This is a genomic window from Cycloclasticus zancles 78-ME, from assembly GCF_000442595.1.
Classification (GTDB): domain Bacteria; phylum Pseudomonadota; class Gammaproteobacteria; order Methylococcales; family Cycloclasticaceae; genus Cycloclasticus; species Cycloclasticus pugetii.
The window spans coordinates 519,044-576,714 of record NC_021917.1 but is presented as its reverse complement, the minus strand read 5'-3'; the positions used below and the strand labels follow the sequence as shown (position 1 = coordinate 576,714).

At 42.1% G+C, this 57,671-nt stretch carries 50 protein-coding genes and 1 pseudogene (1 of these 51 cut by a window edge); 17 read left to right on the top strand and 34 right to left on the bottom strand.

The features are described from left to right. Positions 1 to 298 precede the first annotated feature (298 nt). The 5 genes and pseudogenes from CYCME_RS13290 (at position 299) to CYCME_RS02785 (ending at position 4,694) form a co-directional block, all read left to right on the top strand. Positions 299 to 697 carry a DoxX family protein gene (locus CYCME_RS13290; protein WP_081651233.1) on the top strand — a complete coding sequence of 133 codons (399 nt, stop codon included), beginning with the start codon at positions 299 to 301 and terminating at the stop codon, positions 695 to 697. A 57-nt stretch (positions 698 to 754) separates the two neighbouring features. After that, on the top strand, positions 755 to 2,500 hold the full coding sequence (locus tag CYCME_RS02795) for a thiamine pyrophosphate-dependent enzyme (protein WP_020932098.1): 1,746 nt from the start codon (positions 755 to 757) through the stop codon (positions 2,498 to 2,500). Positions 2,501 to 2,582: 82 nt separating this feature from the next. Next, positions 2,583 to 4,181 (top strand): FMN-binding glutamate synthase family protein, encoded by a 1,599-nt coding sequence (locus CYCME_RS02790; RefSeq protein WP_020932097.1) that lies wholly within the window; start codon positions 2,583 to 2,585, stop codon positions 4,179 to 4,181. 37 nt (positions 4,182 to 4,218) lie between these two features. Further along, a pseudogene (locus CYCME_RS13285) lies at positions 4,219 to 4,314 on the top strand (IS30 family transposase); the annotation flags it as partial. Positions 4,315 to 4,406: 92 nt separating this feature from the next. Then, positions 4,407 to 4,694, top strand: a complete 288-nt coding sequence (locus CYCME_RS02785; RefSeq protein WP_223253217.1) for a hypothetical protein — start codon at positions 4,407 to 4,409, stop codon at positions 4,692 to 4,694. A 43-nt stretch (positions 4,695 to 4,737) separates the two neighbouring features. Here the strand turns inward: CYCME_RS02785 and CYCME_RS02780 are convergent, their stop codons facing one another. Continuing rightward, on the bottom strand, positions 4,738 to 6,744 hold the full coding sequence (locus CYCME_RS02780) for a sodium-translocating pyrophosphatase (protein ID WP_015006688.1): 2,007 nt from the start codon (positions 6,742 to 6,744) through the stop codon (positions 4,738 to 4,740). Positions 6,745 to 6,918: 174 nt separating this feature from the next. On the opposite strand from CYCME_RS02780, the gene ppa reads away from it, so the two are divergent. Continuing rightward, the gene (gene ppa, locus CYCME_RS02775) at positions 6,919 to 7,467 is read left to right on the top strand and encodes an inorganic diphosphatase (RefSeq protein WP_015006689.1); all 549 of its coding nucleotides are present in this window, start codon (positions 6,919 to 6,921) and stop codon (positions 7,465 to 7,467) included. Positions 7,468 to 7,481: 14 nt separating this feature from the next. On the opposite strand, the gene CYCME_RS02770 is transcribed toward ppa, so the two are convergent. Together CYCME_RS02770 and moaD are read right to left on the bottom strand one after the other, a co-directional pair. Then, on the bottom strand, positions 7,482 to 7,934 hold the full coding sequence (locus CYCME_RS02770) for a molybdenum cofactor biosynthesis protein MoaE (protein WP_016390531.1): 453 nt from the start codon (positions 7,932 to 7,934) through the stop codon (positions 7,482 to 7,484). Between the two features lie 2 nt (positions 7,935 to 7,936). Next, positions 7,937 to 8,206 (bottom strand): molybdopterin converting factor subunit 1, encoded by a 270-nt coding sequence (gene moaD / locus CYCME_RS02765; protein ID WP_020932094.1) that lies wholly within the window; start codon positions 8,204 to 8,206, stop codon positions 7,937 to 7,939. Positions 8,207 to 8,252: 46 nt separating this feature from the next. Here moaD and moaC point away from each other — a divergent pair, with 46 nt between their 5' ends. From moaC to CYCME_RS02745, 4 genes are all read left to right on the top strand, one after another. Beyond that, positions 8,253 to 8,735 carry a cyclic pyranopterin monophosphate synthase MoaC gene (gene moaC / locus CYCME_RS02760; protein WP_020932093.1) on the top strand — a complete coding sequence of 161 codons (483 nt, stop codon included), beginning with the start codon at positions 8,253 to 8,255 and terminating at the stop codon, positions 8,733 to 8,735. A gap of 2 nt (positions 8,736 to 8,737) precedes the next feature. Beyond that, positions 8,738 to 9,175, top strand: a complete 438-nt coding sequence (locus tag CYCME_RS02755) for an HIT domain-containing protein (protein ID WP_016390530.1) — start codon at positions 8,738 to 8,740, stop codon at positions 9,173 to 9,175. Between the two features lie 13 nt (positions 9,176 to 9,188). Further along, positions 9,189 to 10,052: a formyltetrahydrofolate deformylase gene (gene purU, locus CYCME_RS02750; RefSeq protein WP_020932092.1), complete on the top strand. Its 864-nt coding sequence runs from the start codon at positions 9,189 to 9,191 to the stop codon at positions 10,050 to 10,052. Positions 10,053 to 10,196: 144 nt separating this feature from the next. Then, positions 10,197 to 10,421 carry a GFA family protein gene (locus CYCME_RS02745; protein ID WP_144276101.1) on the top strand — a complete coding sequence of 75 codons (225 nt, stop codon included), beginning with the start codon at positions 10,197 to 10,199 and terminating at the stop codon, positions 10,419 to 10,421. A 54-nt stretch (positions 10,422 to 10,475) separates the two neighbouring features. Here the strand turns inward: CYCME_RS02745 and CYCME_RS02740 are convergent, their stop codons facing one another. The 14 genes from CYCME_RS02740 to metH all read right to left on the bottom strand — a co-directional run bounded on the left by CYCME_RS02740 (position 10,476) and on the right by metH (position 27,402). After that, a complete protein-coding gene (locus CYCME_RS02740) occupies positions 10,476 to 11,189 on the bottom strand; it encodes a PilZ domain-containing protein (protein ID WP_020932090.1) in 714 nt (237 codons plus the stop codon). A 92-nt stretch (positions 11,190 to 11,281) separates the two neighbouring features. Further along, positions 11,282 to 11,872 (bottom strand): prepilin-type N-terminal cleavage/methylation domain-containing protein, encoded by a 591-nt coding sequence (locus CYCME_RS02735; RefSeq protein ID WP_020932089.1) that lies wholly within the window; start codon positions 11,870 to 11,872, stop codon positions 11,282 to 11,284. A gap of 54 nt (positions 11,873 to 11,926) precedes the next feature. Beyond that, a complete protein-coding gene (locus CYCME_RS02730; protein WP_020932088.1) occupies positions 11,927 to 12,595 on the bottom strand; it encodes a type II secretion system protein in 669 nt (222 codons plus the stop codon). Then, the gene (locus CYCME_RS02725) at positions 12,592 to 13,392 is read right to left on the bottom strand and encodes a hypothetical protein (RefSeq protein ID WP_041932874.1); all 801 of its coding nucleotides are present in this window, start codon (positions 13,390 to 13,392) and stop codon (positions 12,592 to 12,594) included. The genes CYCME_RS02730 and CYCME_RS02725 overlap by 4 nt, the downstream gene beginning before the upstream one ends. Then, a complete protein-coding gene (locus tag CYCME_RS02720) occupies positions 13,379 to 13,786 on the bottom strand; it encodes a hypothetical protein (protein WP_041932873.1) in 408 nt (135 codons plus the stop codon). The genes CYCME_RS02725 and CYCME_RS02720 overlap by 14 nt, the downstream gene beginning before the upstream one ends. After that, positions 13,783 to 14,430: a hypothetical protein gene (locus tag CYCME_RS02715; RefSeq protein WP_041932872.1), complete on the bottom strand. Its 648-nt coding sequence runs from the start codon at positions 14,428 to 14,430 to the stop codon at positions 13,783 to 13,785. The genes CYCME_RS02720 and CYCME_RS02715 overlap by 4 nt, the downstream gene beginning before the upstream one ends. Continuing rightward, entirely contained in the window at positions 14,427 to 15,974 is a 1,548-nt protein-coding gene (locus tag CYCME_RS02710) for a hypothetical protein (RefSeq protein ID WP_020932084.1), read from the bottom strand. The genes CYCME_RS02715 and CYCME_RS02710 overlap by 4 nt, the downstream gene beginning before the upstream one ends. Beyond that, a complete protein-coding gene (locus tag CYCME_RS02705; protein WP_020932083.1) occupies positions 15,974 to 17,176 on the bottom strand; it encodes a type II secretion system F family protein in 1,203 nt (400 codons plus the stop codon). Before CYCME_RS02705 ends, CYCME_RS02710 begins: the two co-directional genes overlap by 1 nt. A 1-nt stretch (position 17,177) precedes the next feature. Beyond that, positions 17,178 to 18,884, bottom strand: coding sequence for a GspE/PulE family protein (locus CYCME_RS02700; RefSeq protein WP_020932082.1), 1,707 nt, complete (start codon positions 18,882 to 18,884; stop codon positions 17,178 to 17,180). Continuing rightward, on the bottom strand, positions 18,881 to 20,116 hold the full coding sequence (locus tag CYCME_RS02695) for a tetratricopeptide repeat protein (protein ID WP_020932081.1): 1,236 nt from the start codon (positions 20,114 to 20,116) through the stop codon (positions 18,881 to 18,883). Before CYCME_RS02695 ends, CYCME_RS02700 begins: the two co-directional genes overlap by 4 nt. After that, the gene (gene mshL / locus CYCME_RS02690) at positions 20,113 to 21,792 is read right to left on the bottom strand and encodes a pilus (MSHA type) biogenesis protein MshL (RefSeq protein ID WP_020932080.1); all 1,680 of its coding nucleotides are present in this window, start codon (positions 21,790 to 21,792) and stop codon (positions 20,113 to 20,115) included. Before mshL ends, CYCME_RS02695 begins: the two co-directional genes overlap by 4 nt. Positions 21,793 to 21,921: 129 nt before the next feature. Continuing rightward, positions 21,922 to 23,244, bottom strand: a complete 1,323-nt coding sequence (locus tag CYCME_RS02685) for an ExeA family protein (protein WP_020932079.1) — start codon at positions 23,242 to 23,244, stop codon at positions 21,922 to 21,924. Between the two features lie 197 nt (positions 23,245 to 23,441). After that, positions 23,442 to 23,699, bottom strand: coding sequence for a glutaredoxin family protein (locus CYCME_RS02680; RefSeq protein WP_020932078.1), 258 nt, complete (start codon positions 23,697 to 23,699; stop codon positions 23,442 to 23,444). Further along, entirely contained in the window at positions 23,689 to 27,402 is a 3,714-nt protein-coding gene (gene metH / locus CYCME_RS02675; protein ID WP_020932077.1) for a methionine synthase, read from the bottom strand. Before metH ends, CYCME_RS02680 begins: the two co-directional genes overlap by 11 nt. A gap of 121 nt (positions 27,403 to 27,523) precedes the next feature. On the opposite strand from metH, the gene thiD reads away from it, so the two are divergent. Beyond that, a complete protein-coding gene (gene thiD / locus CYCME_RS02670; RefSeq protein WP_020932076.1) occupies positions 27,524 to 28,327 on the top strand; it encodes a bifunctional hydroxymethylpyrimidine kinase/phosphomethylpyrimidine kinase in 804 nt (267 codons plus the stop codon). After that, positions 28,324 to 28,944: a thiamine phosphate synthase gene (gene thiE / locus CYCME_RS02665; RefSeq protein WP_020932075.1), complete on the top strand. Its 621-nt coding sequence runs from the start codon at positions 28,324 to 28,326 to the stop codon at positions 28,942 to 28,944. Before thiD ends, thiE begins: the two co-directional genes overlap by 4 nt. 207 nt (positions 28,945 to 29,151) lie before the next feature. On the opposite strand, the gene CYCME_RS02660 is transcribed toward thiE, so the two are convergent. The 3 genes from CYCME_RS02660 to CYCME_RS02650 form a co-directional block, all read right to left on the bottom strand. Continuing rightward, complete coding sequence (locus CYCME_RS02660) at positions 29,152 to 30,258, bottom strand: NAD(P)-dependent alcohol dehydrogenase (protein ID WP_020932074.1); 1,107 nt, start codon at positions 30,256 to 30,258, stop codon at positions 29,152 to 29,154. Between the two features lie 72 nt (positions 30,259 to 30,330). After that, on the bottom strand, positions 30,331 to 31,323 hold the full coding sequence (locus tag CYCME_RS02655) for an amidohydrolase family protein (RefSeq protein ID WP_020932073.1): 993 nt from the start codon (positions 31,321 to 31,323) through the stop codon (positions 30,331 to 30,333). A gap of 29 nt (positions 31,324 to 31,352) precedes the next feature. Then, on the bottom strand, positions 31,353 to 32,279 hold the full coding sequence (locus CYCME_RS02650) for a VOC family protein (protein ID WP_020932072.1): 927 nt from the start codon (positions 32,277 to 32,279) through the stop codon (positions 31,353 to 31,355). Between the two features lie 183 nt (positions 32,280 to 32,462). Between CYCME_RS02650 and CYCME_RS02645 the strand changes: the two genes are divergently transcribed. After that, positions 32,463 to 33,578, top strand: a complete 1,116-nt coding sequence (locus CYCME_RS02645; protein WP_020932071.1) for a fatty acid desaturase — start codon at positions 32,463 to 32,465, stop codon at positions 33,576 to 33,578. A gap of 407 nt (positions 33,579 to 33,985) precedes the next feature. Here CYCME_RS02645 and CYCME_RS02640 read toward each other — a convergent pair whose 3' ends face one another. The 8 genes from CYCME_RS02640 to aceE all read right to left on the bottom strand — a co-directional run bounded on the left by CYCME_RS02640 (position 33,986) and on the right by aceE (position 47,109). Beyond that, a complete protein-coding gene (locus tag CYCME_RS02640) occupies positions 33,986 to 35,092 on the bottom strand; it encodes an NAD(P)-dependent alcohol dehydrogenase (protein ID WP_020932070.1) in 1,107 nt (368 codons plus the stop codon). Positions 35,093 to 35,339: 247 nt separating this feature from the next. Further along, complete coding sequence (locus CYCME_RS02635; RefSeq protein ID WP_020932069.1) at positions 35,340 to 37,457, bottom strand: TonB-dependent receptor; 2,118 nt, start codon at positions 37,455 to 37,457, stop codon at positions 35,340 to 35,342. A gap of 339 nt (positions 37,458 to 37,796) precedes the next feature. After that, positions 37,797 to 39,014, bottom strand: coding sequence for an argininosuccinate synthase (locus CYCME_RS02630; protein ID WP_020932068.1), 1,218 nt, complete (start codon positions 39,012 to 39,014; stop codon positions 37,797 to 37,799). Between the two features lie 61 nt (positions 39,015 to 39,075). After that, a complete protein-coding gene (locus CYCME_RS02625) occupies positions 39,076 to 40,227 on the bottom strand; it encodes an OmpA family protein (protein WP_041932871.1) in 1,152 nt (383 codons plus the stop codon). A gap of 44 nt (positions 40,228 to 40,271) precedes the next feature. Then, the gene (locus tag CYCME_RS02620) at positions 40,272 to 41,048 is read right to left on the bottom strand and encodes an alpha/beta fold hydrolase (RefSeq protein WP_020932066.1); all 777 of its coding nucleotides are present in this window, start codon (positions 41,046 to 41,048) and stop codon (positions 40,272 to 40,274) included. 13 nt (positions 41,049 to 41,061) lie between these two features. Further along, positions 41,062 to 42,804 (bottom strand): dihydrolipoyl dehydrogenase, encoded by a 1,743-nt coding sequence (gene lpdA, locus CYCME_RS02615; protein ID WP_020932065.1) that lies wholly within the window; start codon positions 42,802 to 42,804, stop codon positions 41,062 to 41,064. A 9-nt stretch (positions 42,805 to 42,813) separates the two neighbouring features. Further along, positions 42,814 to 44,409, bottom strand: a complete 1,596-nt coding sequence (gene aceF, locus CYCME_RS02610) for a dihydrolipoyllysine-residue acetyltransferase (protein WP_020932064.1) — start codon at positions 44,407 to 44,409, stop codon at positions 42,814 to 42,816. Positions 44,410 to 44,430: 21 nt separating this feature from the next. Further along, positions 44,431 to 47,109, bottom strand: a complete 2,679-nt coding sequence (gene aceE / locus CYCME_RS02605; RefSeq protein WP_015006711.1) for a pyruvate dehydrogenase (acetyl-transferring), homodimeric type — start codon at positions 47,107 to 47,109, stop codon at positions 44,431 to 44,433. Between the two features lie 224 nt (positions 47,110 to 47,333). On the opposite strand from aceE, the gene CYCME_RS02600 reads away from it, so the two are divergent. Continuing rightward, positions 47,334 to 48,284: a DUF4124 domain-containing protein gene (locus tag CYCME_RS02600; RefSeq protein ID WP_015006712.1), complete on the top strand. Its 951-nt coding sequence runs from the start codon at positions 47,334 to 47,336 to the stop codon at positions 48,282 to 48,284. Here the strand turns inward: CYCME_RS02600 and argB are convergent. The 4 genes from argB to coaBC are packed head-to-tail and all read right to left on the bottom strand — an operon-like array spanning position 48,281 to position 53,243. Next, positions 48,281 to 49,174: an acetylglutamate kinase gene (gene argB, locus CYCME_RS02595; RefSeq protein ID WP_015006713.1), complete on the bottom strand. Its 894-nt coding sequence runs from the start codon at positions 49,172 to 49,174 to the stop codon at positions 48,281 to 48,283. The two genes, CYCME_RS02600 and argB, sit on opposite strands and share 4 nt — an antisense overlap. A 38-nt stretch (positions 49,175 to 49,212) precedes the next feature. Further along, positions 49,213 to 51,594 carry a phosphomannomutase/phosphoglucomutase gene (locus CYCME_RS13260; RefSeq protein ID WP_020932062.1) on the bottom strand — a complete coding sequence of 794 codons (2,382 nt, stop codon included), beginning with the start codon at positions 51,592 to 51,594 and terminating at the stop codon, positions 49,213 to 49,215. A gap of 4 nt (positions 51,595 to 51,598) precedes the next feature. Next, positions 51,599 to 52,054 (bottom strand): dUTP diphosphatase, encoded by a 456-nt coding sequence (gene dut / locus CYCME_RS02585; protein ID WP_020932061.1) that lies wholly within the window; start codon positions 52,052 to 52,054, stop codon positions 51,599 to 51,601. Then, a complete protein-coding gene (gene coaBC, locus CYCME_RS02580; RefSeq protein WP_020932060.1) occupies positions 52,035 to 53,243 on the bottom strand; it encodes a bifunctional phosphopantothenoylcysteine decarboxylase/phosphopantothenate--cysteine ligase CoaBC in 1,209 nt (402 codons plus the stop codon). Before coaBC ends, dut begins: the two co-directional genes overlap by 20 nt. A gap of 95 nt (positions 53,244 to 53,338) precedes the next feature. On the opposite strand from coaBC, the gene radC reads away from it, so the two are divergent. The 3 genes from radC to rpmG all read left to right on the top strand — a co-directional run bounded on the left by radC (position 53,339) and on the right by rpmG (position 54,520). Beyond that, positions 53,339 to 54,013 carry a RadC family protein gene (radC, locus tag CYCME_RS02575; RefSeq protein WP_020932059.1) on the top strand — a complete coding sequence of 225 codons (675 nt, stop codon included), beginning with the start codon at positions 53,339 to 53,341 and terminating at the stop codon, positions 54,011 to 54,013. Between the two features lie 104 nt (positions 54,014 to 54,117). Next, positions 54,118 to 54,354: a 50S ribosomal protein L28 gene (gene rpmB, locus CYCME_RS02570; protein WP_015006718.1), complete on the top strand. Its 237-nt coding sequence runs from the start codon at positions 54,118 to 54,120 to the stop codon at positions 54,352 to 54,354. A 10-nt stretch (positions 54,355 to 54,364) separates the two neighbouring features. Then, complete coding sequence (gene rpmG / locus CYCME_RS02565; RefSeq protein ID WP_015006719.1) at positions 54,365 to 54,520, top strand: 50S ribosomal protein L33; 156 nt, start codon at positions 54,365 to 54,367, stop codon at positions 54,518 to 54,520. A 69-nt stretch (positions 54,521 to 54,589) separates the two neighbouring features. Here rpmG and CYCME_RS02560 read toward each other — a convergent pair whose 3' ends face one another. Then, a complete protein-coding gene (locus CYCME_RS02560; RefSeq protein ID WP_015006720.1) occupies positions 54,590 to 54,982 on the bottom strand; it encodes a Rieske (2Fe-2S) protein in 393 nt (130 codons plus the stop codon). Continuing rightward, positions 54,973 to 57,671, bottom strand: the 3' portion of a protein-coding gene (locus CYCME_RS02555; RefSeq protein WP_020932058.1) for a cyclic nucleotide-binding domain-containing protein. It continues 1,816 nt past the right edge of the window; the window shows 2,699 of its 4,515 coding nt (coding positions 1,817-4,515); its start codon lies beyond the right edge, outside the window; the stop codon is at positions 54,973 to 54,975. Before CYCME_RS02555 ends, CYCME_RS02560 begins: the two co-directional genes overlap by 10 nt.

Sequence of the window (57,671 nt, the reverse complement as noted above, 5' to 3'; positions counted from 1 at the left end):
CCAAAATAACAGTTTATGACAGCCATATCATACTCAAGAACTTACCCTTTCAGGATATAAATTTATGAAAAAGATAATTTCAATATACGACTATTTAGTCGGGGGGAGCTGAAATCTTCCGCGGATTATATCCCTCTGATCCTACTCCGTATTATCCACTTTTGAGAGTTTTGGCAAGCAGGAACCGAGAAGCTTCTTGAAAAAAAACTGTTTTGGCGAAGTACCTTGGGCTGAATGACAAGTGGGCTTTCCTTTCTCATTGTATTTACTGTCCTTAGACATTAATTGACCTGCTTCGATGCAGGGAGAGTTAATTTTTTCAGTGATGCTACTGCTTGGCTTATTTACTCGTTTTACGGCCTTATCCCTAATAGTCATAGTCGTGGTTGCCATAATATCTGTGCATTGGCCATCTCAATGGGCACTTTCAGTGATTTATGGCAAGGCTATGTCAACCACTTATGGCTATGGAAATTATAAGCTACCACTTCTATTTATAATTATGCTACTCTCTTTGATGTTTAGTGGTGGCGGACGTAACAGCTTGGACCAGCTCTTACTAAAACTGACGAAAAGGGATGATTCCAATCACCCGTCAGATATGATTCTAACTATAGGCTGTGGAGCCTTGGCACTTGCCATATGTACTATCCACTTTTTTCCACCATCGGCTTTCTTCTGGCTGGAGTATCGCTGATTTGCCTTGTTCGTCACAACACTATCCATAAAAACGACTAAAAAATTGGGAGTCACTATGGCCGCTAAGAATGTATGTGAAGTTTTACTAGATATACTCGCTGAGGTAGGAGCACGTCAAATATTTGGAGTAACTGGTGACGCACTCAACCCCTTTCTTGAAGCGATGCGTGGCGACAATCGGTTTGAATGGATTGGTGTTAGGCATGAAGAAAATGCCGCTTACGCAGCCTACAGTCAATCCATACTAACGGATGGCATTGGTATTTGTGCTGGTACAGTTGGCCCCGGCGCACTGCACTTAATAAATGGCCTCTATAACGCGAAACGAGAATCTGCTGGGGTCATTGCGATTACTGGACAAGTTGCTCATAAGGAAATGGGCACTAACTATCATCAGGAAGTAAACCTACAGAAAATGTTTGATGATGTCTGTGGTTTCCAAGCCATCATCCATTCACCAGAACAAATGCCACGACTAGCTCAAATAGCCGTACAAAAAGCTTTGATTGACCGTGAGGTCGTACGCATTGAATTACCGATTGATGTTTCGAGTCAACCAGTACCAACAATGACAATGCGGCATAACTTACTGACCATACCGTCACGACTACTTCCACCTGATAGTGAAATACAGAAGGCAGCTAAAGCAATAAACTCTGCTAGTAAAATTAGTTTGTTTTGTGGAGCTGGTTGTCGTCTCGCTAAGGCTAATATTATAACCTTGGCGAAAAAATTAAACGCGCCGATTACTCACACTCTCAAAGGTAAAGATATCTTTGACTACGATGACCCCAATGTAACCGGCATGACTGGCCTAATCGGAAATCCTGCGGGTTACCATAGTGTACTAGATGCAGACGTGTTAGTAATGCTAGGCACTGACTTCCCTTACGAATGGTTTCTCCCAGAAAACGCCACAATTATTCAGGTGGACCAATCTGTAGAAAGACTTGGTCGGCGTGCGGCCGTCGATATTAGCTTGCTGGGAACTGTTCAGGATACTGTCTCAGAATTATTGCCATTTATTGAAGATAAGACTGACACCACCTTTTTGAATAAACAGTTCGAGCGCCGTGATCGTTGGCTAGCACTGATGGATAAGCAATCTGCTCTATCCAGAACCGAAAAACCATTACACCCTCAGTTATTCGCCAAAGCTATCAGTGACCTAGCATCAAATGATGCTGTTTTCGCCGTCGATGTTGGTGAATGTACCGTATGGGTTGCCCGGCAAACACGCCTTAGTAAAAACAGGCGCTTGGTCGGATCATTTAATCATAGCTCCTTAGGCTCTGGCCTGCCTTCCGCATTGGGCGCTATAGCGCTAAACCCTACACGACAGGTCTGGGCATTTTGTGGTGATGGCGGATTCGGCATGGCCATGCAAGATTTTCTAACAGCCGTACGATACAACTGGCCACTTAAAATTATTGTGTTCAATAATAGTCAATTAGGGTTTGTCAAAATGGAAATGGAAGTCTCCGGTTATCCGTATAACAATACCGCTACTGATCTTGTTAACCCTGACTTTGCTGAGTATGCCAGAATCTGCGGCGGAGAAGGTACCAGGGTTACCGAGGCGGACCAAATAATCCCTGCTATTAAACAAGCACTAGCATCACCCGCACCTTTCATCATTGACGCTGTTGTTAGCCCTGGAGAACTAGTTATGCCACCGCATATTGATTTAAAACAGGCATGGGGGTTCGGTATCTCAAAAATTCGCGAAGGCATTTTAGGACTCAAGGGCGACCATACCCAATGGAGCAACTGGAAAAAAGAAATTGATTCTAGTCTCTAAAAATTATTTAGACATATCATTCTGCGCAACACACCTTTTTTCTGTCAGTAAGCACTAAGCTAATTCATTCAAAGGTATATTAATGGCACGCACACTCTATTTCATAATCTCTATTTTGGGCCCGCTACTCACAATAGCTGCATCACAGTATTGGGCTAGTGCTTTATGGTTATTTGTTTTCTTAGTGCCCTTCATACTTATCGGTATATATGATCTCACGCTTACTAAACACAATGTGCTCCACAACTATCCGGTAATAGGGCACCTCAGATATGCGCTGGAATTTATTGGGCCTGAAATACGCCAGTACTTTATTGAAACAAACCAAAGTGGCAGGCCTTTTAACCGAGAAATTCGAGGCCTGGTTTACGCCCGTTCCAAAGGTGAACAAGACACACAGCCCTTTGGAACACAGTTTGATGTTATGGAAAATGGCTACCATCGTGCAAACCATTCCCTTTCTCCTAAAAAAGTTAGCGAACATCATGCCCGCGTATTAATTGGCGAACATACCTGTGAACAGCCCTACTCTGCATCTCGACTCAATGTATCGGCCATGAGCTTCGGTGCACTTAGTTCTAATGCACTACGCGCTCTTAATGCGGGGGCAAAGAAAGGTAACTTCGCACACAATACTGGCGAGGGCGGCTTGAGCCCTTACCACCTAACAGAAGGTGGTGATATTATCTGGCAAATAGGGACTGGGTATTTTGGCTGTCGCGATGCCGACGGTAATTTTGATGAGGCGCTATTTAAAGAAAACGCAGCTAATACCTCAGTAAAAATGATCGAGATAAAATTATCCCAAGGAGCCAAACCGGCACACGGAGGTGTTCTTCCAGCCGCCAAGGTTACTGAAGAAATTGCCAGCACCAGAGGTGTTGAGGCCGGTAAAGATGTAATTTCACCGCCAGCACATTCAGCCTTTTCAACACCCGAAGAATTAATCAAATTCATTGCGCATCTACGAAAAATATCAGGAAAACCTGTAGGTTTTAAGCTTTGTATTGGCAACAGGATTGAATTTCTAGGTATTTGCAAAGCGATAAATGAACTGGGCATCACCCCCGACTTCATTACGGTTGACGGTTCAGAAGGTGGAACGGGAGCCGCGCCAATCGAGTATACAGACCGCCTTGGTACTCCCCTTAACGAAGGACTTGTCTTTGTAAATAACTGCCTGATAGGGATTGGTGTAAAAGATAAAATAAAAATTATTGCCAGCGGAAAAGTTGCAAGCGGTTTTGATATCATCACCAAGATAGCCCTTGGTGCTGATCTCTGTAATTCAGCTAGAGCAATGCTGTTTTCTCTCGGTTGCATACAATCTTTACGCTGCAATACCAACACATGCCCAACGGGCATCGCTACCCAAGACCCCATACGAGCTAAAGCAGTAAACGTTGCCGAAAAACACATTCGTGTCGCCAACTATCATAATGCCACTATAAATAGCTTTTTGGAAATTGTCGGTGCAATGGGCTTCGACGACCCTAACAACCTTAACCCGAAGGCCATTTATCGCCGTACAGTAAATGGAACAGAGTCTTCCTTTGCTGAAATTTACCCACCTGTGTTGCCAGGCCAACTGCTGACCTCAATTGATATTCCTGAATATAGCTACAATTGGAAGCTAGCAAGTAGTAAAAGTTTTAACCCTACAAATGGACTTAGAAATTAAGGTGATGGATTCAGGTATTTCCTGTATTAACCACAGGCAACAAGTTGTTGATAAATTAAATTATCGGCCTGGAAAATGTTTAAACTTCAGAACACCTTATGAGGTCTTCTTTAAAATTAAAACTGTGCACTTAGAATGTGAATTCAACTACACTCATGCGCTCTTTCAGAAGATGGCACGCCTAACTTACAAGAAAGTAACGAGTTTAGAAGTGCCGGTGTGTTAATGAAAGCCATTGCTGATGAAGCCCTATCTTGGCGACAATCACTTGAAGAAGGCCTACAACCAGCTATTGTGGCCGTTCTACAAGGTGGCATTCAAATTGACGTGTTAAAACTCTCTCAAGTCAGTTTCCACGGTATTAGAATTGAAGGCAAAATGGGCGGAAATAGCTGCGTGATGTTTGCTCACCAATCCAGTGTACAAATGCTCTGCCACGCGATAGAAATAAAAGAAGAGGCGCCCCAACGATCCATCGGTTTTATTTGGCCTGATAAAGAAGTTCACATATAAAAAAAGCGGCATGTAAGCCGCTTTTTTTATACCCTTTTACGCTCTACCCGAGCAACGGCGCAATAACCAAACTTACAATCGCCATTACATTAATCAATATATTCATTGAAGGGCCTGATGTGTCTTTAAAGGGGTCGCCTACCGTATCACCTACCACTACGGCAGTATGGGTATCAGAACCTTTACCGCCTAAATTTCCTTTTTCAACGTACTTTTTAGCATTATCCCAAGCTCCACCGGCGTTCGCCATCATCAATGCTAACAACACGCAACACAGTAATGCGCCTGATAACATACCACCTAAGGCTTCGGCGCTTATAAAAAAACCAACCAAAGGAGGTGCACTCACTGCAATCACACCGGGCACAATCATTTTCTTAAGTGCCGCTGTTGTTGCAATATCAACACAACGAGCAGTGTCTGGCTCGGCTGTTCCTTCTAATAATCCATCAATCTCTTTAAATTGGCGACGAATTTCCTTAATCATCTCAAATGCCGCATCACCGACAGCTGTCATCGTCAATGCAGCAATAACAAACGGAATAACCCCACCAATAAATAAACCAATTAATACTTGCGGATCATTTAACTGCAAAGAGAAATCTGGCACATGTACCGATACTGTTTCTATAAATGCAGTAATAATTGCCAAGGCCGCTAATGCCGCTGCACCAATAGCAAAGCCTTTACCTATCGCTGCTGTTGTATTACCCAGTTCATCTAACGAATCTGTAATTTTACGGGTTTCCTCGCCCAAGCCCCCCATTTCAGCAATACCACCGGCGTTATCTGCAACGGGGCCATAAGCATCTATGGCCATAGTTATGCCAACAGTCGCCAGCATGCCCACCGCAGCAATACCCACACCGTATAAACCAGCAAAGTGGCTGGAAACCGCAATCACTCCACAAATACTAAATGCTGGAATAGCCACTGATTGCATACCAACAGATAAGCCTGTAATCATCACGGTTGCAGGGCCCGTTTCGCCTGATTTAGCGATATGTTTAACCGGCGCTCCTGCAGTGTAATATTCTGTCACTAAGCCAATTACCATACCACCTACTGCACCGGCCAAAACCGCTACCCAAACATAATTACTCACATCCATCATCAAAATAAGTAGCAAAGCCACAACAATAAATAAAGCAGATGCCCCCATAGTTCCCATACGTAGTGCTTTTTCTGGCGACTTGGAAGCGTTGTTTTTAACAATAACAATACCACCTATTGAGCAAAGCAAACCAATCGAGGCCAATGCCAAGGGTAAAAACATTAAACTGGACTGTGCGCCCAGCTCTGACAGCAAAACAGCAGACATCGTTGATGCAATCGCAATGGTCGCAATCATTGATCCGCAATATGATTCAAAAATATCTGAGCCCATGCCAGCAACATCGCCCACGTTGTCGCCAACATTATCAGCTATCACGCCCGGATTACGCGGGTCATCTTCTGGTATGCCCGCTTCAATTTTCCCCACCAAATCCGCACCAACATCTGCACTTTTAGTAAAAATACCGCCACCAACACGAGAAAACAGCGCAACAACTGAGGCGCCCATCGCAAAACCATGTATAGCATGTGAGCTTTCGGGGTCACTGCCAAAAAATAAATACATCAAGCCTAAACCCATTAGGCCAAGAGAGGCTACCGCTAGCCCCATAATTGAACCACCAAAGAAAGCAACTGAAAGAGCTGCTTCGGCGCCATCTGTATGAGCGGCCGTTGTTGTTCTAACATTCGCTTTGGTGGCTGTATTCATACCAATATAACCAGCCGCACCAGAGGCCAACGCGCCCACTAAGAAGCAAAGTGCTGTTGCCCAACCTAAAAATATAAATGTTAAAACAAATAAAGCGGCCGCAAAATTAACCAGCATTTTATATTCGCGCTTCATAAAAACCATTGCGCCTAAATGAATTTGCTCAGCAATTTTTGCGACAACACCCTCACCTTCCGGGTACTTCATTACCAAGCTATATACATATTTCGCTGCATACAAACCAAAACACCCAATAATAGGGGGCAATAAGTGACTCAACTCCATAGTTTTCTCCTGATGATTATTCTATTTCCCGTTGATTAGCTTCATAAAAACACCACGCCTTCTCTTTTTTACTCTGCCTACTGGTATGGTGCAAGCAGAAAGCTTAATTAAATCAAATCCTCCCTGTATAATGCGGCACAACATTCAATCCAACATAAAAACATAGGAAAAAACATGAGCCTTAACCTAGTCCCTTCTGGGGAAGATCTACCCCATGACGTTAACGTTATTATCGAAATACCCTCTCACTCTGATCCTATTAAATATGAAGTCGACAAAGAATCTGGCGCATTATTTGTAGACCGATTTATGGGCACTGCCATGCATTACCCATGTAACTATGGATACGTGCCGCATACACTTTCTGATGATGGTGACCCAGTGGATGTGCTCGTTATTACACCCATTCCTTTGATGAATGGCTCGGTTATTCGCTGTCGTCCTATTGGTGTTTTAAAGATGACTGATGAAGCAGGTGAAGATGCCAAAGTATTGGCTGTGCCTGTATCAAAACTGACACCCTTGTATGATGATGTTAAATCCTATGAAGATATCTCACCGGTTACCTTAAAACAAATCGCTCACTTTTTTGAACACTATAAAGATTTAGAAGCGAATAAATGGGTAAAAGTTGAAGGATGGGAAGGTGTTGATGGTGCCGCCAAAGAAATTACAGAAAGTGTTGCTCGTTACAACGCTATAGAAGAAAAGCCTAACTTCTAAACGGCTTGTTCTGATCAATAACCGCTGGTGTTTTTTTCAACCCAGCGGTTTTTTTCTGCCTGCAAAGCGGTAGAACTAAGGTTCTCTTTTTTCCAAAAAGGTGCCTTACTTTTTAAATCTTCCATAATAAAACGACTCGCCTCAAACGCATCTTTACGATGTACCGACCAAGCAGCCACCAAGACTATAGGATCATTTGGCAATAGCGCCCCTACTCGATGAATAACTAATGTTTCCAGCAGGTCCCACTGTTTTTTTGCCGATTGAACGATCTTTTCCAAGTGTTTTTCGGTCATTCCAGGATAATGTTCAAGAAACATTCCGTTGACGGCATCTCCCTCGTTCATATCACGCATCGTTCCAATAAAATTAGCACAAGCACCAAACTCACCTTCTCGCTTCATTTCTCGCTGAAAGGTTGCTAACTCATGCCAAGGGTCAAACGCTTTTTGAATAATTTTAATCATTCTCAACCACCCGTAACTGGAGGAAAAAAAGCCACTTCATCGCCAGCATGTACTAACGAGTCCGCTTGAGCATATTCATGATTAACCGAATACAGCACCTGCTGGGATACATCGTACCCCTTGCTCACATGCTTCCAAACATCTTCGACCGTTTTTAGGCCGTCAATATTAAGCTGTTGCTCGCTACGCCCGAACAGCTCTTTTAAACTGGCAAAATAAAGTACTTTTACAGACATCGCTTCTTCATACATCTGACTATTTGATTGTGTCATAATTGATTATATTATCATGTTAACAAACGAATCGAGCCACTAGATTATGTCTGAACTCACACATTTTAACACCGCCGGTGATGCTCATATGGTCGATATTAGCGCCAAAGCCGATACCGACCGGACAGCCGTAACTGAAGGCTTTATTGAAATGAGCGCTGCCACCTTACAACGGGTGATGAACGGCGATAATAAAAAAGGCGATGTGCTGGGTATTGCACGGATCGCTGGCATTATGGCCAGCAAAAAAACAGCTGACCTTGTGCCCTTATGCCACCCCTTACCAATTACCCATGTGGACATTAAACTGGAACCTGATACGCAAAATAACTTGATTGCTTGCCAAACCACCGTCACCACATTGGGCAAAACAGGTGTTGAAATGGAAGCCCTCAATGCTACTCAGGTAGCCTTACTGACAATTTACGATATGTGCAAAGCGGTTGACCGCGGTATGACTATTCAAGGTGTTCGTTTGCTTGAAAAAAAGGGCGGAAAATCAGGTCATTGGAAACGTGAGGAGCCATAAACATGGACTTTGAATTACATCCAAGGCTTGCTGAAGATTGTTATTACCTAGGCGATTTTCCTTTGTGTGCACTTTTACTGAGCAAAGACGCCAATTACCCTTGGTACATTCTTGTGCCCCGACAAGCAGGCATTGTCGAAGCATTTCAGCTCAATAAGCAGGACCAACAAACACTACAAGATGAATCCTTACAATTCAGCCAAGCGTTAAGCGCAGCCTTTTCCGCTGACAAGATGAATATCGCCGCATTAGGAAACATGGTCCCGCAATTGCACCTTCATCATATTGTTCGTTATAAACATGATGCCGCTTGGCCAAATCCTATATGGGGCCATGTGAGCGCTAAACAATACACCCCTTCTGCATTACAAGACCGTATTCAAAAAACACACCAATTGCTCGGTCAGATGCACTTCACCCCTAACTTACAAACCAGCTAAAACAGGGCTTATTTTGAACCAACAAACCACCGCCATCTTATTAGCAGAATGTCCTGATCAAGCTGGCATTATCGCAAAAGTTACCAATTTTCTTACTAAGAATAATGGCAATATCGTCGATTTAGAACAACATGTCGATACTGCAGATAAGCACTTCTTTATGCGTGTTGAATGGCAACTAGAAAACTTTTCTATTGACCGCGAACAGATTCAAAAAACCTTTTCGGAAGAAGTTGGCTCGGCGCTTAATATGAACTGGCAGATAGCATTTTCTGACATTAAACCTAGGCTTGCACTGTTTGTTTCACAGCATGGGCATTGTTTGTTCGACATTCTTTCTCGCTACCAATCCGGCGAGTGGGACGTCGAGATCCCCCTGGTCATCAGCAATCACAAAAACCATCAATCACTTGCTGAAAACGCAGGCATTGCTTTTCATCACATACCCATCACTGCCGACAACAAGCAGCAGCAAGAACAGGCGCAACTTGACTTACTTGCCAAGCATCAAATAGACACTATTGTGCTGGCTCGTTATATGCAAATATTAAGCGCCAACTTTATAGACCATTACCCGCATCAAATTATTAACATTCACCATTCTTTCTTACCCGCTTTTCCAGGCGCTAGGCCGTATCATTCAGCGCATGTAAGAGGGGTCAAGATTATTGGTGCCACTAGTCATTACGTCACCACGGAACTAGATGCAGGCCCTATTATTGAACAAGATATTGTACGCATCAGGCATAACGATAATATCGAAGATTTAAAACGCAAGGGCCAAGACAATGAAAAAATTGTGTTATCTCGCGCTATCCGACATCACCTAATGCACAAAGTATTAGTTTACAAAAACCGTTGTATCGTATTTGTTTGAACAATTATTCAATAATAAAGAGGGCCGACCAAAGACTTTTTGGCTCTATCAAATATGAAATCTCTGGCGACCCTACTATGTCTGCCGCACGCCATTGCACGCATTGCCAGAAAACCTCAAGAACAGCATATTCTTTGAATATAGTTGTCGCGTCAAATCAATTTAGCGTTGATGTTGACACCTTACATAGATAAAGGTGACAGTGGCCAAGATTTACGCCGTTGTTTTTGTAACCGATGTGGCTCTCCTCTATACTCAGAAGCTGATGCAATGCTTGATTTAGCGATTATAAAAGCCGTCACCTTAGATGACACCCGTTCTTTTAAACCTGCCATTAATATTTTTTTCGATCTAAAATGGCATGGTTAAATGATGATGCTGAAACAATCGAGTTTGAGCAAATGCCGCCAGCTGGCTAAAATACTAAGTTTTTTTAGCCAACAACGTTTGAAAAGTATCACTCAAGCTCTGCAGCACATCCAAGATACTATCGAATTGCTCACCATCACTCGCCTCAAATACTACTTTATGCTGAGCTGAGGACATTACAGGCGATAACGTTCTCTTTTCTAGGGTAACCCCATCAGTAGTTATTAATGGAACAGTTACCGACATAGTGCTTGGCGAAAACTCAAATAGTTCATCTAATGGGTAACCCTCACCCACTATACTTGCGAGCCTAAGCCTAAAGGCTTGCACCCCATCAAATAGTATAATTTGTCCCTTCCTGATTAATTCATCTACTTCACTTAAAGCGCTACCAACAACGGCATTATCTGCCATATTAACAGCCACATCTTCTATCATTGCTGATGTTAGACTGTCCAAACTGAACGTTTCTTCCAATGAAGGCTTTATATCAATATATAAAACCCCATAACGAACCAGACCTTGTGTTTTCTCAATATGGCAAATAACCGCACTGCCTTCTATCGTCCTATGCCCGAAAGATAACTGAATTTGTATTTTCTGCAACAAATCCAATTTTAAGTTATCGCTCGAAAAAGCCAACCCATTAAAACTAACATCAACCGGTTTACAATTGATGAACTTATCACCTTCAGCCAAACCAATTTTTTTTACCTTAATTTGTAAATCAGGCAAATGTAAACGTTTATCTTGTCGACGGTTATCCATGTCATTGCTCGAATAATTTAATTTTATAAAAAAACCTTCTAAGTCAAAGACTAAGAAGGTTTCGTTTTAACTTAAGTAAGAATCAACCCAAACTATGCAGCGGTACAAATCCAGCTATTACCCGCCGTTGCAGGATAAGCTGTTTGATTATGTCTACGCATTGAGCCTGAAGCACCATCACCATTGTCTATTTTACGATCGATTTCTACGGCTACATCATTAGGTACGGATGTACAAACAATAGCTCCTGATAAACCTGCATAATTTGAATCGACAAATGTTTGCTGACCGTATTTATTTAAAAAACGACCATTTGCTCCCGGTGTATAACCTGCAAGTAAATTAGCGCCTTCAAGATGCTGCCATACACGGGCGTTACCCTCTGCACGACTAATATCGCCATTACCATTACCTGCAGCTAAACCTGCGACACCTGTATTAGCTGCCGCGTTAGCATCATCACCCGGCATTGCCCCATACTTATCCTGGTAGGTATTAAAAGCCGCAGAAATACCATCTATTTGCTGCATTTGTGATTTAACTTTAGCACTCTTAATCATTTCTTGGCCTTTTAGTACACCGCCTAATAATAAGCCGATAATCACCAGTACAATAGCTATTTCTACCAATGTAAAACCCTGTTGCTTCGTATTCATATCTTTACCTTCAATAATTAAATTCATTAACCTGCTATGGTTATTCTTAAAGATAGTTGATGTTTTCTAAAGTACAAGCTTTTAAGGTAACTTATTTGCAGCAACCATTTTACCAATTAGGTTATTGATATTTATCCAGCCAACCAAATCATCATACCCTTGATTTATATGGTTTTTATCAACAAAGCTAGCGTCATTATCTGAGTTTTCTTGTTCATTTACATCGCCTGCTGCCACCCAATTATCACCGTGTGACACAATAACCACAGGTACATTAGCCGCTACTAAAGCACCTGCACTGGTTGCCCGAATAGTAATGTTACCCGTTGAACACATTTCAAATGAAATACCCGGTACATTGGCATCAGGGCAGCCTGTACCATCGGTATTATCAGCAAAACGCGTATCCACTCGGTAAGTGAGCGGTTGCTTCCATGCATCAACCGAGTTAACGCCTAGCGTAACCCAAGGCACTGAACCACCAGCACTACTGCAGTTACCCCCTGGGTTATTCTCTTGACCATCTCCTGTTGTATCGGGGCATGGCACTCGGCCATTTCTCAAGGCAAATCCAATAACAGCCTCTTTAGTTGTTTCTATCGTTTGTACCGTTTCACGACGATCCATATTGTCTAGCTGGATTTGTAACGGCCCCATAATGCCACCAACAATCAACCCAAATATCAATAAAACTATCGCTATTTCTACGATAGTGAACCCTGTTTGTTGATTGGTTTGATGAAGCTTCATGGCATCCTCGCGTATACGTTTGCAAAATTTTGGGGGCTAATCCATATTAATGCATCGTTAAAATTGGCTTGTGTATTTGCCTGCATAAAGACAGACGCTGTGCTGGTTGGCAATGCATTATTACCAGGCACACCCGGGCCAGTGTAGGTGCCGTTTGCATTGTTAACATTATTAAGTGTGTCCAACAAATTAGATGCTGCATTAATTGGCGCTCCAACTGATGAACTACCACAGGTGGTTTTAGCGCCTCCACCTATGCTTCTATTTTGACCTGCCACTAGTTTATGTGGAGCAAATACAACAGCCAAAGCATAGCTAGCGGACGAAGTACCTACAATAGCGGAGTTGCTTGCATTATGAATAACGAAATGCCCCTGAGTAGGCGGTAACTTACTTAAAACTGATGCTGGGTTTATCTTATAGTTACCTGATACCACATAGCGCAAACAGCTTTTATTTTTATCATAGAGTGGTTTTTCTCCCAGTGTCTGCCATGGCAACCAGCCTTCTGCACTTTCTCCAGTTAAGCCACACGGCTCATTGGCCAAACCATCGCCTGTTCTATCTGGACAAGGCAAGTAGCCAATACCTGGCGAAGCTGGCAATCTATCTGACAATAACGCATAATTAATAAGTGCCTCTTTCGCTTTAGCTAATGCCTTACTCGTTTTCTTATCCCGCGCGATATTAAGTGAGTTTTTATCTAGCCCAAATAGCAATACGGATGAAATCATCAACGCCAATATAGTGATGATGATGATTAACGCCGCGCCTTTTTGTTTGCTATTGGAACGCATCTCGAATGTCACCATTATCAACATTTAATGCTTGCCCCGCCTTAAACGGTATTTTAATGTTGGGCTCTTTTACTGACAAATCAACTAACTTTGTGGATTCATTTAAACCGTTTACGACGATATTGTTTTTGTCTAATGATCCATTGCCTACTTGCTGGCCATTCACCCAAACAGTCCCCTTATGTTGACCATCTTTGCTATTAAAGTAAAAACCATTCACTTTGATTTCTGCTACCGGCGTTGTTTCGCCAATTATTGTTTGAACACCGCTTGAACGAATTAAATCGATTTTTGCGCGCTGCTGAATGGATAACATTAGATCGCCTATCGCCCAACTAGTTACTGGCAACACGACCAAAAAAAAGCATACTAAACAGCCATGTCGTTTATTCATATATCATCACCCAAGTCTATCTCTTCATCGCCTGATTCAACTTCTGAATTTTTTACGTTATAAAAACCTAGCTTGCAAACAAGTCCAACATTTTTTGTTAATTCGGTTACGTTTACCGAAGGCTCTCTTGTTAATTGACAAGACTTCACAATAAATGCCTCTTTAGCGTACGATGAGAGCTCGTTCGTTATACTAATTAAGTCAGCATCATGCAAAAGCCCTGCTTCAATAATCACGGTCGTTTCTAATAGATTTAATTCTGCTGGAAAATACGCCCCTGCGCTTTCAATTTTATGTTGAGGTGAAATCGTGTATTTAAATTCGGTTAACTTAAGTTTATTAGCCGCTCTCTTTAATGCTTCTACTAATGCCAGCCTATCCTCATCGCCATAAAAGCCTTGAGCCTTTAACGCTTTAAACGATGCACCCACCTCTTTTAATAGCTCTTTGCCTTGAATATAATCACTAAGATCATGACTTAGTTGTTCATGCTGTTGGTTTATTGCCTGCTCCTCTGTAACAACGTCTTGATAATCACCCCAGAAAATAACTACCAAAATCAGTGCTAGAGTGATCGAACCCATTAGGAATATTAGCTCTAATTTAAACGACTGCCAGGTACTAGTTATTTCTGTATTAATCATAATTTCATCGTGAGCAATAAGGTAAATTCAATGGGTTTTCCATTTTCAGATTCAGTACTAACCGTCCTTTCCATTGAGGCATTACTCTGAATATTAATTGTTGCGGAGGTTTGCTCAACCTCTGTTATTTTTCCATGATTAAGCAAAGATTCTGAGAAACTATTCACACGATTGACCAACTTTCTGTCACTTAACGATGGAGGAAGTCCTAACTTGATCGCGAATTTCCTAGGTTTCTTTATTGTGTCTAGCAACGCTTCTTGTTGGTCTTCTTGAGTATTACTTTCGTTAGACTTTGTTGTCACCCAAGTAATTTCCAGGATAGAAATATCATGAAAACCAATATAGGCTTCTGCAATCACCCCCAACGCATCTTCTGGCGCATATTGATTGTTAGATAGAGCATCATAAGCATCGACAACGCTTTTCATTAACTGTGGTGAAATCTCCTCTCCAGATAATTCCGTGCCAATATCTTCATGTTGACTATTTAACGCTTCAATTTGGGCCTGTAAGTACTTAACATCTTCTTTGCTGTTTTGAGCACCCCACCATAACCCTGCCGATCCTATAACAGCCAATAAAACAATCGCCACCGATGTTCTTTTCAATAGGCTGCTAACATAATTTCGTTGGAATTTTGCACACAAGTCTTCAGGCTTAAAATGTGGTTTAACCTGTTTGGTTACCGCCAAATTTGTTAACAATTCCGGTAAACTGAGTAACGACTTAGGTCGTTTTAACCCTAGTTTTGATGCTAATTCGTAAAGATCAACATACCTAAATTCAATATTGTTACCCGCTTTATTACTTAAAAGTTTACGATTTTCATGCTCCCCCAATGCACCTATAACATTTAAGGTATGGTTTACCCCCAAATGTTTGGCGCCATTAAGAAAGTGATGCATACGCTCAATCTCAGTCATTAGCGAAACCATTGCTTCGTCTATATCGCCACCTTTTGCCCGTGTGACCCGACTAATGACTATTTCTTTATTTTTAGTAAATGTTTGCCTATATGACCGGTCTGATTGTTGCCTGCCTAATACCCTAGAAATCGTCAAGTATTGCTGTAGATCAGGTAGCACTTTCTGAATTTCTGTTCCCAAAATAGATATTGAATAGACACCAGATACAGCGTATTCGTTTTCAATCAATAGACTAAAGACGTCCTTTACCATTTTTGGCAACTGCATACCCATCATTAGGTAAACATCATCTTTTCGCCCTGTTTTCTCACGCTTAACGTGCGTTTTCCATACTAAATCAGCGCCTGGGAATAATGATTGCTGCTTCCTGGCTAATAAAAGCTCTCCATCTTTACCCCTCACATGCGGAATTGACTCGTGTTTATACTCTTCACCAATCAAGTCTAAAAAAACGTCGACATTAGTCTCTTTATATTTTTCAAGAATCGTCTTACATTTTTCTTCAAAATTTTGATTAGATGCGTACTCTTCTAGCAATAACTCGACGCCCGATGAACCAACGGTACAAAGCACAATGGTTGAATCACTTAAATAAATGGCATATTTTTTATTCATCAGAGCTCTAGTCCTCCAATCAAATCATAAATGGGGCCTAACACAGACATCATTACCCAGCCTAAAATAACACCCAAAACAACGGTCATTGCCGGCTCTATCATGCTCTGCAGCTTCTCAATTGAATCTTCTACATCCCTATTAAAGAAATAACTGACATTCACTAAAGATTTATCAATGCCACCTGTTTGTTCACCAACTCGAATCATCCGCATAACAAGCGGTGGGAAAAGCTCAGTTCTAGAAAATGCATCGGCAATACCCGCACCTTCTGTGACCTGTGAGCGGATAAACTCTATTTCACCAGCAACAAACTCATTATCAACCACGCCTTTGGTAATCTTTAAAGCATCCAAAATACCGATGCCAGAACGGTACATCAACGCAAAATTGGTCGAAAAACGCGCTAATATAATTTTTTTTAATATGGGGCCCAACCAAGGTATTTGTAAAATATTTTTATCGAATAACAGCCTGGCTTTACTGTTTTTATTAATAAGAAGTTTAGTAACAATAAATAGCAAAACTGGGGCTATTAATAACATATACCAATACTCCACAAAGAATTCCGATACGGCAATTAATGCGATGGTATGGAAGGGCAGTTCACCGCCCATTTCAGTGATAAACCCAACCATTTGCGGTACTAAATAAATCATCATAAAACACAGCACGCCAAACACAACTGTGCCAACAAACATCGGATACATTAATACTTTTTTAGTTTTAGCAATTAATTCATCTTGCCACATCAATGATGTTTTAAGCTCTCCGAAAATTGAGACCAATTCACCACTCATTTCACCAACCCTTACCAGCTCAACCATTAAATTACTAAACACCTTACCGTATTCAGCCATGGCATCTGACAATGATTTACCACTTTCTATTTGGCTAATTAGTGAATTAATAACGTGTTTAAATTGCGTTGGTTCTAATGCATCTCTAAAATCGACAAGTGCTTCTATAATTGGAATGCCTGCTTCGAGCATTTGTTCCATATAAATATAAAAGTCGATAATATCTCGCCTTGTTATCTTTTTTTTTCTTGCAAATAGTCCCGCAGACCTTTCTTTTGCGGTAATTAGGACTGTCCCCGTTTTTTCTAACTTTGATTCTAGATCATAGATATTTAACGCATCTTGGCTACCACTAATTCTTTTGCCGTCATGCCTAACCGCTTTATAGCTAAAAGTGGCCATATTAGTTCGCTAATCTCGAGGTAAAGTCTACAACCCGTGATAATTCATCTAAAGTCGTCCGACCCTTAAGAACCTGCGCAATCCCATCATCTGCGAGTGTGGTATAGCCCTTTTCTTTAGCTGCCTTTAATAGTTCACGTTGAGATACCTTTTTGACCACGAGTTCATCTAAATCCGTATCCATTCTTAAAATTTCTAATAATGCGATTCGGCCTTTATACCCCGTGTTATTACATTTTTTACACCCTTCTGCATGAAATATAGTCGTTAAATTTTGCCCACCATCGCCTAACAGTTTCTTTTCTACGTCCGTAATAGGCTGTTCAGACTTACATGATTTACACAGCCTTCTTATTAAACGCTGACCAATAACACCAATAATATTACCCGCCATAATGTCAGGCAATACACCTATATCGAGTAAACGCGGAAATGCGCCTATTGCTGAATTTGTATGTAATGTAGAAAATACTTGATGGCCTGTCATAGCCGCTCTAAAGCCCATTTCAGACGTTTCTAAATCTCGCATTTCACCCACTAAGATGATATCTGGATCTTGTCGCATTAAGGACCTAATCCCATCAGCAAAATTCATTTTTGAGGAATGTCCAATTGATGATTGCCTGATCATTGGAATTGGATATTCAACAGGGTCCTCAAGCGTCATAATGTTTACTGATTCATTATTTAAATAACTCAACATTGAATAAAGCGTTGTTGTTTTACCGCTACCCGTTGGCCCCGTTACCAATATAATCCCTTCAGGTCTAGCCATCATCAATTTCAATAATTGACGGTTTTTTTCTGCTAAATCTAAGTCTTCCAACGGAACAATAGATTTTTCTCTATCTAAAATTCTTAATACAAAATTCTCACCGTGAATAGTGGGTTGCGCTGCCACACGAAAATCAATCGGATGGCCTGCCACTTTCAAATGAATCCGCCCATCTTGTGGCGCTCTTGTTTCTGCTAAATCCATCGTTGACATCACTTTTAAACGAACAACGATTGATGACCAATACTTATTATGCAAACTTCGAACTTGGTGTAACACACCGTCAATTCTATAACGAACCCTTAAGAAACCTTCTTCAGGCTCAAAATGAATATCAGAAGCGCCACGTTTTACCGCGTCCGTGAGAAAAGCATCGACTAACCTTACCAGTGGGTGAGTATATTCTGATACAGCTATGTGTTGACTAATGGCATCATACTCGCCTGTTTCAATTTCTCTTAAAATGCCATCAATTGACAGCTCATAACCATAAAAATGGTCAATGTTGCTTTGTATCTCTTTAATACCAGCCAAAATTGGCATGACTGTAATATTCGATGGAATAAGAGATTTAACTTTATCTAGCGCTAAAATATCAAACGTATCAGCCATTGCTAATTGCAACGTTTTATTTTCAGCATTAAAATTACAAGGTAAAACATTTAGCTGTTCTGCTAATGCTTTATCAACCAGGGTAATTGCATCTTCATCTGGCACCACTTCCGCCAAATTAATGCTCTCATCACGTGCCCCATCGCTTAAAACTTCTTTCAGTAAAGTTTCTGTTAAGAAACCCATATCTATTAAAACCTTGCCTATCTGGTTTCCGGAAATTTTTTGTTCTTGTAAAGCGATTTTAAGTTGGTCCAGTGAAATAATACCTTTATCAACTAACTGATCTCCTATCCTTTTTTTAGGCTGAGAGTCACTCATTTTGCACCCCTTAATTCTTGCAACCGATTTTCAATTGCAGTTATATCAACGGGGTCAGAAGCATTTTTGTTTAAATTTATTGCTTTTTCGTAATAGCTGGACGCCGCAGACCCTTTACCTAATTGGTCCAAACTAACAGCTAAGTTATAAGTAAAGAACACACTGTTTGGTTGTAATGAATACCCTTTAAAATAAATTTCTTGCGCTTTAGCCCACTTAGATTGCGCAGAAAGTGATTGCCCAAGTGCCTTTAAAACACTTATGTTTTTGGGATGTTTACTAGATAACTCTTCCAATATCTGTTGTTTAGCTAATGGTGCTTTATTTGAATAAATTTGTAATAACCCTAGCTGTGCAACTACGTTCGTTTGTTCTTTAGCAAGCACCTTTTCATACAGTGTTATTGCATTTTGTTTCGAACCTTCATGGACTTCAATATTGGCTAGCCCCAATAAAGCATCTACTTGGTTTGGCCTTGATTTAAGTACTTTTAAATAAATAGACTTTGCTTGGGCTAGCTTACCAAGTTGCATTGCTTTATAAGCAGCGTCTATTTGAGTAAACACACCCACTGAAATAATTCTTTTTTTAATTTTTATACCCGTGCTAGCGCTAGGCTTTGCAATCTCATCCTCTGATATTAGTGCTAATGAAGATTTTTTAATATTTTCAACTGGTGTTGTTATTTTATTAGTCACACCGGCCAGCGGAGGTGGCGTAGGAGTTGACTGCATATTACTGACCTCCTCCAATGCTTCACGTTCATTTATTAACGGATCACCTTCTATCAACTGCTCAGAAAAATCACTTGTGGACTCATTCTCAAACAAATACCACATACTGGCTGCCAGTAAAACAATAACCAGAACGGCTAGCCCTATTAACGTGTATTTTTTATTCCGGCCCTTGCTCGAAGGCACATTTCCAACCGCAAAAACATTTAAACTCGAATCGAGAGGTAGCCCATCCGTTTTGTCTTCACGTATTTTTTTATTTTCATTACTTGGTGTTTCTATCGAAACGTCTATTTTCTTTTCAACCAACGAAGGAATTTCTTTGGGCTCAGAAACCTTAATTTCATTTACTGGCACAGAAGTAAGTTCTTGCTCAACAGGCTCATCTAAAATAAACTCTATCTCATCAACTTCACTCTCTGGTAGATCTTCACCATTAGTACTTTCAGCGTTCTTTTGTTTTTCAGCCTGTTTTAAGGCATCTAGCAACAGGCTCATTTTGCATTACCTGACCTTGAGCTTTCTTCTGCATTTTCAATATAGTGTTTATATTTGGCAAACTCCCCACCGAGCGACGGTTTATTAGCAACGATTGGCTTTAGGAAGATAACCAACTCAGATTTAGACGCTTTATTGTCTTTATAACTAAATAGGTCCCCAACAAATGGTAATTTTGACAACTGAGGAATACCATCTGTACTTTTACTGCGGTTATCTTTCATCAGGCCGCCAATGACAGCAACATCCCCATTTTTTATTCGTAGAATGGATTCAATTTCCCTCACGGACACTTCAGGAATCAAACTTTCCACATCACCTAACGCTGGATTAGGGTCTGAAACAAACCGCAATATACGAGAAATAGTGGGTCTAACGTTTAACGTTACCTCATCACTTGAAGATATCTGAGGAGTCACACTCATCACTAAACCAACAGGCAATGTATGAATAATGGATTCAAATGTGCGTATTGTGTTGTTATCATTTGTTTCAGTCTCAACATTGATCGTAAAATACACGCGGTTATCGACCACTTTTAACAAGGCTGTCTGATTATTAAGTGCCATAATCTTTGGTGTTGATAATATTTTTGCATTACCAAACTGGTTTAACATCCTTACCGTTGCAGTAACATTAAACTTATCACCCGATGCTACATACTGAAGTGCTGTAGTAGGTGCATCTAATAGATTATTACCGGTTAATGTTTGCTCAAAACCAAACCCGTCGCCCGCGGGGTTTGTTAGTAAACGACTCCAATCAACACCAGCCTGATAGTCATCATTCAAATCAACTTCAACAATAGTAGCCTCTATAAAAACCTGTCGTTGAACCCCCTCTAACGCAAGCTCTAAGTAGTTTTCCACTTCACGGTGTTGGCGCTGAGTTGCGAAAACACTAATCATTCCACTTTCAGGACTAGCCATAACTGCCTGCCTACTAGTCCTCATTGTTTCCGTTTCATCGCCCTCAGCAGGCGGCCCTTCACCAGCTTGACCCACTAATGCATCAGTTGTGCCTTCTAAGACCTCAGTCACCTCTTCGGTAGCGTTATTCTCCGAGTCGTTTTGCCCAACAATATTTCTAATATTATTAACAATCGTCGTCCAGAATCGATGATTTGAATTATTTGTGATACTAGTGTTAGAGGTATTACCAACGGTAGACTCCGACCCTGAACCACCGCCTGTAGAAGATACTTCTGTAGCAATCGCAATGGTTGCTGTGCTACCTCTATCCATATTCACATAACTAACTTCGTAATGTTTAATGTATGGTGCATCTAACTCAATTTTCACTATGGTGTTTACTACGCTATAGCGAATATCAACTTGATGACTTATTCTTTCTAAAATTTCTTCGAACGTCTGATCTATAGCGTTTAATGTTACCTCCCCTGATACATCTTCAACTATATCGATATTGATATTCGCATCACGCGCAATCGCAAACAACAGCTCTCGTACTGGCACATCATTGACAACGACCGTAAATACTTCCATTTGTTTTTTAGCTGAAGGTTTCTCAGGCAATGGAATAGATTCCAATACCTTTGGAGGGCTGCCAACCGGTTTAGGTGTTTCCTGGATATGTTGATCGGATGGTTTAAAAGAAACCGTATTACATGCCGATAAGGCAAGGAGCATAAAAGTAGCAAGAGCTATTGATTTCATTTAGTTAACACACTTTGAAATTATTAATTTTAAACAAATTGTAGACGATGAAATGAAAAATACAAGTTAATAAAAAAATTAACTCTAGTTCCTATCATACTGATTTTAATAATTAAAACCAATTTGATCTTATTTCTTAATATTAACAATATACGGCTTATATTTACGCATAGCGGGCGATAACTTTTTTAACGCCAAATTCGCTTCAGAGTAGGTTTCAAACCCATCGTAGTAAACAATATAGATATTGTCGTCAGCCTTATTAACAAAAATTTTATCTTCAATACGTGGAGATGATACAGAACGCATAAAACTCTCAACCCTTTTAGCAGAGCCAGTAGGTTCGGTCATTAACCTTATTGTATAAACGTTTTTTGTAGTTTGTCTCCATAAGTTAAAAGCGCTAAGACGTGATTGTAATAAGTTGTCCGATAAACTTGCCTGAATGCCCATTTGCTTTTTCTCGTCCGCGTTGCTTTGATGGGTGATAATTGACCGTTTTTTAGGCACCTCTTCAATTCTCGTCACAGTCTCCACAGCGAACCCTTGGCTCTTAACAAGTATAAAAAAATATGCCATAGCAAGAATACCTACGGTAACTAAACATGTTAAAGCTACATATTTCAAAGCTTCTGACTTTTTATGACCTTTAATATTGTCTTTTAATGCTAACTTAACGTGCTTAACCTTTACTACTGGGCTTTTTTGTAAAAAAGCTGCCAGCAATGATTTATCTGCCAATACATTTAGCCTTCTTAACGTGCCATCTGCATATTTTGTTAATAGTTTTATTGCATTCTTATCAAAAATCCCTCGGCCTTGATGCCCTGCCTTCTCAAGGCGAAAGTGTAAATATTTATCGGTCATTTTCCAATCCAACGGACTGAGGTAAAAGCTATAGATAATTCTTTCTCGAAGCTGTCTAACACTCGGGGTATCAATATGTTCATCCAACTCAGGCTGGCCAAAAAGAATGATTTGTAATAATTTTTCTGTTTCTGTTTCTAAATTACTCAGCAAGCGAATTTCTTCCAAGGTTTTAAGGGGCATTTGTTGTGCTTCATCCACCACTAAGACAACTTTTTTTCCTTCTTGATAAAAATCCAATAACTTTTGTTGAAGCACATGTAGTATTTGAATAGATTTATCGTTGAGGTCAACTTGTAAACCTAGATCATAAGAGATGGCATAAAGTACTTGCTCTGCTTCTATGCTTGGGTTTAACAAATAGACAAATACTGTATTATCCGGCACCTTGTTAACCAACATACGGGATAACATGGTCTTGCCGCTACCCACTTCACCAACCACTTTGATGATTCCCTGGCCTGAATTCAAGGCATATAACACCGCATCCAGCACATCACCACGCTCAGCACCTTTGAAAAACAGAGAGGTGTCTGGTGTAATACCAAAGGGTTGTTTCTTTAAACCAAAATAATCTAAGTACATTTGTTATTTTTTAACCAAACTTTTGAATGAAAAAATAAACCTTATTGAATGTCTGCAGCCTGTCGAGCATTAATTGACTGGATAAATAACTTGATGGTAAAGGCTCAAATTGGCATAACCAATAAAAAACAGCTACACCCATTAACACCGCGATAATACTCAAAATCACCATTATCATTGAAAACTTTCTATTCCCGTCACTCAATATTTTCCCCCAAAAAGCGCAATAAACCTTTGTAATCAAAAGGCCAGCCTAAATCAGCAGTCAGCCCATTTTGTTTAATAACGGGAATGCGCGTTCCGTATTGCTCGATTAAGGAGTCAACACAGACTATATCAACTATTTCCACTTGATATTGATCTGGATAATCACTCAATAGTTGCTGAAGAAGTGTTTTTGCATCCTCACAAAGATGGCACCCCTCCGTTGTATAAAACGTTAATTCAGCTATCATCTGGATCGTAAGCAAGGCTTGGAGCTAACCAGCGTTCTATATAGTCCAAACTTTCGCCTTTACGCTGCGCGTAGTCTTCCACTTGGTCTTTTTTTAACTTGCCGACGTTAAAATACTGAGCATCAGGGTGCGCAAAGTACCAACCACTCACTGCTGCTGTTGGGTACATGGCGAAACTTTCAGTCAACTCAATACCCACTTCTTCAGTCGCATTTAATAATGAAAACAACGTGGCTTTTTCCGTATGATCTGGGCACGCAGGATAACCTGGTGCAGGACGAATACCCTTGTATGTCTCTTTAATTAAATCGTCGTTTGTTAACGATTCATCCGCCGCGTAACCCCAATACTCTTTTCTCACTTGTTGATGCAAGCATTCTGCAAACGCCTCCGCTAAACGATCGGCTATTGCTTTGATCATAATGGATTGGTAATCATCGTGCTCTGCTTCAAATCTTTTTACGTGCTCTTCAATACCAATACCTGCTGTAACAGCAAATGCGCCGATATAATCATTAATACCTGATTTTTCTGGCGCTACTGTGTCGGCTAAGCAATAGTTTTTACGCCCTGGCGGTTTGATGTTTTGTTGACGCAGCTGATGCAACACTGCTGTTTCGTTTGTACGCGACTCATCTGCATAAACCACTACGTCATCTACCCGACTATTCGCTGGATAAAACCCAAACACCGCGCGCGCCGTTAGCCATTTTTCATCAACAACCTTCTGCAACATGGCTTGCGCATCTTTAAATAAATCACGCGCATGTTCACCAATAATTTCATCGTCAAGTATTTTTGGATAACTGCCCACTAACTCCCATGTTTGGAAAAATGGCGACCAATCAATAAATTTAGCGATCTCTTCTAATGGAAACTCATTGAGTACTTTTGTACCTAAGAAGCTCGGTTTAACAGGCGTAAAGCTAGCCCAATCAATCTCTGTGGCATTATTGCGCGCATCTTCAATATTCAGTTGACGTTTGGTTGATTGGCGGCCTTTATGTCGCTCACGTACTTCTGCGTATTCATCACGAACTTTTTGCTGGTAATCATTGGCCGCATCTTTATCCATCAAATTTGTTAGAACGCCCACCGATCTAGAAGCGTCGGTCACGTATACACTCGCTCCGTGATAGTTCGGTTCGATTTTAACCGCTGTGTGCGCGCGTGATGTTGTTGCGCCACCAATCATTAGGGGCATCTTAAACCCTTGTCGCTCCATTTCTTTCGCCATATGCACCATTTCATCAAGTGATGGCGTTATCAAACCGCTCAAACCAATGGCATCAACCTTATGTTCACGCGCTTGCTTTAAAATAGTATCCGCAGGCACCATGACACCCAAATCGATCACCTCAAAGCCATTACATTGCAACACCACACCGACAATGTTTTTGCCGATATCGTGCACGTCACCTTTGACAGTCGCCATTAACACCTTGCCATTACTGCTAATAACATCGCCCTTTTCTTCTTCCATAAATGGCATAAGGTAAGCCACCGCTTTTTTCATGACGCGGGCTGATTTAACCACTTGTGGCAAGAACATTTTGCCTTCGCCAAACAAATCACCCACCACATTCATGCCGTCCATTAACGGGCCCTCAATCACATGCAGCGGGCGATCAACTTCTTGGCGAACCAGTTCAGTGTCTTCTTCTATAAATTCGGTAATGCCTTTAACGAGTGCGTGCTCTAATCGTTTTTTTACGGGCCATGAACGCCATTCAGCGGCTTCTTTTACGGCCTCTTCTGAATCACCATCAAGGTATTTTTCAGCAATGGCTAATAAGTTCTCTGTCGCAGAGGTACCGCTTTTAGGTGTCCGGTTTAAGATGACATCTTCGACACTCTCGCGTAGCTCATCAGGAATATCGTCATATACTGCTAGCTGCCCTGCATTGACAATGCCCATATCCATGCCTGCTTGAACCGCATAGTATAAAAATACCGCATGAATCGCTTCCCTGACTTTGTTATTTCCTCGAAAGGAGAAGGACACATTCGAAACACCACCAGACACCATAGCATGTGGCAAAGTTTGCTTAATAACACGTGTTGCTTCAATAAAATCAACCGCATAATTATTGTGCTCATCGATGCCTGTGGCAATGGCAAAAATATTAGGGTCAAAAATGATATCTTCGGCTGGGAAGCCAACCTTTTCAGTCAGCACTTTATAGGCACGTGTACAAATTTCAACTTTACGTTCAAATGTATCTGCTTGCCCGGTTTCATCAAACGCCATCACTATCACTGCCGCGCCGTAACGCATAATGGTTTTAGCTTGATTGATAAAATTTTCTTCGCCTTCTTTCAGACTAATCGAATTGACGATCGCTTTGCCTTGCACACACTTTAAACCGGCTTCTAAAATATCCCATTTAGAAGAATCGATCATCACGGGAACCACCGATATATCTGGCTCTGCCGCTATCAAACTTAAAAAACGTATCATCGCTGCTTTCGAATCCAACATGCCTTCATCCATGTTGATATCGATCACCTGAGCGCCACTTTCCACCTGCTGACGCGCTACATCGAGTGCTGTTTCGTAATCTTGCTCTTTAATTAGGCGTTTAAACCGAGCCGAACCGGTCACATTCGTTCGCTCACCCACATTGACATACAGAGAGTCTTTAAAAATATTCATCGGCTCTAAGCCAGACAATCGACAGGCAACCTCAAGCTTCGGTATTTCCCTTGGTGCACTATCGCTCACTGCTTCTTTCATTGCCGTTATGAATTCAGGTGATGTTCCACAACAGCCACCAATAATATTCAAGAAACCACTTTGCGCCCACTCCCGAATATGGCCGGCCATATCGTCTGGTGTTTCGTCATAACCACCAAACTCATTCGGTAGACCTGCATTGGGGTGTGCACTGATATACGTATCGGCAACACGAGACAACTCTTCTACATATTGGCGCAACTCTTCAGCACCAAGAGCACAGTTAAAGCCAATACTAATCGGCTTGATATGTCTTAGCGAATTCCAAAATGCTTCGGTTACTTGACCTGACAACGTTCGACCGGAGGCGTCGGTTATTGTGCCAGAAATCATGACTGGGTATTCAACATCATGTGTTTCAAAATACATTTGAATCGCGTACAGCGCCGCTTTCGCATTGAGCGTATCAAAAATGGTTTCTACCAAGATAATATCGGCCCCACCTTTTATCAGCGCATCAATTGATTCTGTATAAGCCTCCGCCAATTCATCAAAGCTGATATTTCTAAAAGCAGGATCGTTTACATCCGGCGAAATACTGGCCGTACGATTTGTTGGGCCTAAAACACCTGCTACAAAACATACTCTGCCAGGGTATTTTGCCTCAATCTCATCTGCCGCTTTTCTTGCAATACGAGCCGATTGTTCGTTAATTTCATACGATAACTCTTGCATATCGTAATCAGCCATAGCAACACGTGTTGAGTTAAAAGTATTCGTTTCAACAATATCCGCACCCGCTTCAAAATAAGCCAAATGGATAGCACGGATAGTATCTTCTTGAGTTAACGATAATAAATCATTATTGCCTTTTACATCGCTTGGCCAGTCAGCAAAACGCTCTCCACGATAATCACTTTCGTTAAAGTCATACGACTGAATCATCGTACCCATAGCGCCATCCAGTAATAAAATGCGTTGCTTTAATAAATCTAACAGCTGTGTGTGTTTTTCTGTTTGTGCCATTGTTTCGGTACGTTTTTTTTAAATAATCAGCCATTTTACTCGTTTGCTACTGAACAGGCACTTGTTGTTATAAATTTATTCCTCTACCATCCTTTTTAAATGTAAAACGCACCCCACTCTTTTGTCTCATTCGCCAAAAAATCTAGACACAAAACCTGCCGTACTAACTATTTCTGGGCATGACCCAACTGGCGGCGCCGGCATTCAAGCCGATATCGAAGTACTCACCCATTTTGGCTGCCACCCTTGTTCAATCATCAGCTGCTTAACGGTACAAGATTCCAGCACGGTTCATCGTTTAATACCCTTAAAAGCGGACGATATCATTGAGCAAGCTAAGGTGTTGTTTGATGATCTGCCTATTGCTGTTATCAAAGTTGGCTTAACTGGGTCAGTCGACGCCGTTAAAGCTATCGTCAAGATCATTCAGTTACACCCTAATATTCCTGTGGTTTTCGACCCCGTCCTTGCTAGTGGCGATGGCACATCATTGGCCAATATTAAACTGCTCGATGAAATTAAAAATACGCTTCTTCCCCTCACAACCGTGTTGACACCCAATACTATCGAAGCGGCTCAACTTTCTGGTTTACAACACGATAACAATGAAGAAAGCCTTGGCAAAGCACTGCTTAACACAGGTACAAATTACGTTTTAATAACGGGCGGGCATTCACCAGGGGCGGTACTGCGTAATCACTTATTTTTTAATCATGAAAAACAAATAACTTATGAATGGGAACGCCAAAGCGGCCACTTTCATGGTACCGGTTGCACACTGGCCTCAGCCATTGCAGCCTTAGTCGCGCAAGGTCAATCAATACCCAATGCCGTAGCGTTGGCACAAACATATGTTAACCAAGCCATTAAATTAGCTAACCGAGTTGGTAAAGGGCAACTTTTCCCCAATCGCATTCAGCAATGACTCCGTTACCTAAAAATGGCCTATACGCTATTACACCAAATGTAGCCGAAACAGCTTTATTATTAGAAAAAGCAGAACAAGCACTTCAAGGAGGTGCAAGCCTTCTGCAATACCGAGACAAAATCAGCACGCCTGTTGAAACACTGCTGCGAGCACAGGCTATTCATCAATTGTGCTTAAATTATAACGTTCCATTGATCATTAACGACAATCCTGCCCTTGCACTAGCCTGTCAGGCAGAGGGTGTCCACCTTGGTCAATCAGATGGCAGCATTCTTGAAGCGAGACAACGATTAGGCAAGGATGCACTTATCGGGGTGACTTGTCATCACCATTTATCGCTTGCCTTACAGGCTCAAGAACAGGGTGCAGATTATGTTGCATTTGGTCGATTTTTCAATTCAACCACAAAGCCCGGCATTCCTTTAGCAAACCTTAAAACCCTACAGGATGCGAAAGCTGCTTTATCTATCCCCATCGTTGCCATTGGCGGCATTCAACACAACAATGCAAAAGCACTGATTAATCAAGGTGCAGACTTTATCGCCGTTGTAGAGCAAATTTTCAGCGCAGATAACATCAGCGAAAGCTGCCAACACTTCAGCGCTTTATTTTAGTATTGCAGTGCCCACCTATCCACGACCTGTAGAGCATTTGCATCAGCTGCCACTAACTCACGCGCGCAAGTCAATAGTATTTGTTGGCTCACGATAATTCTCTTTAACTATGCTCTGACATTCAAAATGCGCATATTACGCTCTTTCATTTCTAACTAAACCTCGTAAAAACCCGAAGAGTAAGGTTCGGCGTTTGTATTCTAAGTACTACTTGGGAAGTCGCATCACCGCTTTAAGTGTCACGCCTTTCTCTGAGTCTTCCGCTGCTTGGTTTATTTGATCAAATTCGTAAAATTTTATTAATTTATCAAATGGAAATTTACCCTGTTTATACAACTCGATTAAGCGTGGGATAAAAATATCAAAGTTAGATTGGCCTTGTATAATCCCTCGTAGCGTTCGGTTATCCAACATAAAACTAACATCTACAGGTATCGTTACACCTAGCGCTGGTGAACCCACGATGCCTATTTCACCCCCTGGTTTTGAACAAGTAATTGCTTGAACCAATACATTTGGAACCCCGCTTGTTTCAAGTACATAAGCAATACCTGCCCCACCCACTATTTTCTTAATTTCCTCAACAGGGTCTACCTCAGCGGCATTAATAACATGGGTCGCCCCAAGCTCTTTTGCTAACGCTAAACGGTTTTCCTTTACATCAACCGAAATTATCGTTGTACAGTTTGCAATAACAGAGGCCATAACAGCCGATAGACCGACTGCACCCGCACCATAAATAGCAATTGCACTTCCTGCAGGTGGGTTCAAGGCATTGAGTACCGACCCTGCACCTGTTTGCACGCCACAACCCAACGGCCCCAATAGCTCCAATGGGACGTCTTTAGGCACTTTTATGGTATTTCTTTCATAGGATAGTGAATAGCTAGCAAACGATGATTGGCCAAAAAAACTCGAATCGATTGCTGCCCCCGAGTGATCATGAATCGTACAACTACCATCGACTGCTCGACCTAAAAAGTTCGGCTCAAATGCTGCTTCACATCGCGCAGGCTCACCATTCAAACAAGCTTCACAGTGACCGCAGGTATAAAATGTAAGAACAACATGATCGCCCGGTTCAACCTTCGTCACATTTTTACCTACTTTTTCTACAACGCCAGCCCCTTCATGACCAAACACCATGGGCAAAGGAACGGGGTAGGCTTGATCACGACAGGTTAAATCCGTATGACAAAGCCCAACTGCGACTATTTTTACTAAAATCTGATCAGCTGATACTTCTGCTAACTCCAACGATTCAAATTCAAAAGCCCCTTTACTTCCCCTTATTACTGCTGCTTCTATTTCCATGGAATGATCTCCTTTAGGTGATTATTATTTTTTATAAAATGCTAGTGTTAAAAATATGAATGAATGCTTTGCCTACCTAGAGCAAGCTAGAAAACGTTGTGCGTTAACAGACTGAAGGAGCGACATATCATGCTCACTAAGCCCCAAAGATTGTATCCGCTTGCCGGGCGACTTCTCACGAATGACAAAGGGGTAGTCAGTACCCACCATGAGTTGCTCTATGCCAAATGAGTCAATTAAATACTGAAGTGTTTGATTATCGTACACCAAGGTGTCGTAGTAGAGTCGTTGTGCAATATCTATCGGCGATTCATCAAATAGATCACGCCCCATTGTTTCCCACCCTTGCATCATTCGCGGCAACATCATGGCAAAACCACCGCCACCATGACTTAACCCAATACGTAACGCTGGGTACTTGGTTAACATTCCCCCGCTGACTAAAGAGGCTGCCGCGAAAGCTGTTTCATTTGGAAACGCTACCAAAGCTGACATGGCTGGCTGGCCTATAACTCTTTCCACCCCAGCTGGGTGTAACGGATGAATAAAAATTGATAATCCATTCTCAACCGCTGCCGCAAAAATGGGCTCAAAGAAAGGGTCGCCAATGGGCCGTCCATTAATATTTGTACCCACCTCTATACCCAATAAACCATAATCAGCACGTAAACGTGACATTTCACTGGCTGCACGCTCAGGGTCTTGCAAGGGAACCATTCCTAATCCATAAAAGGATTCAGGAGAACTATTAACCATGTTAGCAATCGTATGATTCATATGCCCACACATACGCACAGCATCATCCACATCAAACCAATAGGATAAAAGCTCAGGCATTGGCGACAAGACTTGTCTATCAACCTTTTCCACCTGCATATCAAGCAGACGTTGAGAGGCATCCCAGCTATGATGACTGACTTCTCGAAATGTTTTGCCAGCAATTAAAACTGACCGATGATGCGGCTGATCACAACAGCCCATTGATGGCCATCGAGTGGCTACATTATTACCAGAGTATGCAGGGAAATACTCAGGAACCACATGCGTGTGTACATCAATAATCACTTTGAACCCCTATAAGGCTAATCTGGTTTTTAAAGTAACTGGCCTATCAATTGTGGTTTAGCCGGTAAAATATCGCCACCCTGAGCCCAATCTTCTTTCGGTACACTTCCCCAATAATCACCAGAATCTGGACGAGGCTCTAACGACCTTGGTTTCCGTGGGTTTTCTTCAGGAAATTCTTCCATGCCAAAACTGTATTCAACCGTCATTCCATCTGGATCTAAGAAATAATAAAAAATACTGCCTGAGGGTGGATGCCGTCCTGGCCCAAATACAATAGGAATATTATTTTCTGGCATTCTATTCAGTGCGCGCCCAATATCATCCATGTCTGTCACCATAAAATTAACATGATGCAAGCCTGGTCTATCGCCTCTTAATTTCGCATTACTCACACCCAACGTATGGTGGTAAGGGTTAGGAAAACACCGCATAAAGTTTATAAAACCATCAATCGAGTCAGAGGTATCAAAGTTCATGACTTCTCTAAAGAACTTGATCGAGGCATCCCAATCAGAAAAACTCACGACCACATGACCCAAACGGGCAATTTTACTGACGGTTGGCTGATAACTTGTTGCTCTCTTGTATTGCTGGTTATAGAGTTCAAAACATATACCATCATTAGGCTCTATAAAACGTAATGTTCGTCCTTGGAAAATCCCCTTACTTTCTTCGGTTGGCAATTCATAAACATCGAGGCCATGCTTTTTAAACGTATCAACCGCGTTATCTAATTCGGCATCACTCTCCATTTCCCATGCAATGCGCTTTAACCCCGCAACATCATTTTGATAAAGCACTAGATTATGATGGTCATCACTGCAAGAGAAATATGCCACCCCCTCTTCTTGCAAGTTAAGCTGCAAACCAACTAAATCACGGTAATAAGTAATAGACCTTTCCAGATCGGTGACACCCAACGCAACATAACCTAATTTTTTATAACGGATCATTACTTTTCCTTTTGTGTTTAAACCTAACGGCTGACTTAATTAAAGCCCTTTCATTGAAATAATAATGACCTTAACTCAAGCTTTTAAAGCAAGTAATGAAAAAATAACATCCGTTAGTTATTTTATTTTGTGCTAGGGTATTGATTTCAATAAAAATAAAATCAATCGTTACATGAGGGAGTTATGGATTATTTACGATACTACTTCGGAACCATTCTTGTTTGCATTGCTATTTGGGACTTTGCTCATGGAGGCCACTGGGTTTGGGTCGGCGTCGGGCTGCTGATACCCATCACTATTCTTGATGTTTTAGCCAAACCCGATCTGAACATGCGCAAGATAAATCACCCGTTTATCGTCAATATCCCTCTGTACCTTCACCTCTTCTTTATGATTGGTTTATATGCAAGCTTTGTACATTGGGTCAACACGACGGTCCAGGCTTCAGGCTCTATCCCTGTTATAGATATGGTCGGCGCAGTACTTTCTCTTGGATTGTTAGGCGCTATGCCCAACGTACCTGTTACCCATGAGTTACTACACCGCAGAGATTATGGGCGTTATTTTGCCACCTTATTAGGTACTTTTTTTCTAGACCCCACTCGTGACGTTGCTCATATCCACAACCACCATGTTAACCTAGCAACACCTCAAGACTCTGATACCGCAAGACGAGGTGAAAACATTTATAGCTATATGTTTAGGGCCTCTTTTGGCAGCTATAAAGACTTTATTCATGCAGAACGTGAAAAGAGTAAAAAAACTAATAAAAGCATATGGTCTCCGAGTGGTCGCTTAGTACGTGCTATCGTCCAAGTGTTTATCCTCATTGGAGTCGTTACTTGGTTCGGCGGCGTTTATGCGATGGTGATAAGCATTTTCGGCTTAATGCTAGCTAAACTATTTGCTGAGGGTTTTAACTACTTCCAACACAATGGTTTAGTTAGGGTTGAGGGCCAACCTTATGAATCACGTCATATTTGGAATCACTTGTCCTACATTATTCGCCCGCTCGCATATGAAATTTCAAATCATAACGATCATCACCTAGACTCATATATCCCATTTTATGAACTAAAACCAACACCGGATGGCCCACAAGGCCCAAGCATGTTTTTATCCTTCAATGCAGCCTTAATCCCTCCCATTTGGTTTAAGTTTTTTGCTCAACCTAAACTCAAAGAGTGGGATCTGACCCGCGCCACACCTGAAGAAAGAGTGCTTGCAAGGGAAGCTAATAGAGCAGCTGGTTGGCCTGACTGGCTGGGTGAACCAACAGAAGAAACTGTCAGCGCGTAATTTTTCCTCTTACTCAAAAAAAACCGAGTAGCAATCTACTCGGTTTTTTTGAATAATAAAGTAGCCTAATTTAGTTTAGCGGATCAATCACATAACACCGCTAATTATTCGTAGTAACAATCGCCACAACCTTTTGAAAATGAAGCGCCACTAGGCACATGATCAGTTCTTATTGGCAAACCAAGGCTGAAACGACGTCACTGCCTGAGAACATTATATTACTTACTCAATTTTAGTCAGCATTAAATAGCTAGCACGCTCTAGGTTAAAACGTCATAGAAATTAACGCGCAGCATAAAATAAATATAACTAATGCACAGGCAACAATGCCATACCAATACAAAAATATCAGACATAAAAAAACCGGCGCTATATATAACGCCGGTTTCTTAATACCCTACAGGTGACTACTTAGGAAGACGCATAATAGCTTTTAGCGTTGTTCCTTTTTCTGAGTCTTCTGCTGCCTCGTTAATTTGCTCAAGATCATAGAACTTAATCAATTTATCAAATGGGAATTTACCTTGTTGATAGAGACTAATTAACCGAGGAATAAAGATATCGGAATTTGATTCCCCTTCCACAATTCCACGCAATTTACGGTTAAATAACATGTGGTTAATATCTAAAGGAACCGTTGTACCCATCGCTGGCGCTCCAACAATACCAACCTCACCACCAACACAAGATGACATAATCGCTTGAGATAGCACGGGGCCTACACCACTGGTTTCAAGCACATAAGCGATACCTGCACCACCGGTTAATTTTTGAATTTCTTCAACAGGATCAACCTCTAACGCATTAAGAGTATGCGTCGCGCCTAATTCTTTAGCTAACTCCAAACGATCAGGGTTAACATCAATTGAAATAATGGTTGTGCAATTAGCTACCACAGCACCCATCACAGCTGAAAGGCCAACCGCCCCAGCACCGAACACTGCAATCGCACTACCCGCAGGTGGGTTTAACGCATTAAGCACAGAACCTGCACCCGTTTGTACACCACAACCTAACGGGCCTAATAAATCAAGCGGCGCATCTTTCGTTACCTTAATGGTATTACGCTCGTATGCTAATGCATGCGTTGCAAAGGAGGATTGACCAAAGAAACTACAACCAACCTCATCACCAGCATGATCGTGAATAGTACAACTACCATCAACAGCACGCCCCATAAAGTTAGGACCAAAAGAGTTTATACAACTTGTAGGATCGCCTGTTAAACATGCATCACATTTACCACAGGTGTAAAAAGTTAAAACAACATGATCGCCTGGTTCTACTTTAGTAACATTTTTACCTACTTTTTCTACTACACCCGAACCTTCGTGCCCGAATACCATCGGAAGTGGTACTGGATAAAGCTGGTCACGACAGGTTAAGTCGGTATGACATAAGCCAACACCAACAATTTTAATTAAAATTTGATCATCAGATGGCTCTGCTAACTCAAGTGTTTCAATTTTAAAGTCACCCTTACCTTCCCGGACCACTGCTGCTTCAATCTTCATACACGTTCTCCTGAATTATTTTTACGTTATAAAAAAAAACAAAGCCACCTACTTGGTAGCCAATTTATCAATGGCACTATAAAAACATCATCTTTTTCTATCGTCAAACAATAATTGAGCTAATCGAGACAATTATCATTCTCTATATACTTTTAGCATTTTATTGCTTTCCAATACTGCATAAAAAAGCCTAGGCGTCACCTAGGCTTTTTACTACCATTGTTATGTAAAACTTAGTTCTTACAACTTACCATTTGTAGCTCGCTGTGACATAAAGATTGCGTCCTTGGCCTGGTATTTTGTCACCCACTGCAACATCTTCATTATTCATTGCCCGATTAACAGCTGAGGTATGATCTTCAAAATCTCTATCTAAAATATTTTCTACCCCCAACCCAACTTTAAGGCCTGCAATAGGTGCTATTTCACCACGAACATGCAGCAGCCCATAACCGGCTGATTTTTGCTCACCATTATAAGCAGCTACGTCATTTTGCGCACTGTACGCTTCGAGCTCTGTGGCTAATGACCAGTTATTTTGTTCGAACGTTAATTGCGTTCTCGTATTAAAAGGTGCTATCCGATAAAGATTATCTCCACCTCCATCACGGCGACGACCGCGCACATAACTGACCGTTCCATCCAAACGCCAGTCTGTCGTAAGTTCATAGCCCCACTCCACATCCACACCATACAGTTCAGCATCTACGTTGCTGAACTGTAACACCGTATCTCCGCCAAAAATACTGTTCGCGCCATCTGCTACAATATTTGCAGTTGTGCCAGTGACTTGCTCACCTTGAATATAATCATTCACACGGTGATAAAAAGCACGCGGCGCAAGGTATAACTCGCCAGCAGCATATTCTAGACCCAGCTCAAACTGATAGGCCGTTTCAGGCTCTAAATTCACATCGCCGATATACACTCGGTTATCCGCTAAACCACCCGTGGCTTCTAACGGTATCCATAAATAACGTTCTTGATAACTGGGAGAACGCATTTTACGTGCAAAACCTACTTCGGCTGTTAATTCGCTTGATATCGACTGCCTTAAAATAACATCAAAATCCCAGTTATGATCTGTTTGAGAACGATCTCCCTCATTAAAGCTATCAACCAATTCTGTGACTTGAGGCCCGATCATCATCATATTCCCGTACATGTGGTGCCCCACTTCGTCTGAGTCCATTTTAACTTGGGTATATCGAAGGCCTGTTTCAAGCTCTAAACCCTGCTGGACGTCACCTTTCCATTCTGCAAACCCACTGTAACGATTGCGTTCAGCGCCGTTAAAATTATCCACGCCAAACATTGGGTTATTCGGATCAGTAATAAAACCGTCATGCGTCGATTGATCGCCTTGCACACCAAGGCTAAGGTGACCGTTTGAAAAAGGCATTTTATAAACAGCCGATAAGCCACCCCCATCAACTGTTGTTAGGTTTTCACGGGTGCGGCTACTACCTGCCATGGCGGTCATGTTCGTACCGTTAGAACGTAAGCTAAAGTTATTCATTAAATGACGCATATCTTGATAATAGTAATCGATTTCTAATGAACGATTGTCAGCTAACTGGACACTGTAGTCAGCAGAAAATATACCGCCTCTAACCCAGATGATATCCATCGGTAAAGAAGCGGAGCCAGTATGACCGGTATCATTATTACTGTAATTAAACCCTAACTCATGAGCACCAAATTTTGTACCATAACCAACGGTGTAAGCATCACGATCATATTGGCTAGGGTCAACTGTACGACTACCGTCAAACTCATAGTCATCGCCTTGTTCTTTGCTAATACTCGCATAAAAACGATGGCTATCATTCGAATATGCACTCAACACACTGCTGGTTAAGCCGTTATCCACCTCACTAAACCCCAGTGACGCTAAGCCATGAAACTCAAATTCTTCACCATCGGTGAACTCTCCTTTACGAGACTCAGCGATCATTGAACCACCTATTGTTTCAATCCCGCTACTGATCGGCGCAATACCGCGATACACAGTCAGCTTATCGGTTAATGCTGCTGGTATATGGCTTAATGGAGGATCCATGCTGTTTGGCCCAACTTCTTTCCAAGACATGCCATCAACCACTGCATTAATACGACCACCAAATTGACCTCGGTATGAGGCTATACCGGTTAGCGGACCATTACGGTTAACATTAGCGCCAGGCACTCTTTTTAGAAGCGCAGCAGTATCTTTAAATGCTAACGATTCTGGTGCAATCCCGAATGCGCCCGGACGCATGCTAGCACCTTCTACAATGATTGTTTGATTTGTATAATCAGCCGCCTTAACTGGCAAAGCTGCAATGACAGCTAATGATAATAAACTTAATTTAAACCGTTTCATAAACCCTCTAATTAGTTTTTGTTTTTTTACAACAAGGTGGATTTTACCAATGAATCGGTTTTCTGAAATGTGACAAATTGTCACACCTCTATAGCGTCACACAAAAATAAACGTTAAAGCCTCTGCGACAATTTGCCACATTCTCAGGACTCACATATCTCGGTAAGCTATCAGCAACTCTTAAAAGCTGATTGAGTAATTTTTACTTCAAACATGCTGATGCCCTATGGGCATAAAGCAGCCCGAATCTCCCTTCTATGGCTGCTTTTTCGACCTCAAATCTATTAAGAGTTCTTTATCGCCCTCTGTATCCCAGAGGGCTTTTTTTGACTATAAAGATTAAGAACGTTTCCTAGCCGCAATTCGCATGCGTAATGCATTTAATTTAATAAACCCTTCTGCATCTTTTTGATCATATGCGCCGCCATCATCTTCAAATGTGGCAATGTTTTCATCAAATAAACTATTAGAGGCTGATTCACGACCCACAACAATCACATTTCCTTTGTAGAGTTTCAAACGAATTCGTCCATTTACCGTAACTTGTGACGCATTAATCATTGTTTGCAACATTTCACGCTCTGGACTCCACCAGTAGCCGTTGTAAATAAGGCTAGCGTAACGTGGCATTAATTCATCTTTCAGATGGGTCACTTCGCGATCTAATGTTATCGATTCGATGGCACGATGCGCTTTTAGCATGATAGTGCCGCCTGGGGTTTCGTAACAACCACGCGCCTTCATACCCACATAACGGTTTTCAACAATATCTGCACGGCCAATACCGTTTGCCCCACCTATTTTATTTAATTCCGCTAATACGGTAGCCGGTGACATCGCTTGACCATCAATCGCTATAATATCACCACCTTTATACTCCAGTTCAATATAGGTCGGCTCACTGGGGGCTGCTTCTGGAGAAACAGACCAACGCCACATGTTTTCTTCTGGCTCAACCCATGGGTCTTCTAAAATATCCCCTTCATAAGAAATATGTAGCAAGTTCGCATCCATCGAATAGGGCGACTTTTTACCACGTTTCATTTCAACGGCTATCCCCGCTTTCTCAGCATACGCAAGCAATGAATCACGCGAGGTTAAATCCCACTCGCGCCAAGGCGCAATAATTTTCACATCTGGCTTTAACGCATAGGCACCAAGCTCAAAACGCACCTGATCATTACCTTTGCCGGTTGCCCCGTGTGAAATGGCATCCGCTCCTGTCTCATTAGCAATTTCAATTAAGCGTTTTGAAATTAGCGGGCGAGCAATAGATGTCCCGAGAAGGTATTCACCTTCGTAAATTGTATTCGCTCTAAACATTGGAAAAACAAAATCACGGACGAACTCTTCCTTTAGATCATCAATGTAAATTTCCTTAATGCCGTAGGATCGTGCTTTTTCACGGGCTGGCTCTACTTCCTCACCTTGACCCAAATCGGCGGTAAACGTAACCACTTCACAATTGTATACATCTTCTAGCCATTTAAGGATAACCGACGTATCTAATCCACCAGAATAAGCTAAAACAACTTTATTGACTTCTTGCTTTGACATGAGATCACTCGCGACTTAAAAATAATCCGCGAATTATACCCGATTGCATGACCACTTGGCGCTACCCTGAAATTGAAATATCCACTCGTCTGTTTAATTGACGCCCTGCAGGGTACCTATTACTAGATGTAGGGCGACTTTCACCATACGCCTTAGTCACTATTTGATCTGACTTAACACCCTTTGATAAGAGGTATTTTTTTATTACCTCAACACGCTTTTTGGAGACTGCCATATTAATCTGACGAGGACCTTGACTATCACTATATCCTTTAAGCACTATCTTCCCGTCTGGATGTTGTAAACGCCTATATTGTAATAAGTAGTCTAACTTTTTATTATCACGCTCATTTAAGCTGACTGAACCGGACCTAAAGTAGATATGCTTAAAAGGCTCAGGGCCAGCCACTTTCATCCGCACACTGGCGGCGGGTGTATCTAATGCTTCGGGGTCATCTAAGGCAATAACCTGCTCTTCAGGCATTCCTTCGTTAATTAAGAACTGGCGTAACGCCTGAACCCGCCCATCATAAATGCGCCGACCGTCTTTGACAGAAAAATCTTCTGTGCCACTAACTAAGTCAATTCTTTCTGACTGACCAGCTTCTTTTACATACGTAACCGCTTTGCTTAACAGCTTGCGGTTTTTATGTGTGATTGTTGTACTTAAATAGTTGAATAACGACAATTGCTGGTGCACATCGTCCCTGCTAAAGGGGAGTAGATTTTGGCGGCATGACTCAAATTGCGCCATCACATCCAAAAAGTTAACCGATGATATCGCTACGTTAACCTGCCCACCTTGATTCGCCTTATAACTAAACTGTGGAAAACGGCCATTGGATAGTTCTTGTAACATACGTTCTGATACATCACTTTGAACCACCAATTCTTTGGTTTTCGTTTTAACCTTTGCTAATTTAAGTGAGGGCGCATCGTGCATCCATACAGGTGGCACAGAGCTCAACATAGCCGTGTGAATTGGTGGCACGTATGACTCTGCTTTTAAAATAAAATTAACACGCTCACCTGACTTTTGCTCAAAAACACCCACACCATATTGTGGAATAACATGCGTTATATAACACCCAACTTTGTTACCAGAGAACGTCCATTGTGAATGCGTAACTGGCGCCTGATACTGCTGAGCAAAGGTGCTCGCACTAAACAGCATCATTGCCAGTAAGAATATATAGTGTTTAATCGTCTTCATACCGCCTATATCGGCAGATAAAAATAGAACTTTATATTTTTCTTCTAACTTAAAAAACTATTAAGCAACGTCATAAATTCCACCGGTGATTCAATATGCGGCCAATGGCCAGACTTAGCTATGGTTTGAAATTCGGCGGCTGGAAACATTTCTTTCGTCGGTTCTCGGTAGCGTGACGTCATATAGGTTGATTGACCACCATTAATAAACAACGTACGATTCGCATACTGCTTCTTAAGGCTATTTGCTGGAAACCCCATAATATCAGGCATGCTTTTTTCAATGCTCGCAAGGTTAACTCGCCACTGATAACCCCCTGATGTATTCGCCACCAAGTTTTGCAGTAAAAACTGTCTTAAACTGGGCGTACTTAGTTTTTCAGCTAAGTACTGATCAGCTTCTTTTCTTGAGCCGACGCTGTCAAGTGGTACATGATATAGGCCCAACAACACATCATCGAAATTATGCGAATACGTCACAGGTGCCATATCCACAACAATTAATTGACTCACCTTTTTTGGCTCTGAGAGGGCCAGTTGCATCGCAACTTTCCCACCCATGCTATGGCCTAGTACCACCGCTTCTTTAATGTCTTCAAGCGCCATAAACGCTAGCACATCAGCCGCCATTGATTCATACCCCATCTCATCAGCATGTGGAGATGAACCATGATTACGTAAATCTAAGCTGTATACCGTGTCGCGTTCTGCCAATTGCTTTGCAATTCCCTGCCAATTACGCGCGCTACCAAATAGCCCATGTAAAATAATTATCGGCCTACCCGCTTCACCGTGTCGTACAAAATTCAGTGATACGCTCATCGCCTGACCCGACTTATTTCTTTTTAACGTATAAGTCGGTAATTGAACCCGCCTGCATTTCTGCTGCAAAACACAAGGTCTCAGATAAGGTCGGGTGTGGATGAATGGTTAACCCCATATCGTCAACATCCGCACCCATTTCCAATGCTAAAACCGCTTCGGCAATTAATTCACCTGCGTTAGTGCCAACAATACCTGCACCTAAAATACGTTTTGTTTCAGGATCCCAAAGGATTTTGGTCATCCCTTCATCGCGGCCAATGCTCAAGGCGCGACCACTCGCTGCCCATGGGAAAACAGATTTTTCGTACTTAATACCATCCGCTTTTGCTTTTGTTTCGGTCAATCCCATCCATGAAATTTCAGGGTCGGTATATGCTACCGATGGAATCGTCATAGGGTCAAAGGCTGCTTTTTCACCCGCTATCACTTCAGCGGCTACTTTTGCTTCATGAACTGCCTTATGCGCTAACATAGGGTTACCAACGACATCACCAATCGCAAAAATATGTGGTACGTTGGTTCTCATTTGCTTATCGACCGAAATAAAGCCGCGCTCATCTACATTCACACCGGCTTTATCTGCCGAAATTAAACTGCCGTTAGGACGACGACCTACAGACATCAACACTCGGTCATATACCTCTGAGTCGGGCACACCTTCGCCTTCAAAGCTTACTTTCAAGCCATCATCTGTTGACTCAATAGCCGTTACTTTTGCTTTCAAGTAAATATTTTCAAGCTGTTTCGATAATCTTTTATGTAGGGGCTTAACAAGGTCTTTATCACAACCGGCTACCAATTGATCCATTAATTCAATCACACTAATTTTTGAACCTAAAGCATGATAGACCGTCGCCATTTCTAAACCAATAATACCGCCACCGATCACCAACATTTTTTCAGGAACATCGGCCAGAGCGAGCGCACCTGTTGAGTCCATCAGACGATCATCGTCGTACGGGAAACCAGGGATTTTAATCGGCTGCGAACCGGCTGCAATAATTGCATTATCGAAGGATATCGTCTGGCTACTGCCTTCATTTTCAACCACAACAGAATGACTGGATGCAAAATTCGCATACCCTGTCACAACCGTAACATTTCGTTGTTTTGCTAAGCCTGCTAAGCCACCTGTTAAGCGCTGAATAATGTTCTCTTTATTGCCACGAATGGCATCGATATCCAACGTCGGAGGTTCAAAAGTAACGCCATGTGCTGACATTTCTGCCGCCTCATGAATAACCTGCGCTTGGTGCAATAGTGCTTTTGATGGAATACATCCAACATTCAAGCAAACGCCCCCTAACGAGGCATGGCGTTCTATAAGCGCCACTTTTTTGCCGAGGTCAGCTGCGCGAAAGGCCGCCGTGTAACCACCAGGACCTGCGCCCATAACCAGTACATCCACATGCAGATCAGCACTTTCATTTGCGCTTACAGGCGGCGTGGAAACAGGTTCTGCCACTGGAATATCGTCAGCAGCTGACGAGTCCTGCGTCGCCATAGCCTCAGATGCTTCAAGCTTTATCAATAAATCACCTTCAACCACTTTATCGCCTAATGCAACCATTATTTCTTTCACAACACCGGCTGAGGTACTTGGAATATCCATCGACGCCTTGTCGCTTTCCAAGGTCAAAAGACTGTCTTCGACCGCAACGCTATCACCCACAGCGACCGGAATATCAATTACCTCTACGCCGTCATCAAACTCACCAATGTCTGGAACTTTTATATCTATTAGATTAGCCATCATATCCTCCTACAACAACACACGACGGATGTCATTGAGATAACGTGAAAGCGCTACCATAAAGGAGGCAGCATCCGCACCATCTATCACGCGATGATCATAAGTGAGATCTAATGGAAGCATTAAGCGGGGGATAAATTCACTTCCATTCCAGACTGGCTGCATCTCTGCACGTGTCGCACCTAAGATCGCCACTTCGGGGGCGTTAACAATAGGTGAAAAAGCAGTACCGCCAATTCCACCTAGGCTTGAGATCGTCATACATGCGCCCTGCATTTCCTTTGGAGAAAGCTTACCATCCCTTGCTTTTTTACTGATCACGCCCATTTGTTCAGCCAACTCAAAAATACTGACCTTATCAACATCTTTAAAGACAGGTACAACAAGCCCATTTGGTGTCGCAACAGCTATACCAATGTTGTAATATTTTTTATAAATCAAGCTATTACCATCTGGCGATAACGAGGCATTAAACTGTGGAAACTCTTTTAATGCAGCCACTAAAGCCTTCATCATAAATGCTAAAAACGTGACCTTCACACCCCGTTTTTCAGCATCTGCTTTTAATGATTTACGGAACGCTTCCATATCAGTAATGTCTGCTAGCTCATGATGTGTCACCATCGGCACATTCAGCCAAGCACGCGTTAAATTCGTGCCTGTTAAGCGCTTAATCTTACTGAGCGGTTTTTCCTCTATTTCACCAAATTTTGTAAAATCAACCTCTGGAATAGGTGGAATCCCCGAGCCAACTGATGAAGACGTCGCTGATTGGCCGGCAATAATTTGCTTAACGTGTTGTTTAATGTCTTCTTTTAAAAGCCGGCCTTTAGGCCCTGTTGCCTTGGTAACCGTTGATAAATCAACACCCAACTCTCTTGCAAACTTGCGTACCGTTGGACTTGCATGAATATGTCCCATTGGTTTTGAAGTCACCGGTGCCGCTGCAACATTGGTATTGGTATTCGTTTGCGATTTCGGCGCTGGCTTTGCCGGCGCTTTTTCTTCTGCTTTAGGCTCAGACTTTGCCGGACTCTCAGCCTTCACTGTTGGAGCCGCTTGGCCGGATAAAACTACAATTAAATCACCTTCTGAGACTTGCTCACCGACGGCGACTTTAACCTCTTTAACGGTACCTGCTGAGGTCGAAGGAATCTCCATACTGGCTTTGTCACTTTCTAAGGTTAACAACGATTGTTCTTCTTCAACCACATCGCCGACAGCGACATTCACTTCAATAACTTCAACGGCATCAAAGTCACCAATATCTGGGACATGAATATTAATTTCGCTTTCTGTTACTTCTTCTTGTACTGGTTCAGCTGCTGCTTCTTGAGCTGGTGCCTTCGCTTGCTCTGACGAGTTAAGCTCTTTTAGGCGAACGACAACAGTGCCTTCTGCCACAGAGTCGCCAACCGTCACTAAAATTTCTTCGACCACCCCTGCTGCTGATGAAGGGATTTCCATACTTGCCTTATCACTCTCTAACGTCAACAAGGCTTGTTCTACCTCAACTGAATCACCGATAGAAACTAAGACTTCAATAACCTCAACAGCATCAAAATCACCAATATCTGGCACCGCTACATCTATTAAATCACTCATTCAATTCTCCTATCGCTCGCTCTACACTAACCATGGCGCAGGTTTTTCAGTGTCTATTTCATATTTTTCTATGGCCTGCTGAACAACCTCAGCCTTAATTTGCCCTAAGTCTACCAGCGCATTTAGTGCGGTAATGGCAACATAATAACGATCAACTTCAAAGAAACGACGTAGGTTCTCACGAGTGTCTGATCGACCGAAACCATCTGTACCCAATATTGAACAATGCTTGCGAATAAATGGGCGAATTGAATCTGCTAATAAACGCACATAGTCTGTCGACACAATAACGGGGCCTTGACGTTCATTTAAACATTCAGACACATAAGGTATCCGTTTTTCTTGCGTTGGTTTCAAGCGGTTTTCACGCTCACAGGCTTGTCCCTCGCGGGCCAGCTCCGTAAAACTGGTACAACTCCACAAATCAGCTTCAACACCCCAATCAGTTTTCAATAGTTCTGCCGCGGCAATCACTTCGTTAAAGATCGTGCCAGAACCCAATAACTGCACACGCAGTTTGCTCTTCGAAGCCCCTTCTTTAAACAAGTACATGCCTTTAATAATGCCTTCTTCTGCACCGTCTGGCATTGCTGGGTGCGCATAGTTTTCATTCATAACCGTTAGGTAATAGAAAACATCTTCTTGCTCTTGGAACATGCGTTTTAAACCATCATGCGTGATGACGGCTAATTCATAATTGAACGTTGGATCATATGAAATACAGTTCGGCACAGATGAGGCCCATAACAAACTATGCCCATCTTCATGCTGAAGCCCTTCACCATTAAGTGTCGTACGCCCGGCTGTTCCGCCTAATAAGAAGCCACGTGCACGCTGATCAGCCGCAGCCCATATCAAGTCACCAATGCGCTGAAAGCCAAACATTGAGTAAAAAATATAGAACGGGATCATTGGCACATCACTGGTTGAGTAGGACGTACCTGCTGCAATCCAGTCACACATTCCACCGGCCTCATTGATGCCCTCTTGCAATACTTGACCGTTCTTATCTTCTTTATAAAACATCAGCTGATCTGAGTCTTGTGGTGTGTACAACTGACCCACGTGCGACCAAATACCTAACTGACGGAATAAGCCTTCCATACCAAACGTACGCGACTCATCTGGCACGATAGGCACGATACGTTTACCAATCTCTTTATCTTTCAACAAAATGTTTAATAACCGAACAAAAGCCATCGTGGTGGAAATTTCACGGCCTTCCGATGTCCCTTTCATCATCGGCTCAAATACGGCTAAGTCTGGAATCGTTAAAGACTCTGACTTTTCACGACGCGCAGGTAAGTAGCCGCCTAAATCTTCGCGCTTCTTCTTCATGTACTCTTGTTCTGCCGAGCCTTCTGGAAAAGTAAGATAGGCAAGATTATCAACATCTTCATCAGAAATCGGTAGCTCAAATTTATCTCTAAAGTGAAGCAATGAGTTATGACTCATCTTCTTCTGCTGGTGCGTGGTATTTTGCGCCTGACCTGACTCACCCATGCCATAACCTTTGATGGTTTTTGCTAGGATCACAGTCGGTCTATTAGTTTCTTTGCAAGCTGCATCATACGCAGCATATACTTTAGCGGGATCATGTCCACCACGATTCAAATCCCAAATATCTTTATCGGACCAGTCAGCCACCATTGCTTTTAGCTCTGGCGTATTAAAGAAGTTCTCACGTACATAAGCCCCATCTTTGGCTTTCATGGTTTGGTAGTCACCATCAACGCACTCCATCATACGTTTACGTAGATGACCTTCAGTATCACGTGCTAACAGGGCATCCCAACGATTACCCCAAACAACTTTAATGACATTCCAGCCAGCGCCTCTAAACTCTGACTCTAGTTCTTGAATAATTTTCCCATTACCTCGAACCGGCCCATCTAGTCGCTGTAAATTACAGTTGATAACAAATACCAAATTATCAAGATTTTCACGACCAGCCATACCAATGGCACCTAAGGATTCTGGCTCATCGGTTTCACCATCGCCCAAAAACGCCCAGACTTTTCTCTCTGAGGTTTTAGCAAAACCTCGGTCTTCCAGGTATTTCAAAAAGCGCGCTTGGTAAATCGACATGATCGGCCCCAAGCCCATTGAAACCGTTGGGAATTGCCAAAAATCGGGCATTAACCAAGGGTGCGGATAAGATGACAAACCACCACCATCAACTTCTTGACGGAAGCCGTCCATCTGCTCTTCGCTCAAACGACCCAGCATAAATGCACGTGCATAAATCCCAGTTGCTACATGTCCTTGCACATAGACTAAGTCTCCGCCATGCGTTTCACTCGCTGCGTGCCAAAAATGGTTATAACCCACATCATATAATGTGGCTGATGATGCAAAGCTGGCAATATGCCCACCAACATTAGTATTTTTATTCGCTCGAAGCACCATCACCATGGCATTCCAACGAACATACGAACGAATTTTATGCTCTAAGGTTCTATCACCAACATATTGCGCTTGTTCTGCAATCGATATCGAATTGATATACGCCGTTGCAGCGCTAAACGGGATATCCGCTCCTGCAGATCTGGTTCTCTCTATCAATGTTTCAAGTAAAAAATGGGCGCGATCTTTACCCTCATGTTCAATGACCGCCTCAAGTGCCTCAAGCCACTCGTTGGTTTCTTGCGGATCCGTATCATTCGCATCGGCGATGAAAGGGAAGTTATCGGTAGGCATACATACTCCAAAATGAATCAAATATTAAAAAAACCAGCATCTGTTTACATTCCCACAAATACCACTTTCTAAACTATACTCACTAACAGGCACATTCGTTATATAACGAAAAATGGCATATAACCATAATGAATGTTATTCACTCTGATACCTAAGTTTTCAGTCTATGCCTATGATAACCATTAATTGATTTAATCTTCAAAAAAAATAGACCTTTAATTCCCATGAGAAAAAAAAACCGTTTAATTTTATCCATCCTTTTATTGACTCTCTCAAACCCAACCTTTGCTGGAAAACTATATAAGTGGGTTGATAAGAATGGAAACGTATCCTTTTCGGACAAAGTGCCACCTGAAGAATCAAGGCGAGAACGAGAAGAACTAAATGAAGAAGGCCGCACCATCGCTGTAAAAGATGCTGCTAAAACCCCGGAAGAAATTCAGCGGCTGAAAGAAATCAATCACTTACAAGCCTTACAAAAAGAGCTCTTACAGTCACAATTGGCTAAAGATAGCGCTTTATTAAAAACATTTCGCTCAGAAGAAGATATCGACACGCTGGCAAACAGCAAACTTGAGATGCTTGATTCACATATAACAATCGCTACAAGTCAGTCTGAGACACTTAAAAAACAACTTATTCTTCACCAAGCGGCGGCTGCAAATTTCGAACGTTCAGGAAAAAAAATACCGCAAAAAAACCTTTCTAACATTCAGTCTGCTCAAGCACAATTTGATAAAAATCAACAAGAAATCGCTGACTTTAAATTACAAAAAACACAGTTAAGCGAACAACTCGCGAACGATAAATTACGCTTCAACGTATTAAAAACTCATTCAGTTGAAACACCTACCATTGATTCAGAAACCATTCCTAGCCTCTTTCTAGGCCAGTTAACATGTGACGCAAATACCTGCGAAACACTATGGGACAAAGCATCATCCTTTATCACTGACGCTGGCGCTACCATTGTGTATCGCTCGGATGAACTCATCCTTACCAGGACACCAAGGCTTAGCAAAGACATCGGCCTTTCATTAACTAAAGTTAACAATAAAGCCGAACTAAATATTATGCTGGATATCCGTTGTGCTAATTCAAAAGGCGGAAAAGCTACCTGTAAAAGCGAACAAACTGCCCAGCTCATCGAGCAATTTAATCAGCTAACACCTTAACTTCTAACCAGTAAAGTACCCATACCTTTATCAGTTAATAGCTCTAGCAAAACAACATGTGGAACACGCCCATCAATAATGTGGGCGCTGTTCACACCACCATTCAGCGCATCCATCGCACATCGAATTTTTGGTAGCATGCCACCAAAAATGGTGCCATCGTCTATCAACTTATTTACCTCATCAATAGACAAGCCTGTTAATAATTCACCTTCCTTACTTAGCAAGCCTGATGTATTGGTCAACAACAACAGCTTTTCTGCAGATAAAATTTCGGCCATTTTCCCCGCAACAAGATCCGCATTTATATTGTAAGAAGCCCCATCCTTACCCACGCCAATAGGCGCAATAACAGGAATAAAATCACCTTGAACCAGCATATCAACAACTGCAGAGTCAATGCTATCAACATGACCAACATGTCCCATATCTATCAGCTCTGAAGCCTCTTCTGTTGCTGCTTCTTTACTAGAAATTTTCTTCGCTCTTATTAAGTCACCATCTTTACCTGTTAGGCCAACAGCTGAGCCTCCATGCTGATTGATAAGACTTACAATTTCTTTATTAACTAAACCGCCAAGCACCATCTCAACAACATCCATCGTGTCACTATCTGTCACGCGAATACCATCTACGAATTGGCTTTTCATACCCAATTTTTCGAGATGACGACCAATCTGTGGTCCACCACCATGAACAACAACCGGGTTTAAACCCACCTGCTTTAGCAACACAATATCTCGTGCAAAACCACTTTTTAAGTCTTCGTCCACCATGGCGTTTCCGCCATATTTGATGACAATGGTTTTACCCGAGAATTTTTGAATATACGGAAGCGCCTCACTTAAAACGTGCGCTGTCTGAATTGGATCAATTTTATTATTTTCCATCATGCCTCATCTACAAATCATATTGATAAATAGTACGGTTAAAAAGGTAACGCTATGTCCGCATTAATTTTCAACATTTGTTCTCTAAATACATCTTTTATACGCTCTAACGACACCTCATTATCCGCTTCAAAGCGCAATACTAACGAAGGCGTTGTATTCGATGCTCTGACCAGCCCCCAACCATCTTTAAATTCAACACGGATACCATCAATGGTAATAACCTTAGCTTCGTCAAAGGTTGCCTGAGACTGCAATTTTTCAACAAAACTGAAGTTTTCACCTTCTGCCAAACTAATATTTAATTCGGGGGTGCTCACACTGTCAGGTAGTTCTGCAAAAATCTCGGCTGTTGACCTAAACTCTGCTGTCACAATTTCTAATAGTCGTGCGGCGGTATATAAAGCATCATCAAAACCAAACCAACGCTCTTTGAAAAAGATATGCCCGCTCATCTCACCTGCAAGCTCTGCTTTAGTCTCTTTCATTTTAGCTTTAATCAGTGAATGCCCTGTTTGCGACATAATGGGCTTCCCGCCATGTTTGGCAATTACTTTGGCAAGGTTCCGTGTACATTTCACATCATAAATAATGTCCGCGCCTGCTTGTCTAGATAGCACATCAACCGCGTACAACATCATTTGCCTATCCGGCCAGATAATATTGCCATCCGAGTCAACCACGCCTAAACGATCGCCATCGCCATCAAAAGCTAAACCCAGCTCCGCCTCTTCCTCACGCACCTTGTCGATCAGCGTTTGTAAATTCTCTGGCTTGCTCGGGTCGGGATGATGGTTTGGGAAATTACCATCAATCTCACAATACAACGGAATCACTTCACAGCCTAACGTCGACAGTAGCATTGGGGCAGCCTCTCCAGCCACTCCATTACCGCAATCGACCACTACTTTCATCATTCTGCCTAAACGAACATCGCCAGTAATAGCACCAATATATTCAGGTAACATCATTTGCTCTTGGTAAGCGCCTTCACCAGTTTCCAAGTTATCTTGCTGAATGCGTTGATATAACTGCTGAATCGCCTCGCCTGACAAAGTATTACCCGCAATAACAATTTTCAAACCATTATAATTTGCTGGGTTGTGGCTTCCCGTTATCATTACCCCTGATTGGGTGTCCAGTTGATGAGTTGCAAAATACAAGACGGGGGTTGGTACTTGACCAACATCTATCACGTTGCACCCCGCAGTTTGTATGCCTTTGGATAATGACTCACTTAACTTTAGACTATGTAATCGGCCGTCTCGAGCGATCACTATTGTCTTTTGGCCTGCACTTAACGCCTCGCTAGCAATAGCACGCCCAATAGATAAAACACCGTCCTCAGTCAATGTTTCGTCAACAACGCCTCGAATATCATAAGCCCTAAAAATAGACTGTGCTAAACCCGTTTCCATCACGACCTCAATTGCCTCATCTTTCTCCATGGTTTGGCTATGTGATAAATCACCACCATCACCAATTTTCTCATTTATACTATCTGAAATTTTTTTACGAGCTAACGCCTCACCCTCATCTAGGTAAGCATACTCGTCTTCAACACCTAAAGACTCAGCAGGGCTCTTCTTTATTCTTGCCTTAATTGAATGAAACACTCCCTTATACTTACTTTTGTTCTTTATAGCTGCCACTAAGAAGGCCAGTGCTAACATGCAAATCACTATTGTAAAAAGGTATGCAAACAGCTCATTTTTATCAATATAGGGTGCCAACGCATTCTTTTTGACAACTATTCGCCAAGGCGTACCTTTTATGACTATATTTCTAACTTCCACACCCATGTGATGTAATGATTCGCCACCATCAGCAAGCTTCAAAGCACCTTGTTTAAGAGTTAGAAACCCACCTTTTTCATTGGCTATAGCAGATTTAAATGTATCCTGAATAGCCGATACCGGAAATGCGGCCAACACAACAGCTCGTAACTGCTCACCTTCTAGCACAGGGACTGCCATTGCAATATGCTGGTGATCTGTCCCCATCATATAGACTTCAGGCATTTGAGCTTTCTGAGATGCTTCAACTTTTCTAATCAAGTCTAACCAAGCATACCCCAAAGGTGGCTTGCTCATCGTATCAATCTGCATAAGACCTGGCCGAACAAGTCGCAACGACACCAAATCATCTATCTTCTGTACATACTCATTCACCCAGTTTATTGCTACCGACTCGCCCTTACCCAAACTAGCCAGTAACTCAGGCTTCTTCGCCGTTCCCTCTATAGATTGACGCCACACACCCACTTTTGACGACAAAATGCTACTCACCTTTTGAGTACGTTCTATTAATTGATCAACTTTCTCAATATTTTGCTGTTCAATTTGATTTAGATAAACGTAGTACCCTCCACCCGCAATGGTAACGAGAAGCATCAAAACAAGTACTGTTTTATAGATCATCTATTTACCCTTTCCCAGTGTGACCAAAACCACCTTCACCACGATGGCTGTTATCAAAATGATCTACTTGCTCAAACTCAACTTGTTCCACAGGCACAAAAACCAATTGTGCAATCCGATCCCCAACCTCAATATTAAAGGCCGTATCACCACGGTTCCAACATGAAACAAATAACTGCCCTTGATAATCAGAGTCAATTAAACCAACTAAATTACCCAATACTATGCCATGTTTATGCCCCAAACCTGATCTAGGCAAGATGACTGCCGCCAAATTAGCATCGCTGATATGAATAGCCATTCCGGTTGGAATTAACGTTGTTTGCCCAGGCTTCAGCAATAATGATTTATCCGAACATGCACGTAAATCCAACCCCGCAGAACCACTTGTCGCATATTCTGGCAAAGGAATTGATTGACCTAAACGATCATCCAGTAATTTAAGTTGTATTTTTTTCATGATACCTTTTTGCTATTAATGTCACTAATTCACGAGCCAATTCAGACTTAGGCATGTAGCCGAGCTCTTGCTCACCACCTTTCCAGTAGACCGATAAGGCATTATTTTCACTGTTAAAACCAACGTTTTTCCGGCCTATCCAATTTGCCGCAATCATATCCAATGATTTTTTTTCTAACTTGTCTTTAGCATACGCTTCTAAATTATCCGTTTCTGCCGCAAAACCAACACAAAACGTTGCACTGCCTTGTGTTGCGACACTGGTCAAAATGTCTATTGTTTTAACCAGAATTAGCTGCATCTGAGATGCGTTTTTCTTTATCTTATTCTCGGCAATTTCAACTGGGGTGTAATCCACAACTGCAGCTGAGGCAATAAAGATATCGGCTTGTGCCGACCTTGAAAGCACAGCATCCGCCATCTCGCGCGCACTCACCACATCAATTCGTTCCACACCGGACGGTGTTGGCATATATACAGGCCCCGCCACTAACGTCACGTGCGCACCCGCCTCTACACAAGCTTGCGCCAATGCAAAGCCCATTTTTCCAGAACTGTGATTACTGATATAGCGAACAGGGTCAATGTTTTCTCTTGTTGGCCCTGCGTTTAATAAAACATTTAACCCTGCCAACTCGCCTGTTTGAAAATGTTCGACAACGGCTTGCGCCAAATCTTCCGGTTCGAGCATTCGCCCTAAGCCAACCTCACCACAGGCTTGCACGCCTTCGCCTGGCCCTAAAATAACCACGCCTTGAGACTCAAGCTGACGGATATTGTTTTGTGTATTTTGATCATCAAACATCGCACGATTCATTGCTGGCGCTAACATCACTGGTTTTTCTGTTGCCAGCAAAAGCGTTGTCAACAAATCATTCGCCATACCGGATGCTAAGCGAGCAATAAAGTCTGCGCTGGCTGGGGCCACTAAAATCACATCAGCCCAACGAGCCAGGTTAATATGCCCCATACCTGCTTCTTCTTCGACATCCATCAATTGAGTATGCACCGGCAAGCCTGACAGCGCCTGAAACGTTAACGGGGTAATAAATTCTGTTGCCGCTGGGGTCATCACAACACGCACCTCAGCACCCATATTTTGACATTGGCGCAAAATTTCGGCGGCCTTATAAGCGGCTATTCCGCCCGTCACGCCCAATAACACACGCCGATACTGTAATTCATTCACAATATTTTCTGCATCTTTATTAAGTAATACCCCATTATGTCACACAACACGATATATTCTATGATCCAAGCCACTATCATTATCAAGGATTGATTATGTCTATTACTGACTGGCCTGAATTGGAAAGGCCCCGTGAAAAATTATTAAGTCGAGGCGCCGCCTCACTGTCCGATGCAGAACTTCTCGCCATTTTCTTACGTACAGGCACTCAAGGCTTGACCGCTGTAGACGTATCTCGCCGCCTTCTCAAGCAATTTGGCTCATTAAACTCGCTGATGCACGCATCGCAACCTGAGTTTTGTCAGGGGCATGGGTTGGGTAAGGCTAAATATGCACAATTGCAAGCCGTGCTAGAAATGGCACGTCGATATTTACACGAAAATATCCGCCATAAAAACGCGCTCAACACCCCCGATGACACCAAACAGTTCTTAAAAAGCAAACTAGCTCATCAGCAAAGAGAGGTATTTGCTTGTCTCTATTTGGACACCAAGCACCACGTTCTTGCCTTTGAAGAATTATTCTTTGGCACTATTGATGGTGCTAGTGTACACCCACGAGAAGTTGTTAAAGGCGCACTTGCTAACAATGCCGCAGCAGTAATTTTTGCTCACAACCACCCATCAGGGAATCCAACACCCAGTCAAGCCGATATACAGATTACCCACCAATTAATCGAGGCATTAAAGTTAATCGATATTCGCGTTTTAGACCATTTAATCATCGGCAGCGGCGATGCCTCCTCACTCACTGAACTAGGCCATATCTAAGAATAGAAACGAATTTTTTCTTTACTCAATTATCATATTCTGGTATAAATTCGCACCGTTTCGCAGTAAGTTGCCAATCAATTAATTTTAATAGAGGTTTTATCATGTCTAAAGTATGCCAAGTCACTGGCAAGCGCCCTATGTCGGGAAACAATGTTTCTCACGCGAAAAACAGAACTCGTCGTCGCTTTGAGCCGAATCTTCATCACCACCGTTTTTGGGTAGAAAGCGAAAATCGTTTTGTTCGCTTACGCGTTTCAGCAAATGGCATGCGTACAATTGACAAAAATGGCATCGACGCTATTTTGGCCGACATTCGCTCACGTGGCGAAAAAGTTTAAGGACTGAAAAATGAGAGATAAAATTAAATTAGTTTCAAGCGCTAAAACAGGCCATTACTACACAACAACAAAAAACAAACGTAATATGCCAGAAAAAATGGAAATCAAAAAGTTTGATCCAACCATTAGACAGCATGTTATGTATAAGGAAGCTAAAATAAAATAAGTCTGAACCAATCAGCACTTAGCTTTCTGCACAGGCCATAGTCTGCGCAAAAATACCTTAAAAAGCCCGTCAAATTGACGGGCTTTTTTCGAGATCAAGTAATGCAATATAAGACATTCCGTCTTTTTCAATAAAGCTCAATGCCTTTAACCACTTCCCGTTACATGGCCCAGCAAAACACTCGCCATCTTGTGTTTTAAACATCGCCCCATGAATAGAGCATTGAATATATAAACCAGTTCGACTTAAAAACTGGTCTGGCATCCAGTTCAATGGCGCCCCTGTATGGGGACAGTTATTCTTATACGCTCTCAGCGTCATGTCTTGCTCGCGCACAAAAAAACCACTGCAAGCACCTTTATCACCCAAGTCGACTTCAAATGCTCTGGAACTTAGGCTTGCTAGCGTTTCAACTTCAACCGCAGCCACATATTCAACACCATCTTTTTGTATTATTTCCACCAGCCCTTTTTCTTTTCTTTTTGTGTTTTCTCAGGAAGCACTTCTTGGTTTGCTAACGTTTGCATCGTCAAGATCTTTTTCTTCAGCGCCAAATTCATTTTTTCACTATTTTCTACTTTTAGCTGCATTGCTTGGATATCTTTTTCTGTTTGCTCCCGAACTAAATCTAGCTCTGACTGAAGTGCTTTAAGAGCATTTTTCTCTTCTTCACTGGGTTCTTCTACTACATCGCTAGAGGATGTCTCTAGTTTTATCTCAAGATCCAGCAACATAGTTGACGCCTCATCTAACTGTTTTTCCAACTCTTTTATTCGTTTTTCTGCTGGACCACTCTCGACCGCACTAGACGCATTTCTTTCCATCTTTTCAAGTTGATGCTTCAACTCATTATTGTTGTTATTAATATCCGCCAGCTTCTCTTGCAGGGCCGCTTTTTCGTGCTTATCGGTCTCAAGTGAGCTCATCAGCTGATCTAACCTTTTTAATGTTTCTTTCTCTGCATTTTGCGCCGTTAATAGTTGCTCAGTTAACTGAGCAGTTTTTTCATCTGCATCATTATGCGCTTTGATCAACTGTTCTTTTTCCACTTTAAGGCTTTTTAGCGATTGCTCCAGCTCAGCCATTTTTTGCTGTGATACGTTAACAACCTTATCACCCGACAATTTAAGTTGCTCTAACTCTGATAAGGCGACGCGCATTTCTTCTTTTTCACTAACCTTGGAAGATAAGTTTGTTTCCGCTTTTTGTAGAGCAATACGCTCTTTTTGGAGGTCATTTTCTGTCTGCTGAAGCTGGTTTTCTAACGCCTTTAACCGCTCTTCAAACATCCGTTCTTTATCTTGCTGTTTTGACACTTGTAGAGCTAAAGCATTGTTCAGTTCCTCACAACGCTGCTCAGCGCTATCCGCTAAAGTGCTCATCGCTTTATGCGCCTTTTTAGACGTCAACAACTCTTCTTCCAGTTCTTTTTTTAGCGATACAAACTCATCCATCTCAGTTTGTTTTAACTCAACCGTTCGTGTTAATTCCACAGACTCATTGCGCGCTTTTTCTAGCTGCACCAATAATTCTCGTTGATCACCCGTAGCATTCGATAAAACTGCTTCTGCATCAAATAGTTTCTGTTGCAACTCATCTTTCTCAGCTTGCACTGACATCAGCTGCCCTTCGCTAAGCTCCTGCTGCTGTTTGACTTTTTTTAGCTCTGTGTCCAATTTGTCAAGTTGTTGCACATGAGCTTCATCGAGCTGTCGCGTCTGTTCGAGTAATGACTCTTCTAATGCTTTCAACTGGCCTTCGAGCTGCTCTAACGAGTCTGCTAATTTAGCATTCTTAGCATCCTTTTCTTGGATGATCATTTTCGTTTCTTGACGCTCTTGAGACAGCTCTTCGGTGACTTTTTGTTGCTCAATCACCAGGCTATCAAGCTGAGATTGAGTGGTTAATGACGCTTGCTCTGCGGCTTCTTTTTCTGACGCTAACTTATTAAGTTCCTGCGCGCTTTCAGCCTCAGCTCTTTGCAGCATTTCCAACTCGGCTTCAAGCATATCGGCCTTTTGTTGTAACTGCCTAACATCACCCTCTTTTTCCTTAGTCAACGAATTAAACTCTACGTTTCTTTCTTGAAGTTTTGATTCGGCCTGCTGTAGCAACTTCGTTAAACGTAATACTTCAGCTTCTCCGCCTTCACGCAGCTCTTCAAGCTTTTCTTGCGATTCATCTAACTGTTTGCTTAATTGTTGCTGCTTACCCTGCCTCTGCGCCAACTGTTTTTCCAAGGCTATTAGGCTTTTTTGGATAGCTTCCTTTTCACTCACTTCGCGATTCAGTTGCTGCTCAACATCTTGTTGCGTTGTTAGTGCTGCTTTGGCATCATTTTGCGCCTCGGCAAGGCGCTTCTTCAACTCATTCTCTAACGATTCTTTGCCTGAGCTTATTTCACTCAGAGAGCTTTCCAGGGCAATCACCTGCTGACGTAGTTTTATCGCTTCTTTTTCAAACTGTTCTGTTCGAGCCTCTGATTCATTAAGCGACTCAGCCAACGCCTTTTCTGCTTGCGATTTTTGTTGTTTAAGACTGTCAACCTCTGTTAAGTAGTTATCTTCGTTACTCTTTAGCTCATCGGTCAATTCTCGCAATTCATTTAACTGTTCAGCTAAAACTGTTTTTTCAGCCAACACATTCGATAAATGACTGTCCGACTGTGCTAGCTTTTCTTCTAAAGCAGCTTCCTCAGCATTCATTGCAACAGACTGTTCACGCCATTCAGCCAACAGCGTATCTTTTTCTAACACAGCGGACTCTAGGTCCTCTCGTTCTTGACTAAACGCCTCAAGTTTTTTCTCTGCCGTTTCTAATACCTTCGTCAAAGCCTCAAGTTTAGTTGTCTTTTCATGCAGGGTTTGGTCGTACCCCCTGCTTTTCTCTTTCAACGATTCACAGGTTTCCGCCAAGACGCCTAACGCCTCTGTTTGCTTTTCTAACGCTGTATCTTTTTCTTCTATTTGTTGTGTTAACGCGTTTATATCGCTTTCAAGCTCTTGGCGACGCGCGTCAGCCTCTGCTTTATTTTTTTCTATCGCATCGTTTTGCTTTTCTTTTAACTGCTCTAGTTCATGCCTAGTCTGCGAAAGTTGGTTCTCTAATTGTGTTTGCAACTGGCCCGAGCTCTTTATAGTCGAACGCATTT

Bases quoted from the DNA above. Each gene is read 5' to 3' on its own strand.
- rpmB (WP_015006718.1), top strand. From the start codon at position 54,118: ATGTCTAAAGTATGCCAAGTCACTGGCAAGCGCCCTATGTCGGGAAAC.
- CYCME_RS02705 (WP_020932083.1), bottom strand. From the start codon at position 17,176: ATGGCCACTTTTAGCTATAAAGCGGTTAGGCATGACGGCAAAAGAATT.
- CYCME_RS02685 (WP_020932079.1), bottom strand. From the start codon at position 23,244: ATGTACTTAGATTATTTTGGTTTAAAGAAACAACCCTTTGGTATTACA.
- CYCME_RS02780 (WP_015006688.1), bottom strand. From the start codon at position 6,744: ATGGAGTTGAGTCACTTATTGCCCCCTATTATTGGGTGTTTTGGTTTG.
- CYCME_RS02635 (WP_020932069.1), bottom strand. From the start codon at position 37,457: ATGAAACGGTTTAAATTAAGTTTATTATCATTAGCTGTCATTGCAGCT.
- rpmG (WP_015006719.1), top strand. From the start codon at position 54,365: ATGAGAGATAAAATTAAATTAGTTTCAAGCGCTAAAACAGGCCATTAC.
- CYCME_RS02680 (WP_020932078.1), bottom strand. From the start codon at position 23,699: ATGATAGCTGAATTAACGTTTTATACAACGGAGGGGTGCCATCTTTGT.
- argB (WP_015006713.1), bottom strand. From the start codon at position 49,174: ATGGAAAATAATAAAATTGATCCAATTCAGACAGCGCACGTTTTAAGT.
- CYCME_RS02740 (WP_020932090.1), bottom strand. From the start codon at position 11,189: ATGGATAACCGTCGACAAGATAAACGTTTACATTTGCCTGATTTACAA.
- CYCME_RS02785 (WP_223253217.1), top strand. From the start codon at position 4,407: ATGAAAGCCATTGCTGATGAAGCCCTATCTTGGCGACAATCACTTGAA.
- CYCME_RS02660 (WP_020932074.1), bottom strand. From the start codon at position 30,258: ATGGAAATAGAAGCAGCAGTAATAAGGGGAAGTAAAGGGGCTTTTGAA.
- ppa (WP_015006689.1), top strand. From the start codon at position 6,919: ATGAGCCTTAACCTAGTCCCTTCTGGGGAAGATCTACCCCATGACGTT.
- CYCME_RS02795 (WP_020932098.1), top strand. From the start codon at position 755: ATGGCCGCTAAGAATGTATGTGAAGTTTTACTAGATATACTCGCTGAG.
- CYCME_RS02790 (WP_020932097.1), top strand. From the start codon at position 2,583: ATGGCACGCACACTCTATTTCATAATCTCTATTTTGGGCCCGCTACTC.
- radC (WP_020932059.1), top strand. From the start codon at position 53,339: ATGTCTATTACTGACTGGCCTGAATTGGAAAGGCCCCGTGAAAAATTA.
- CYCME_RS02735 (WP_020932089.1), bottom strand. From the start codon at position 11,872: ATGAATTTAATTATTGAAGGTAAAGATATGAATACGAAGCAACAGGGT.
- CYCME_RS13260 (WP_020932062.1), bottom strand. From the start codon at position 51,594: ATGATCTATAAAACAGTACTTGTTTTGATGCTTCTCGTTACCATTGCG.
- CYCME_RS02625 (WP_041932871.1), bottom strand. From the start codon at position 40,227: ATGAAGACGATTAAACACTATATATTCTTACTGGCAATGATGCTGTTT.
- CYCME_RS02650 (WP_020932072.1), bottom strand. From the start codon at position 32,279: ATGATCCGTTATAAAAAATTAGGTTATGTTGCGTTGGGTGTCACCGAT.
- CYCME_RS13290 (WP_081651233.1), top strand. From the start codon at position 299: ATGCAGGGAGAGTTAATTTTTTCAGTGATGCTACTGCTTGGCTTATTT.
- CYCME_RS02770 (WP_016390531.1), bottom strand. From the start codon at position 7,934: ATGATTAAAATTATTCAAAAAGCGTTTGACCCTTGGCATGAGTTAGCA.
- thiE (WP_020932075.1), top strand. From the start codon at position 28,324: ATGACTCCGTTACCTAAAAATGGCCTATACGCTATTACACCAAATGTA.
- CYCME_RS02700 (WP_020932082.1), bottom strand. From the start codon at position 18,884: ATGAGTGACTCTCAGCCTAAAAAAAGGATAGGAGATCAGTTAGTTGAT.
- aceF (WP_020932064.1), bottom strand. From the start codon at position 44,409: ATGAGTGATTTAATAGATGTAGCGGTGCCAGATATTGGTGATTTTGAT.
- CYCME_RS02725 (WP_041932874.1), bottom strand. From the start codon at position 13,392: ATGCGTTCCAATAGCAAACAAAAAGGCGCGGCGTTAATCATCATCATC.
- CYCME_RS02695 (WP_020932081.1), bottom strand. From the start codon at position 20,116: ATGAGCCTGTTGCTAGATGCCTTAAAACAGGCTGAAAAACAAAAGAAC.
- lpdA (WP_020932065.1), bottom strand. From the start codon at position 42,804: ATGGCTAATCTAATAGATATAAAAGTTCCAGACATTGGTGAGTTTGAT.
- dut (WP_020932061.1), bottom strand. From the start codon at position 52,054: ATGAAAAAAATACAACTTAAATTACTGGATGATCGTTTAGGTCAATCA.
- CYCME_RS02630 (WP_020932068.1), bottom strand. From the start codon at position 39,014: ATGTCAAAGCAAGAAGTCAATAAAGTTGTTTTAGCTTATTCTGGTGGA.
- CYCME_RS02715 (WP_041932872.1), bottom strand. From the start codon at position 14,430: ATGATTAATACAGAAATAACTAGTACCTGGCAGTCGTTTAAATTAGAG.
- CYCME_RS02620 (WP_020932066.1), bottom strand. From the start codon at position 41,048: ATGAGCGTATCACTGAATTTTGTACGACACGGTGAAGCGGGTAGGCCG.
- CYCME_RS02755 (WP_016390530.1), top strand. From the start codon at position 8,738: ATGGACTTTGAATTACATCCAAGGCTTGCTGAAGATTGTTATTACCTA.
- CYCME_RS02645 (WP_020932071.1), top strand. From the start codon at position 32,463: ATGGATTATTTACGATACTACTTCGGAACCATTCTTGTTTGCATTGCT.
- CYCME_RS02600 (WP_015006712.1), top strand. From the start codon at position 47,334: ATGAGAAAAAAAAACCGTTTAATTTTATCCATCCTTTTATTGACTCTC.
- CYCME_RS02720 (WP_041932873.1), bottom strand. From the start codon at position 13,786: ATGAATAAACGACATGGCTGTTTAGTATGCTTTTTTTTGGTCGTGTTG.
- metH (WP_020932077.1), bottom strand. From the start codon at position 27,402: ATGGCACAAACAGAAAAACACACACAGCTGTTAGATTTATTAAAGCAA.
- aceE (WP_015006711.1), bottom strand. From the start codon at position 47,109: ATGCCTACCGATAACTTCCCTTTCATCGCCGATGCGAATGATACGGAT.
- moaD (WP_020932094.1), bottom strand. From the start codon at position 8,206: ATGACACAATCAAATAGTCAGATGTATGAAGAAGCGATGTCTGTAAAA.
- moaC (WP_020932093.1), top strand. From the start codon at position 8,253: ATGTCTGAACTCACACATTTTAACACCGCCGGTGATGCTCATATGGTC.
- mshL (WP_020932080.1), bottom strand. From the start codon at position 21,792: ATGAAATCAATAGCTCTTGCTACTTTTATGCTCCTTGCCTTATCGGCA.
- CYCME_RS02710 (WP_020932084.1), bottom strand. From the start codon at position 15,974: ATGAATAAAAAATATGCCATTTATTTAAGTGATTCAACCATTGTGCTT.
- CYCME_RS02730 (WP_020932088.1), bottom strand. From the start codon at position 12,595: ATGAAGCTTCATCAAACCAATCAACAAACAGGGTTCACTATCGTAGAA.
- CYCME_RS02640 (WP_020932070.1), bottom strand. From the start codon at position 35,092: ATGAAGATTGAAGCAGCAGTGGTCCGGGAAGGTAAGGGTGACTTTAAA.